Source organism: Kitasatospora sp. NPDC043950, from assembly GCF_056435345.1.
In genome coordinates, this window is the sequence record NZ_JBWKER010000005.1 from 1 (window position 1) to 55,529 (window position 55,529).

Here is a 55,529-nt window from a genome sequence, read left to right on the forward strand (position 1 = left end):
CCCCCCCCCCCCCCCCCCCCCCCCCCCCCCCCCCCCCCCCCCCCCCCCCCCCCCCCCCCCCCCCCCCCCCCCCCCCCCCCCCCCCCCCCGACGGCGGGGGCCGTAGGCCGTGGGTCAGCGCACGGTGACGGTGAACACGGGGGAGGCGACGTCTCCGCTGACGATGCGCAGCTCGTTCAGGCCCTTGATGCCGAGCTTCACGCCGAGCGAGTAGGAGCCGTTGTGGTCGGTGCGGACGGAGGCCGGCAGGGTGACCCACTTGCCGTGCTGCTTCTGCTGCAGGGTCACCTCAGTGCCCGCCTTGAGCCCGGTGGTGGTGCCGGTGACCCGGAACAGCTGCCAGGCCTGGACGGTCGTGACGGACGGCTTGGCGGTGATGCCGGCGTGCGCGGCGGCCTGCTGCGCCGCGGCCTGCTGCGTGGTGGACGTGGGGTAGGCGGCCGGGGCCGCCGCCATGGCGGCGGTGCCCGCCAGCCCGAGGGAGAGCACGGCGACGGTGGTCACGGCGGCCAGGCGCAGGGAGTTCCGCTTGGAGACGATCACGGGTGCACCCCTTTCAAGGGGAGGTGATTGCTCGGCCCGAAGAGCACGGTCGGCGCGATTCGGGCTCTGTCATCTGTAGGGACGCCACGCTCCACGCTTCGGTTGTGAGCGGATCGTCACCGCCTTGTAACGGTCGGCGATGCCCCGGAGTTCCCAACACCCAAGCACACGGGCGGAATTGGCGCTTCCTGTTCTACGGACACGACAGTCGGACCCGACGGTCCCCCTCAACGGCCAGCGAGGGCACGGCGCCTCCGGACCCGGTACGTTCGGGGGGCGCGGAAGACCGTCGAGCACCCGGACCGGTCGAACGTACGGGTCCGGAAGCGCAGGGCGGCCTGCCAGCGTGTCAGGTCGTCGGCGACGGTGACCTGGTAGTCCCGGCCGCCCTGGAGGATCAGCATCGGGCGCGCGAGTGCGGTCGCCGTGGCCACCGGGTCGTACGCGCGCAGGTCGAGCCAGTAGGCGGCGGAGAGTCCGAACGGCAGCAGCTCCGACGGCGTGTCGGGCATGAGTTCGGGGCCGGCCACCAGCGCGGCCTGCTGGGCCAGCGCCGCCACCGCATCCCCGAGGCCTCCAAGGCCACCGTCTACCGGCACATCGACCTACTCGTCGCCGGCGGAATCCTGGAGGTCGCCGAGGAACGGCGGGTGAGGGGCGCGGTAGAACGGCACTACCGGCTGCGCCAGGACCGAGCCGTGGTCGGCTCCGAGATGGTCCGCTCGCTCACCCCTGAAGATCACCGGCAGGCCTTCGCCACCGCGATGACCGCCCTGCTGGCCGAGTTCAACGCCTACCTCGACCGCGAGCAGGCCGACCCGATGGCCGACCAGGTGGGCTACCGGCAGCACGCACTCTGGCTCAGCCCGGAGGAACTGACCGAGCTGATCGGCGAGCTGCGCACGGCCATCGTGCCCAGACTGGCCAACCGGCCGAGCCCCGAGCGGGCGCAGCACCTGCTGAGTCCGATCCACTTCCCGGTGGAGGCCCCGCCGGGGTGAACCGAGCCGGGGTAGGTCGAGCCGGGGTCCGTGGCGAAAGTGCCGGCGCTGTCTGCTGCCCGGCCGCAATTCGGTAGCGGACCGAGCGGTGCTTCGGGCAGGCTCGCGCGCATGGTCTCGGTGTTGCAGAACGTGGCGATCGACTGTGCGGATGCCTACGGGCTGGCTCGGTTCTGGAGTGAGGTGCTCGGTCGTCCGCTGCACCCGGAGGACGGCCCGGGTGATCCGGAGACTGCGGTGATGCTGCCGGAGGGCCAGCTGCTGTACTTCCACCAGGTGCCGGAACCGAAGACGATCAAGAACAGGGTCCACCTGTGCCTGCGTCCGGAGACCACCCGCGAGGCGGAGGTCGAGCGGCTGCTGAACCTCGGGGCCACCCTCGTCGACGACCGCCGGGAACCCGATGGTGCCGGCTGGGCCGTCCTCGCGGACCCTGAGGGCAATGAATTCTGTGTTCTCCGCAGTGCGGCCGACCGCGCGGCGATGTCCTCCTGCGGCTCCCCCGCGCAACGGCCGGCTGCCCCGCAGTAGCTGGTCACAGCCGTTCGTTGATGGCCGGGACGATGCGCCGGTCTCCGGGCGGCGACGCGAAGTGCGCTGCGCTCCGGCCTCGTTGAGCGGGAATACGGCGCTGAACAGACGCATTGCACGGGGTATGAAGGCCATTGGTGTCTACGACTTCGGCGGTCCGGACGTGCTGCGCGTCCTGCGGTTGCCCGAACCTCAGGCGGGCCCCGGCGAGGTCCGTATCCGGGTGCACGCGGCGGCCGTGAACCCGACCGACATCATGCTGCGGAGCGGCGGTCACGCCTCGCGCATGCCCGGGCGCCGGCCCCCGTTCGTGCCCGGCATGGACGCCGCAGGCGTGATCGACCAGCTCGGCCCCGGGGCCGACGAACGGCTTGCCGTGGGCCAACGGGTGGTCGCCATCGTGCTGTTCACCAGCGCGCACGGCGGAGCCTACGCCGAGCAGATTGTCGTACCCTCCGCCTCGGTGGTGCCGGCCCCCGAGAGGGTGGACCTCGCTGCCGCGTCCACCCTGCTCATGAACGCCATGACCGCGCGCCTCGCCCTGGACGCGCTGGCCGTACCGCCGGACGGAACCGTCGCCGTGACCGGCGCGGCCGGTGCCGTCGGCGGATACGCGGTCGAACTGGCCAAGGCCGACGGGCTGACCGTCATCGCGGACGCCGCCCCGCACGACACCGACCGGGTGCGCGGGTTCGGCGCCGACCACGTCGTCGAACGCGGACCCGAGGTCGCCGCCCGCATCCGCGCACTGGTACCCGAGGGAGTTCCCGGTCTGGTGGACGGCTCGATACAGACCACCGAGACGGTGCCCGCCATCGCCGACGGCGGAACGCTGGCCGAACTGCGGGGCTGGTCTGGCCCCGCCGAACGCGGCATCCGCGTACGCCCGGTGATGGTGACGGACGGCATCACCGACACCGAGCGGCTGAACACGCTGCGCCGCCAGGTCGAGGACGGCACCCTGACCCTGCACGTCGCCGACGTGCTGCCGGCCGAGAAGGCGGCCCAGGCCCACCGCCTGCTGGAGGCCGGCGGCCTGCGCGGCCGGCTGGTACTGGACTTCTCCTGACGGCATCGCGGGGATCGCACCCGCGGCGGCGATCACGGAACGGGCGTTGGCGGGTGCGTTGGCGGGTGCGTTGGCGGGGGGTCCCGGCGGTTCTCACGTCCGGTTCAGCGCAGCGTGGCGGCGAGCGGTCCGACGGCTTCCAGCACGTGGCGGCGGAGCCACCGGGACGCGGGATCGTCGTCGAGTCGGCGGTGCCAGCGCAGTTCGATGTCGGCCGCCGGCATTTCCAGTGGCACCTTGTGCCACCGGAGGGGCACCTGTCGCTCGACGAGGTGTTCCGCCACCACCCGGGGGCCGAGGCAGATGACGTCTCCCTCCAGCGCCATCAAGGCTGCCACGGCGAAGGAGGGCACCACCGCGACGACGCGGCGGGAGCGGCCCAGGCGGTGCAAGGCCTCGTCCAGCGGCCCGTGCGCGAGGCCCCGGCGGGAGGCGGAGATGTGCGGGTGGGCGCACAGGTCGTCCACCGTCAGCCGTGCGGCCTTTCCCAGATCGGAGTGTGCCGCCACCACGGCGACGAAGTGGTCGGAGAACAGCGTTCGCGCGCGCACGTCCGGAGGGGGCGGGTCGGCGACGCCGATGTCGAGGTCGAGCGAGCCGTCGCGTAGCCGATCAGGTTCCTTGGAGTCCTGGGCGACGAACCGCAGGCGGACCTCGGGTGCCTCGGCGGCGATCCGATGGGTGAGGCGGGGCGCGAGGACGGGGCTGAGTCCGTCGTTGACCCGGATGGCGAAGGTGCGCCGCCACGATCGCGGGTCGCTTCCCGCTGCATCCACCCGGAGTTCGGCCGCGGCCTCCAGCAGCGCCTTGACCCTGGCGGCCGACCGCTGGGCGAACGGGGTGGGTACGAGGCCCCGGCCGGCGCGCACCAGGATCTGGTCGTTCATCGCCCGTCGCAGCCGGCCCAGGGCCCTGCTGGTGGCCGGAATGGACAGATGAAGACGCATCGCGGCCGCGGACACGCTGCCGGTGTCCATCAACGCGTCGAACACGCGCAAGAGGTTGAGGTCCAACTGGTCGGCCACGGACGCCCCCTTCGTTTGCGTCTGACGCAAACTCCCTGTGCAAAGCATGCATTAGACATCGCGTCAGGAGCGTTCGAGACTGACGTCGTGGCCACCACACCCTCCGTCCCACCCCTGAGGAGCTGCGGACATGCCGAACCACAGGCACCCTGAGAACCGGACGCCGTCCCCTACCGAAGTCACCGCATTCACCGAAGCCGACGAAGCCGCCGTATGCGCCGAAGCCGCCGAAATCGCCGTAGTCGGCTGCGGGCCGGTCGGCATGACGCTCGCGGCCCTGCTGGGCAAGGCCGGGCGCTCGGTCGTGGTGCTCGAACGCTACCCCGGCCTGTACGGCCTCCCGCGGGCCGCCAGCTTCGACGGCGAGATCATGCGCGCGCTCCAAGGGCTCGGACTCGTCGACGAACTGGCGCCCACCCTGCGCACACAGGACGCGTACGAGTGGCGCAACGGAGCGGGTGACCTCCTCATCCGACAGGTGTTCCGCAACGTCGGCGCCAGCGGTTGGGCCGACCTCTACCAGTTCCACCAGCCCGACCTGGAGACGGCGCTGCACTCGTTGTGCACCTCGCTGCCGAACGTCGACCTCCGTTTCGGCACGACGGTCACCGGCCTGTCCCAGGACCGTGACCAGGTCACCCTGAACACGTCGGACGGTGCGACCCTCGCGGCGCGCTACGTGATCGGCTGCGACGGCGGGAACAGCTTCGTGCGGAACGCCCTCGGCATCGAACAGGACGACCTCGGCTTCTCCGAACCCTGGCTGGTCTGCGACTTCGCCCTCCGGCGCCCCGCGGCCGACCTGGGGCTGCCGTCGATGCTGCAGATCGGCGATCCCGAGGGACCGACCACCGTCATCACCACCGGTGCCGAACGGCAGCGGTTCTGCTTCCTGCTCGACGATGACGACGACTTCGGGCGGGAACGTGCGGCGGACGGCGTGTGGTCCCGCGTGGGCCGCTACCTGTCCCGCGACGACGCCGACATCGCCCGTACTGCCACCTACACCTTCCAGTCGCTGGTCGCGAGGCGCTGGCGGGACGGCCGGGTCCTGCTCGCGGGAGACGCCGCACACCAGATGCCGCCCTTTCTGGGGCAAGGGCTCTGCTCGGGGATACGGGACGCACTCAACATCGCCTTCAAGATGGATCTCGTGCTGCGCGGCATCCGGGGCGCCGAGGTGCTCGACACCTACCAGAGCGAGCGGGAGCCGCATGTACGCGGCGTGACGGCCACGAGCATGGAACTCGGCCGCCAGCACACCCTGCGGGACCCGGTGCTCGCCCGCGAGCGCGACCGCACGCTGATGGCCCACCGACGCACGCTCCGGGAGCCGGACCGGATCCGGCTGCCGGACCTCGGCCCCGGCCTGTTCGCCTCCGGCGGAGGCCGACTGTCCGTCCAGGGCCGGGTGAGCGACGGCCGACGGACGGGCCTGCTCGACGACATCGTCGGCGGAGGCTTCCGGCTGCTGGTCGCCGAACAGGCCCTCCCCCGGCTGAACTGGGCCCGGCTCAGCGACCTGGGCGTCACTGTCGTCGGCTTCGGCCCCACCCCCACAGGCGCTGCCCCCGGAGCCGTCGTCGCCGACCCGGACGGCACCCACCGTCGCTGGCTGTCCGACCTCGGCGCCGCCGCTGCCGCCGTGCGCCCCGACAACTACGTCTACGCGGCCGGGCCGGACGCGGACGCGGTGGCGAACCAGCTACTGGCCCTCCTCACCCCCGGCGCCTGAGCCCGGAACCGGCTCAGCCGACCCCCAACGCCGTGCTCCGCGCCCGGAACCGCGCCCAAGCCCACGAACCCGCGCCCACCAGCAGGGCCGCCCCAGCGCGTACACCGGCAGCCAACGCGTCGTCGTCACCGCCAGGGCTGCGCCCACTCACAGGCTCTCCTCGTCCGCCAACGGGGCACCAGCCTCCCGCCACCGCCTACCGCCACGGCTTGTCACCACACCGGTGGGCCCTCGGACGCCACCCGCCCAGCCCAGCCCGGGCCTACGGACGGGTCAGTGCCCTCACCGCTCCCAGTAGTCGACGTCTGGCAGCCGTATCCAGCTGTCGGCGGGGCCGGTGACGGCGCGGGCGTCGGCGGGGCCGGTGACGGCGCGGGCGTCGGCGGGGCGCAGGCCCGCGAAGGCGCAGGCCTGGGCGACGGCGTGGTGGTGGTAGAGGTAACCGGTCAGGACCTCGTCCGGGGTGTGGTTCGGGAGGGGGGCGCCACCGGGGTGGAGGTCCCAGGCTTCGACGGTGCCGTCGCGGACGATGCTGCCCTGGTTGCCGCTCTTGGGGTTGGCGTACAGGCCGTAGCCGACCGTGCCGGCGGTCAGCCGGGCCATCGCTCCCGGGGTGGACGGCGTGTAGCCCCAGGGCTGGGTGACGACGCATCCACCGGGCACGGTCGTGACACCGGCGATGAGCAGGCCCTCGTCCATGTCGTACTCGTTCGGGTCGTCGAGGAAGTCCTCCATGAACTCCTCGTCCAACGGAGTCGCGTCCAGCCGACGGACCGCTTCGGCGGCGTCGATGGCGGCGACGCAGGCGAGGCCGGTGCCCTCGAAGGGGAAACGGCCCAGGCCCTGGACGAGTTGCCGCCCGCGCTGGACGGTGGCCTGCTCGGTCGCTGTCAGGCCGGCTTGTCCGTCCGGCACGGGGAACAGATCGGGGACTGGCCCGGCCAGAGCTATGCGGCCGGGCGACCAGCCTCCGAGCTGGGGCCGCCACGGGTCGGCGCCTGCGGCCACGAGGGCCCGGGCGTTGTCCGGCCGGTTCTCCATGACGGCCTCCCACAGGGCCGTCGTCCCGTTCTCCAGCGCGTCCACGTCCGACACCCGGCGCGTCAGTTCGGCCACCACCTCGGACGAGCCGAACCCCGCGGCCTGGTGCAGGGGGCGGAGACCCCCGCCCCACACGTCCGGGTCGGCTCCTGCGTCGAGCCGCGCACGGATGTCGTCGTGGTCCCGCCAGCTGTTCCAGGTCACACCGTCCCAGCCCGTCATCGCGGCCCCCCGTTCGTTCGTCGTCAGCGCGGCCTGGCCCTCCGCGAGCGCCACCCGTCCACACACGATTGCATGCCGGTCTGACAGTCGCTGTCCGGTGCCTTCGGTAGCTGCTGGGGCCGTGCCCTCGATGACCGCCACTCGTCACCGGACAGCGCCGCGGGGCTCCCCCGGCTGCCCGACCGTCGTGCTCCGGAAACGCGGACCGCAGGACCGTGCCGGGAGCCCGGCGCCTTCCAGATGCCGGCTGACCGGTCGTCGACCGGGGTCAGCGGTACCAGGTGCGGACGGCGTCCGCCGTCTCGCGGACGTCCGCGTCCCCGGCGCGGATGCGGGCGGCCAGGTCGGCGGCCTGCTTGGGCTCCGCGGTGACGATGACCCCGGAGGCGCTGAGGTAGGAGGCGGCCACGACAGCGGCGAAGTGCTCGTTGGCGAACTCCAGGGCCGGGACGCGGATCAGCTGGTGCATGAGGGCCGCGGCCCGCTGGTGCACCTCGCCGTACACCGGCACGTCCATGACCTCGTCGAGGTGGCGGGCGACCGCGGCGGCCAGGGTGCCGTAGTCGGTGACGTCCGGATCGGCGGGCAGGAACTGGTGGGCGATGTCAAGCAGCCACGCCCGGTCTATCTGGAGGATCACGCGGCGTCCGCCGCGGCGCCACGGGTGCTCTGCGGGTAGGGCCCGAACTCGGCCTCGAACGTCGGCGCCCACGTCGGCGCGAAGTGCGCCGCGGCTGTCAGGAACCGTTCGCGCCGCTCGTCCGCCTCCTCGGCCAGCACCTTGCGCGCATAGTCCGTCAGGCTCAGCCCGGCGGCCTCCGCCCGCTGCTCCAGCGCCTCGTGCACGGCGTCGTCCAGTCGCACGTTCAGCTGCTTCATACCGGCGAATCGTAGTTCGGCGTACACCCCGCTACAAGTCTGAGGACGGCGTGTCGGGCAACACGGACCGCCCCGGCGGACTCCAAGCACGTCCTCAGCAACGAACTCGGCCGTCGGCCGACGGAACCGCGGGCCCGTTGCTTTCTCCACCAAGTCGGGAACTCGGTCGCTTGGGTCGCTTCAGTAGCTGCCCTGCCGGGTCACATCCTGGGGCTACGGGCCCTCCGCCGGCTCAGGCCCCCAGCGACCGAACCGGATCCGGTGCCACAAACAGGCCGTGCGTACCGGGACAGCAGGGCAACGGCACTGTCCTCGGAGGGCAGGGGCGACCCAAGCGACTCAGCGACTCGGTGCTGGAGGTGTTCAGGCACTGATCGCTCCTGCGGACATAGTCCCAGGTCACAGCATCGAAGCGACTCTCCCGGCCCTGCGGCGGAGCTACTGAAGCGACCCAAGCGACCCAAGTTGGGGACTTCCACGAGAACCTGGTCCGGCGACACGCCGGGGACCAGTGCCCGAGAGACTCAGTCGCTTTCAGTCGCTGGGGTTCAGTCGCTGGGAAAAACCCCAGGTCAGGGCAGGTTCACCCACCCCGTCAGCGACCGAAGCGACTCAAGGTCAGGTATATGAAGACATTCCCCTGTGCGTGTGCGCGTTATAGACCCGGGCTACAGTCGCTTCAGTCGCTGTTTGCTGTTAAAAGCGGCTTTGACCTGCGAAAATGCCGGGAGACCGAAACCAGCGACTGAACGGGGTCGGTCGCTGACCCGGGTTTCGGTAGCTGAGTTTCGCCGCAGACTCCGGCAGTTCGCGTCCCCACGTCCTCGCTCGGATAGTCTGTGTGAGCTATCTTCTGGACTTCGGTCGCTTCAGTCGCTGATCCGGCGCCCACCAGTGCCCTGACCTGGCTATTTGCCCTCAGCGACTGAACGAGCGACTCAAGTCCGAGCAGCTACCAACCATGGGGAGAGGGACCAGCGTGACGGCGCCTAAGGCCGTGGGGAGCGACCGAGCGTTTCGCCAGCCGGATGCGCTGGCCGTCGCGCGCTGGTGCGCCGTCCAGGGTTGGCCCGTCCACCCGCTCGCACCAGGTCGCAAGACCCCGCCTGCCAACTGCCAACCCTGCCAGGAGCCGGCTCACAGTCCCGCCGACTGCCCGTGCCCTGCGGCCGGTCGCTGGTGCCACGGCTTCCACGCGGCCACTCTCGACCAGGACGTCCTCACCGCTTGGTGGCGCGTCAACCCGGACTTCGGTACCGGGGTCGCCTGTGGCCCGGCGGGTCTCGTCGTCATCGACGTCGACAGCCACCCCAGCACCGTCCCCGCCCGGGACCGGATCCTGCCCGGGATTCCGATCCACGAGAACGTCAACCTCGACGGCCTCGAGAACGGCTACCACACCCTCGCTCTGCTCGCGGTCCTGCGCCAGGCTCCTGACCCTGCGACGGACACGGAGACCCTGCGCGTGCGCACCCCCTCCGGTGGGCTGCACATCTGGTACCAGGAGGACTCCCCCCGCAGGTTCGCCTGCTCCACCGGCTCCTCCAACGGCCGGGCCCTGGCCTGGCAGGTCGACGTGCGCGCCCACGGCGGATACATCGTCGCCCCCGGCACCGTGACCACCGCCGGTACCTACACCGCGCTCCCCGGGGCAAGGACCCCCGCGCCCCTGCCCCAGTGGCTCAGCGACGAACTCGTCCGCACCGGCCACCTCAAGGACCAGCCCAGTACCCCGCGCCCCTCCCAGCCGTCCGTCCCCGACCGCGGCCGCGCGGCCGTCGTCGCGGCAGGCGGCGGCAAGCGCGGGGCCGAGCGAGTCCTCGACACCGTCCTCCAGGACGTCACCGACTGCGCCACCACCCCCGAGGGGGCCGGTTTCACCGGCAAACTCAACCGCGCCGCCTACACGATGGGAGGCCTGGTCTCCGCCGGTCACCTGACCCACACCGCCGCCGAGCGGCTCCTGCTGGACGCGGCCCGCACCGCCCGCCCCAGCCAGGACAGGCAAAGCTCCGCCGTCATCCGCTCCGGCCTCGCCGCCGGCGCCCGACAGCCCCTGCACGTCGGGAAGGCACGCGGATGAACGACAGCACCCGCAAGAGGACGGTCTTCGATCCCGTGGCCACGGCCCAGCAGATCCTGGAGTACCCGCCGGTCCCCGGCCCAGCCTCCCCGCCCCCCTGGCACGGCACCCCCGTCCAGGAGAGCCTTCTCGACACCCCGTCCGCCGAACCTGCGCCGGCCCCCGAGCCTGTTCAGGAGAGCAAGCAGGCCCCGGCGGGGCCGGAGGCGAGCGCGCACGGTCTCCTGCCCGACTCGCTGTCCGACCGGGGCAACGCCAAGCTCTTCGTCCACCTCTACGGAGGCGACTACCGCCACGTCCCCGGCCTCGGCTGGTATCGCTGGGCGGCGCACCGCTGGCAGCTCGACGAGGACGACACCGTCCTGTGGGCCGCCGGCGAGATGGCCGAGAGCATCGCCACCCACGACTCCCGCGGCGTCTACACCAACACCGATCTGCGTCGGCACCGCCGCCGGGCCCTCTCCACCTCGGGCATGAACGCCATGCTCGCCCAGGCGAAGTCCGCTCCGGGCATGGTCCTCAACGCCGCTCTCCTGGACGCCGACGCCTACGCCCTGTGCACCCCCGGCGGCGTGGTCGACCTGCGCACCGGCGCCATCGTCCCGCCCGACCCGAAGGTCCACCACCACTCCCGCTCCACCACCCTGGCCCCCGCCCGGATGCGGACCCCGCGCTGGGACCGCTTCCTCACCGACACCTTCGGCGACGACAAGGAAGGCCGGCAGACCCGCGACTTCCTCCACCTGCTGCTCGGCTACTCGATCAGCGGCGATGTCGGCGCCCAGGTCATGCCGTTCCTCTACGGCCAGGGCAAGAACGGCAAGAGCGTCCTGCTGGACGTCATGATCCAGCTCCTCGGCGACTACGCGGACGCCGCCCCGCCCGGCTTCCTGATGGCCAAGACCTTCGATGGGCACCCCACCGACCTCGCCGAACTCCACGGCCGACGCATCATCGTCTGCTCCGAGCTCAAGCCCGGCGACCGCTTCGACGAGGCCCGGGTGAAGCTCCTCACCGGCGGCGACAAGATCAAGGCCCGCCGGATGCGCCAGGACTTCTTCTCCTTCGAACCGACCCACAAGCTCTGGCTGCTCGGCAACCACCGCCCCGAGGTCGGCACCGGCGGCTTCGCCTTCTGGCGCCGCATGCGCCTGATCCCGTTCGAACGGGTCGTCCCCGAGGAACGTAAGATCGACAACCTGGCCCACGTCCTCGTCGCCGAGGAGGGCCCCGGCATCCTCGCCTGGCTCATCGACGGCGCCCGCCGCTACTTCGCCGGCGAGAAGGACCTCGCCGGCCCCCAGCGCGTCCAGGTCGCCACCACCGCCTACGCCGAGACCGAGGATCACGTGGGCCGCTTCCTCAAGGAGGCCTGCATCACAGGCGAGGGCATGCGCGCCGAACAGTCCCAGCTCTTCGGCGCGTACACCCGCTGGTGCGGATTCGAAGGCGCCAATCCCGTATCCGGTCGTGCGTTCGCTGCACGAGTTCGCGAGACACTGGGTATGACCTCCCCCAAGGAGATGGTCCTGTCCAACAGTCGCAAGTACTACCCGGGCATCGGCCTGATCACCGACGACACAGAGGAGCAGAACGCGTGAGCGCGCTGATCGACCCGGCCGAGCTCGCCCACGAAACCGATCTCGTCTGGCTTGAGGACACCACCGACCTCGACTACGTGCGCCAGTCCCTGGACCGCCTCACCACCCGCCGCGGCCGCCCCGCCTACCACCGCGACGGCCGCATGGTCGGCTATGCCATCCTCGGTCCCGACGCCAGGTCCTCCCGGGCCTCCGGCACCTTCCGCCGCCGCGTCTTCTGGCTCCTGCCGCACGACCGCGACCAGGACCCCGAGGGCCTCTACTCCACCGGCGCCCCCTCCGAGGCCGTCGACCCGCGCACCGTCGCCCCCGGCGTCAAGGGGTACAAGACCGAGCGCTCCGAGGGCGGCCCGGCCTCGCCGGCGATGCTCGAACTGGGGATAACGCTTCCGAAGGCGTGACCGTATCGGCGTGGGTGCACTCGCACCCACGCCGTTCTGCTCAGACGGCTGCTTTTCGTCCGGCGGTTACGGCTCGGCGTCCGGGCGGCGCTTCTCCTCGAAGAGGGCCGACTGGCCCGCCAGGAGGCTGTCCAGGAACCGGCCGTGCTGCGGGGGCGTGCGGTCCGGGTGTTCCAGGGCTGGGGTGAGGGCCTGCGGAACCTCGGTCTGCGGGTCTTCGGCCCGGGGCTTTTCGGCTTGCAGCGTTTGGATCCGTAGGGTTTCGCTCTGGAGGACTCGGGCCCGGAGGACTTGGGTCTGCGGGACTTCGACCTGGCGGACCCGTCCGGCGCCCAGGACACCGAGTGCCTCGGCGAGGCAGGTCATCGCCTGACCGGGCTCGGCCTCCCTCTCCCCCGGCCTCTCCCCCGTGCCGGTCTCGTCCTCCCCCTGGGCGCGGCCGCGCGGCGACGTACGCGCCTTCGCGGCTCTCGCTGCCTTCGCACCGCCCCGGCCGGCCATCGCCGCCCCCGTGCGCGACGCGGCGGACTCCTTCCGAAGCCGGTCGACCTCCGTCTCCAGTGCCGCCAGGCGCATCCGCAGGTCGTCGAGCTCGCTCATGCTCCCCCTCGTTCAGGACCGTCCCCGGCCTCCCACGGCCGTTGACGTGCCGCTTCAGCCTAACCGGGCGCTCCCGGGCCGTCGCCTCCGGCTACGGACTTGGCCACGGGCACGCCAGTTCGTTCGACGACCACACGTTCGTCAAGGCGGCGGCACGTAGTTCGGACGCTGCCGCGATGCTGTTGCTCCGTCTCCTGGGCATCGGGAGCGGCCGCTGAAACCTCGCGACCGTCGGGGCCTCACCGGGTTGCGGCTCCGGGCAGTCCGCAGAGGTCGAGCAACTCGTGGAGGCGGTCAGCTGCCAGGTTCGGGTTGGCTGCGGCTCCTTCCGCGTGCTCCGGATCGTTCAGCAGAGCCGAGAGCAGGTCGAGAGGAAGGCGCGGATTGGCTGCCGCGGCTTGACGGACGCGGGGTTCGGGGTCGGCGAGCAGATGGACGGGCAGCTGGTCCAGGCCGGCGTCGGAGGCGGCCAGGGCGCGGACGTCCGGGTCGTCGTGGTCGAGCAGGTGGTCCAGGCCGGTGCGGGGCAGGCGGGGCAGCGTGAGCAGATAGGGCCGCTGGCGCGGTGCGGCGATGAAGGCGTCGAGAACGAGTGCGGGCGGTGCCAGCGGGTGGTTGAAGGACAGCAGGTGGCGCACGTCCGCGTCGGGGTCCTTGGCCAGACGGTGCACCAGCTCCGCCGACAGCAGGGGGCAGGTCGCGGCGACTCGGCGCAGCCGAGGATCCGCAGACGCGGCGCACGCCTCGTACCAGCTCGTCCCCGGCTCGACGAACATCTCGCCGACAGCGCCGATGTCCTCGACGGCGTGCCCGAAGACCCGGTCGATGGCGGCGCGCTGCGGCCAGGTCCGCGGCAACGGGTGCAGCAGGGCCCGGGCCCGTACGGCGCTGTCCGGGTCCTGGGCCAGTTCCGTCAGGAGCGGCGGGTCCAGGTCGGCTCTGGCGGCCACCTGCTTGCGCACGTCCGGATCGGGGTCGTGGGCGAGGCGGGCGACGATGTCGCCGGGCGTATGGGGGTTGCGGGCAAGCGACCACAGGTCGCGCCGTTCGGCGAGGCACTGCTCGGCCACGGCGTGGGAGACGGCGTAGCTGATGAGCAGAAGATTCCGGGAGTGACAGGCGCGTTCCGGCAGCTCCGCTTCCATCGCCGCCGGGTCCAGGATCCGGCGGCGGTCACGGGCGGTCTCCGAGACGGTGGGATCCGGGTCGGCCAGGAGCGCGTCGCGCTGGCCGGGAGTCAGCCACAGCCACAGGCTGGCGGCCTGGGCCCGAAGCACGGGGTTCGGGTGGTCGAGCATCCTACGGCGGAACGATGCACGGATCTGCCCGGAGAACGCCAGCTCCTGCCGGATCTCGTCCGCGCTGAGCAACTGCTCCCGGCGGTGTTCGTCGCGGGTGGTCAGCAGGATTTCCAGGACGTCGTCGGGCAGCGGCTCGGCCCTGTTCAGACGTGGGCGCGGACCTGCGGCAAGGCTTGCGCGGACGAAGGCATCGGGGTCGTCGACCAGTCGGCCGCGCTGTTCGGGAACGGCGTGCCGGTTGCGGGCGAAGGCGCGGCGGACCGTCTGCTCAGGGTGTGCGAGCACCGCCTCGACGACCTCGGGGGGAAGAGCGCGTTCCTGGCAGAGGGCCGTCCAGGCAACGCGCCCCTGCGGGGCCAGTAGACGCAGCAGAACCTCGGACGGCGCAGCCCGGTTGGCCGCGACGCCTCGCAGCCACGGTTCCGCGAGAAGAGAGGAGGACATCGGGACATCGTGGCAGTGGATACGACGCCGCGTCGACAGGGTTCGTCGAACCTGACGGCCCACCGAACCGAAGCTGCCGACTTTGATCGACCATTTGCTGCCTCCTGAATTTTCTGCGGAAAATTCAGGAGGCAGTGAGCGAGTGGGGCCGACGCGTCATCTGGATCGGGCTGCCGCTCCCCCGCTGGCTCAGCTATCCCTCTGAATTTTCCGCAGAAAATTCTGCGCCTTCGGACTGGGCGCTGCGGAAGCGGCGGCCCGCTGGCGGACCTTCGGTCGTGCTTGGGCCGCAGTGGATCAGGTCGACTGACACGGCCTGGGGCGGTCGTTCTCGACGTCGCGGGCGAGGCGGGGGCTCGCGGTGAGCCGGGTTCTCCGCGACTCCCCCGCGATCCTCCCCCGGTTCGGGCCGCGCTGTGCCGTCGCTTGCTACCGGCGCAGGCGGTATGTCAGCTGAGCAACCGGCGGGCCGTCCCGGTGTGCTTTCTGAGGGCCATCGAATTTTCTGCGGAAAATTTCGCGGCGTGGTTCAGCACTCCGGCTGTCTGGTCCATGGCGGTCTGAAGGGATCGTCACTCAGCCGACTGGCGAACGATCCTGCGGGCGAGCTCGGGCAGAACGCGTCGGTCCATTCCGGCTGAGGGCTCCAGCATCGGCTTGCGGTTGTGGTGGGGCTCAGCGGTGGGTGGGGGAGCTATCGAAGCTGTCGGTTTGGCGGGGGGAGGAAGCGGGATTCTGTCCCGACCTGGACGGGCGTGGTTGAGGATGGATGGTCGTCATCCTGGCAGCGCCCGCCGTCGTCGCCTACCAGAACCAGTGCGGTGGGCGCTCCTGTGTTCGGCACGGGCACAATGGTGTCCCGGCCAAGGGACCGCGGCTGAGCGATTTTCCGCAGAAAATTCTCCACGCGCAGGACAGCTATGGGGCAGCAGCTTCTGCCACTTCTTGCCTCGCCGGGGGATGGTCGGCAGTGCAGCTGTGTGCGCTGGCTGGCATCGGGCTCATGGATTCGCGCGATCTGCCGCTGGCACAGCATGGCGAACGCACGCCGTTGGAGTGGGTCCGGACGGCATGTGACGTCATCTAGGGGAGCCGATCAATCCCCCGAGCCGTCCCGGTGTTCCCTTGAGGCCCCCGAATTTTCTGCGGAAAATTTCGCGCCTCGGTTCAGCAGCCTGGCTTCCTGGTCCACCGAGATCCGAAGAGAGCGGCACTCGGCCGGCTGGCGAACGACCCTGTGGGCGAGCCCAGCAGTCCCCCGGGCCGCCCCAGTACCCCTCCCGAGGTCCGCCGAATTTTCTGCGGAAAATTTCTCAGCGTGGTCCACCGCAGTCCGAAGGGAGTGGCACTCGGCCGGCTGACGAACGACCCTGTGGGCTTGCCCGGCCGGACCGTGGGGGGCGGGCCAGCGGAGCCGCATCATTGGCCTGCGGTTGTGACGGGAGCTCAGTTTTATGTGGGGGAGCCGTTGAGGTGGCTGATCCAGCATGGAGGAAACGGCGCGTCTACCTCGGACTGGATGGGTGTGGCCCACGATGAATGTTCGTCATCGTGGCAGTGTCCATCGGCGTCGCCTACCAGAACCGGTGCGGTGGGCGCTCCTGCGACCGGCATAAGCAGATGGGTAGTTGTCGCGCGGTGAGCTCCGGACAGCACGACTGCGTCCGGGGCCAGGGGGCGCGGCCCGGCGATTTTCCGCAGAAAATTCGTCGGCGGTCGGGCAGGGGCAAAGCCGCTGTTGGTCTTCGCCTCGGTGACGGATGACCGCGTACGCGTCCTGTCACGGCCCGCGTCGACAGGCTCTGTGGCTCCTGGGCGAACCGCGCCTACCTGTGTAGGCGCGGCATCCGTCGCACCATCCTGGAGGAGACCTACCGGATCTGTAGCCGAACGAAGCTCGGCGCCGGCGACGGACGTCGCCCAGGTCCGACGAAGATGATTACCGCGCTCAAGCAACACCGCGTGCGGCGGCGACGGGGTACCACGAGTCGGCTGTCCGCTACGAGGCAACCGTGGTGATCGCCGCCTCATACGAGTAGCTGCGAAACGCCACCCGCTGCGATCATGTGGCGGTGAACGATGGACTGCCGGACGGCTGGACGATCGAGCGAGTGTGTTCCGCATCAGGGGATCCTGAAGCCGCCCTGCTCACCCTCGAACGACTGGTCGTGGTGGAGGAGCACGGCCGCGCGGACTACGTCTCACTCCGGCCCGACGTCATCCTGGCCTTCCACGGCCTGTGTCTCGTACGAGCGGACGACGACTGGTACATGGGCGAGCTCGACTTCGACGGCTCGGTCATCTGTTGGGCCGCCTACGGTTCCGACTTGGGCGAAGCCATCCAGGGGTTGTGACGTATCAGGCGATCGGCTTGATCACTTTCACAGCGTGCCTCAGTGGGGGAGAGGATCCCCACTTGTCGTGATAGGCGCTCCCCCGTAGGAGGCCGCAGGGGAGTCGAAGCCGTCGGCAATTCCTGTGTCGCGAGGGTGGGCCGATTGTTGGGAACCGGGACACAGCGATCGCGGAGCCCGATCTGTCTACCGCTCAGTCGAGGAATTTTCCGCAGAAAATGCGAGGGCTTCGATGGGGGAGCAGCATCAGCATCCGGACCAGCCGACTGGCAAGCGCACGCTCACGCGCTGCACAGCCACGGCTCGGACTCGGGTTCCGGCTCATTCAAGGGGCTTCCGTACCACTGGCCCATGCCGTCCGGGTTGGCTCTCTCCGAGCTTCTCCGCGGAGGCCGGTCAGAGTTCTCGACGGACATCCATCGTGCCCACGGCAACGGCAATGGACGATGCCAGCAACGGACGATGCAGGGGATGGCCGATCCGTGGGCTTCGTCGAGGGACTCTGAATTTTCCGCGGAAAATCCGATGCGCCATCGGCCAAAGCGATGCTCTGGACATCCACAGCGGCGTCGAGTTCGCCATCACTACGTCCGCCGCTTGACCTGCTTTATGGCGCCTCTGCCTTCACGATCGAACCAGCAGCTCGTATCCGACCGGACCGATGGCCCCCCGAAAGTGCTCACCGGGGCAGGACCGCCACCTCCCGATCTCGACCGTACGGCTCATACCTCGGAGAGGACCCGGCCAGTGGGGCGGCATGCCACAGCTGATGTCGGTCCTCCAACGCATCGGGGTCAAGGGCTCCGGCATGGTCATCCGCGCACACCCCCGACTGCCCTGGCGGCGCCAAGGGCGTACAGCTCCCGCCGCAACTTGTCGCTACCTGCGAAGGCGCCAGATTCAAGCACGCCATTCCGGAGAGGCAGGATCAGCGGGCCAACCGTCGGCGACGAGTCAGCCGAGGAGGCTGGCCTGCGGGCTTCGACATGGAGATGTACAAGCGACGGAACGAGGTCGAGCGCGCGCTCAAATCGGCTCGGCGTCCTCGATCCGACTGCGGCCCAGGTCGTTGGTCGGTTCGATTCCCGGGCGTCGCCTCGTCCGGTCAAGTCCGTCTCGACGTCGTCCCAATCCGGGCCGTGCAGCCACAGGCTCTGTACCGCCCTCCCGCATCAGTGCCGGCTCGCCCGGTCGTGGCAGAGGCACGAGCCGGTACGCCAGGCTCCGTATCTGCATCGGCAGGCAGCCCCCGTCAGCTGGCCGCGGGCACAGCGCCCTCAGCATGGCGAGGATCGCATCCGCATCGGCGAAGGTCAGCTCCTCGACGAAGTAGTGCTCGTCATCGTCGTAGTCGCTGAAGCGATGTCTCGCGACGGGCTTTCCGACGGCGGCCGCAGCCGCGGTCAGTCTGGCGGTGGCGCCGACGGTCGGTACCTCGGCGCTGCCACGAACCCGGGCCGACCATGAGGCAGAGGACCGGAGGGGAAGGGGAGCGGCGGGTGAAGGTCCAACTTGCCAAGCGGCCGCAGCGAGCTGCGGTACGCCTGAGGTCGAGCTGGCCGGCCAGGAGGTGGCGGAGCCGGGGACGAGCTTCCGGCGGAAGGAGAAGCGGGTGCGATGTTCGGCACCCGTCCGGCGTGGGTGTGAGCGCGAGTGGCTTCTTCGAGGCCTCGGGAGCCGACTCCTCAGCGGTCAGAGGCGATTTGCACGTCGCAGGCCACTTCACGTTCAAGGGACTGAACACAAAAGACATCGGAAGACCAGTAATAAACAAATCTCGGTACGGCGCTGTTTTCGGATGACGTGGTGCTGGGCACGTCCCCCCGTAGCCTTCCCGCAGCGGCCGGGCCCTTCGGTATTTAGTTCGTATGAATAAGAGATGAGGCGGTTCGGATTCGGTGGCCGAGGTGAGCCACGTCGACGGTCGAGCCTTCGCGACGTGTCGGGTGATCGACCCGAAGTTCCGGATGTGGGGGAGAGGGCGGGACATGGCCTGGGGGCGTAGCGGAGCGTCGTCCACCAGAGCTGGGCGCCTCGCGGGGAGGGGAGCCCGGTGCGCGGGGATGACTCCCGCCCGCCGTGGTGGCATGAGACTCTGGGATTCGGTGACCGAGCCCTGGAACCTCATTGACGTCTGGCCGGCGAAGAACGCATCGGCCAGCCTGGCCGAGCGTCACCCGCCCGCATCGCCCGAAGCCGTCGGGCGCACCGAGGAGCGGCTCGGGTTCGAGATCCCCGCTGATCTGTGCGAGTCGCTGCTGTGCCATGGCGGAGACGACGCCTACCTCGCTGTCCTTCCGCGCGGCCCCCTGTACTCCACGGAAAGGATCGTCGAGATCCGCACCATGCGGATGAGGATCTGGGACGCCGATGATCCGGACCAGCGGGACGCCCCGTGGTGGGGAGCGCGGTGGGCCCCGTTCGCCGGCCGTTACGGCGACGAGCACTTCATCGACGCCGGGCCCGGCCTGTGGCACAACCACCTCGGGAGGGCTGCCCATGACGGCTCGGCCTACTCCGCCGGCTGGCCGAGCCTGGCCACCCTGGCTCCATGCCGTCGCCCAGGCGATGCTGCACCACGGTGGCCGCGACCACGTCGAGCCGGCTAAGTCGCCAATTCGCTTTTGTGTCAAGGTAGTTGAATGATAGATCTCACCGAAAGAGCGGAACTCGGTTGAGTGGCAAGCCCTTTGCGGGAGTCCTGTTCGGGCATCGGGGACGCAACACCTGAACTGGGCAGGCTGGTCTTCGGTGTTGCCCATGATCTGGTTGAAGAGCCCCGATGCGGTGTGTCATCACATCTCGCACGAGGCCCGCCGTGACGGCCAGTTGCGGGTGTCTGGGCATCGGGCGCGACACGACAGTGGCGTCAGGGGCGGAAGGGGAAGCCGTAGAGGTGCACGGACACGTGCTCGCGGCCCTCGGTGTCGCCGTCTGCCTTGGCGGCCTTGCCGCGCTTCCGCCAGCGTCGTCCCAGCGCCTCGAGTTCGCCGTTCAGCTCGGCGAGTTCGGCCGGGGTCGGGTCGATCATCCCACTCGGAGCTGAACGTGGAGTCCGTCCACACCTTGCCCCAGGCGGCGCCCTGGTCCAGGTACGCGCGGTACGGGGAGGTCCGGGTCTCGACGATGCCGCGGGTGACCGCGCCGACTGCGGCGGCCCCCTCGGGCGTGCCCGCGAAGTCCGAGTCCCCAAAGCCCCAGCCCTCCTCGGAAGCCATCTGCCACCACGGCTCGCGGCCGTCCGCACTGCGGCCGCTCGCCTCGGACACGAAGCCGTGCTCGGCCAGCTTGCGCAGGTGGTAGCTGACCAACGACGGGGCCGCGTCGACCTGTTCGGCGAGCTGGAGGCGGTCGCGGCGCCCGCGGCGTACAGCAGCCGGTAGAGCATGCGGCGATGTCGTAGTGGAAGCGCCGCGCGGCCTGGATCCGGACGCTCTCGATCCGGCCGACGCGGACGGGGGCGGGGGGTGGTGCAGGGCACCGGCTTGGTTCAGATCGCGCCGCTGTCATCGACGGTGTCCGCTATCGGCTGCCAGCGGACGTCCGGGTGTTACGGGCCGTCGGCTGCGGCACGGGCCCGGGTACGGGCACGGGTACCGGTGCGGTTGGGGGAGGGGTCGGGGACGGCTCGGTCAGGCCAGCCAGCGCAGCACGGTCCAGGGGCCGGCGGGCAACGGTGAGAAGACGAGCGTGGGCACCAGGAGCAGTCCGGCACTCACCCACCAGTAACGGCGGCCCCGTAGGCCGGCCAGCCTGCGGAGCCCGAGGTTGACCAGCCACCACAGCAGGCCGAAGACCGTCCAGACGACGACGCCGGCCACCACCCACACCATCGGGCCGTCGTTCTCGGTGGGTTCGCGCTGCCCGAGCCCGAGCCAGACCAGCGGGTAGTTGAGGAAGAACACCAGCGTGAACATCAGCGGGACCATGGCGGCGAACCCCAGCGCGACGTTGACCAGCACCGGGGCCGCCCACGCCGCCCACACCGCCTGCCTCGTCCGGGCCTCAGGCGTTGCGCAGGGGTGCATGGTGCTTCTCCAATGCCCGGTAGAGCTCGGTCAGTTCGACGTCGTGCTTGCCTGCGGTCCGGTCCGTGCCCGGGCCGTCGTAGCGTCGGGAAGTCGATGGCGGGGTGGCTGTTGCATTCGTCCTGCGCGCTCGTCAGTCGCGGGTGAGGTCCTCGGGCACTGCCCGGGCGAGGGTGTCGGCCACCGTTGTGCAGGCGAGCCGGGCCACGGAGCGCAGCTCGGCGTCGGAGGTGCCGGCCCGGCTCAGTACGGCCAGCGACTGGTTGACGGCGACGACGAATACGGCGAGCTCGTCGAGCGTCCGGATGTCGGCCGAGGAGTCCGCCAGGGCCGTGCGTACCCGTTGACGCTGTACGTCGAGCAGGCCGCGCACCTGTGCGCCGTTCTCCTCCTTGAGCGTCGGCGACTGCGCGGCGGACTGGGCGATGAGGCACCCGGAGGGGACCGACGGGTCGGCGATGCGGCCCAGGACGACGCCGAAGAACGCCTCGACCGCGCGCACCGGATCACCGGGGTGCGCCGCGAGCGCCTGCTCGTACTGCGTGCCGTAGATCGACGCGTAGCGGTCGAGGCACTGGCCGAACAGGGCGTCCTTGTTGCCGAAGGCGCCGTAGAGGGAGCCGCGGCCCAGGCCGGTGGCCGAACCGAGGGCATCGAGTGAGGCGTCGGCGTACCCGCGCTGCCAGAACACCTGCATGGCCTGGTCCAGTGCCGCGTTGATGTCGAACTGCTTCCGGCCGGACACGGTGTGCACCTCTCCTGCTTCTCCGCTGTCCCACGTCGTCGCGACGAGCCTACCCGCATCTTGGACCGATCGGTCAGTCATCTTTGACTGATCAGTCCAAGATGGCTAGCGTGCAGGCAGGCGGTTCCCGGATCCGAAGACTTGCCGGGGCCAGCCGCTGGCCACCGGCCGTCAGCCGCCGGCCGGACCGGGCGGTTCCCGCCGTCTCGGCGAACCCGTCAACCCCGTGCCTCCGAAGGATGATCATGAGTCTGTCGCCGACCCGCCCGCCCACGCCCGAAGGCCGCGGTTCCGTCTCCCAGGTGCCGAACCTCCCGGCCGGCTTCGCCGACACCTTCACCAGCCGCTACGTCGACACCGGCGAACTGCGCCTGCACGCCGTCACCGGCGGCGAAGGGCCTGCGCTGCTGCTGGTCGCCGGCTGGCCCCAGACGTGGTACGCCTGGCGTCTCCTGATGCCCGCGCTGGCGCAGGACTTCCGGGTCGTCGCGGTCGACCCGCGCGGCGTCGGACTGTCCGACAAACCCCCGGGCGGGTACGACACCGGCACGCTCGCCCGCGACCTGGTGGCGCTGATGGACGCGCTCGGGCACCGGCGGTTCGCCCTGGTCGGCCACGACGTCGGGATGTGGACCGGTTACGCCCTGGCTGCGGACCATCCTGACCGGCTCGACCGCCTGGCCGTCGCCGAGGCCGCGATCCCGGGGTTGTCGCCCTCGCTGCCTCTCCTCGGCAGCCGGGAGGCCAACGACCGCCTCTGGCACTTCGCCTTCAACCGCCTCACCGACGTCAACGAACAGTTGGTCAGCGGACGCGAACACCTCTACTTCGGCCACCAGTTCGCCACGAAGTCCGCGAAGGCACTGCCCGACTACGCCGTCCAGCACTACGTCGACACCCTCGCCGCCGAGCCGGAAGCCCTGCGAGCCGGCTTCGAGTTCTACCGCGCACTCGACACGACCATCGCCCAGAACCAGGAGCGCAGGACTCGACGGCTGACCCTGCCCGTCCTGGCGATCGGAGGAGCGGAGAACCTGGGCGCCTCCGTCAGCGAGACGATGGAGCTCGCCGCCGACGACGTGCAGGGCCTCGTCCTCCCCGACTGCGGCCACTACCCGGCCGAGGAGGCCCCGCAGGCGATGCTGACCGCCCTGACCGCGTTCCTGGCCCCGTACCGGGACGGAGCGGGCGCCCAGGGTGCCCCCACGGCACGCGTCGGCCCCACCATCCTGACCGGTGAGGTCGACGCCGCGTACACGGCCATGACGATCGATGCCCGGCCCGTCTCGAACGCCCGTCGGCAGGCGTCGGATGCTGACCGCTATGACCACTGACCGCTCTCTTCCGACTGACCCCGTGCTTGCGGGGGAGGAGCTTCTTTCCGGCCCGCGGCGGAGCGGTGATGCCCTTTGCCGTTTCTTGACCAGGGCCCGCGGTGCCGGATAGTGAACTGCGGTGATCTGTTGAACTGTCAGGAAACGGCGGCGCGGTGTTCCAATGCGCCAGGGCTGCGCGTGGGCGCACGGCTGTTCGGGGCGGCCGGTGAAGGCGAATGCGTCCCCGGCAGCGGCGCAGTCCCGATGCCGCTGTCCGTGCGTCACGCTCTCTTGCGATGGCGGGATTCGGGGCCGGGTCGCCGGGGATATCCGGGAGGTTCTCGGAAATCAGGGGCTCAGCGAAACGGACATTGTGCTTCATGACACGCGGGTCGTGTCGGCATCAGGCCTGATCATCTGGAATGCTGTTCCAGTCCGCCGTCACCGGCTTTGATCGGCGGGCATCCGCAGTACCGGGCAAGCGGCCCGGGAAGCCCACGGAGAGAACGGAACATCATGAAGCCATCTGTACTTGTCGTGTCCACTGACCCTCAGGGATCGGCCGTCGTCTGGGCGGAGCGGGTGGGGGACAACCTGCCCTTCGATTTCATGGCGGCGCACGACCAGGCCGATCAGCTGCTCCACCTCAAGAAGACCGGTGCCAAGGTCCACGTCATCGCCAACCAGAAGGGCGGCGTCGGCAAGACCACGACCACGGTGAACCTCGCGGCGTGCACCTTCGACGTCCTCGGCGAGAAGGACGAGTACGAGCACATCTTCATCGACACGCCGGGCACCCTGGCCGACGAGGAGATCCTGCGCAGTGCTCTGGAGATAGCGGATGACGTCCTGGTCCCGATGATCACCGAGCCGTTGTGCTTCGACCCGACGGCGCGGACGATCCAGAAGGTCATCGAGCCGATGGACATCCCCTTCCGGGTCGTCATCAACAACTGGGACCCCCGGGACGGCCGCGCCGACCTGGAGGACACCGAGGCGTACATCGCCGCGAAGGGGTGGCCGCGGGCCAAGACGGTCCTGAGGCGTTACAAGATCCACTCCCGGGCGGTGGCCGAGGGAACGGTCGTCACCCAGTACAAGGAGAGCGGCACCGCCTACCGGGCCCGCGAGGACTTCTTCCGGCTGTCCCTCGAACTCGGGTACGGGGGTCGCTGATGGCCGGCCGTCGTGTTTCCTTCGCCTCGATGGCGGCCGACCCGGTCGTCGACGCCCCCGGGGTGGTCAGCAACCAGGAGACTCCGGCCCCGTGGGTCCCCACGGGGCCGGACTCTCCGGCCCGGTGGGTCCCCACCGCCAACTGCCTCCCCAACCCGCGCAACCCGCGCGACGACCTGGGCGACCTGTCGGACCTGGCGAGCATCAAGGACCGCCAGCTGCAGAGCTGCCTCGCCGTCACCCCGGACGCGTACCTCCGGCTCTGGCCGGAGGACGAGGGCCTGCTCGGTGCGGGCCCTCAGGACGTGGTGATCGTCAACGGCAACCGGCGCCGGGCCGCTGCCGCGCTGTACGGGCGCGAGCAACTGCTCGTCGTCGTCGACGACTCGGTGGCGGACTCCAAGGCGACCCTGCTGCGCGCGGCGCTCGACGAGAACATGGCGCGCAAGGACTTCGACCCGATCGAGGAGGCCAACGCGGTCCTGCTCATCGTGGCGCAGTACGCCACCGCCAAGGAGGCCGCCGAGTCGGAGGGCTGGTCCCAGAGCTGGATCTCGCACCGCAAGAACCTGCTGAAGCTCCACCCCGAGCTACAGCGGCAGGTGCGGGCCAAGGCGCGGGGCGAGGAGGGCATCTCCATCAACGTCGCCCGCCGTCTGGGATCGGTCAAGGGCATCGAGGCGATGGCCCTGGCCGAGCAGACGGAGCAGCTGGAGCAGCTGCTCCAGGCCGACGCCGACGCCGTCGCGGCCAAGCGGGCGGCGAAGCTGGGGGCCCGAGCGGCGGCGGTTCAGGCCTCCGCTGACGGGGTGACTCCTCAGGCCGCGCCGCAGCGACCCGTCGCATCCGCGAGTGGGCCTGCGGAGAGCGCGACCACGGCTGCGTCCACGGCTGCGTCCACGGCCACCGTCACGCCGTCGCCGGTGGAACCGTCGCCGGTGGATCCGTCGCCGGTGGAACCGTCGGCTTCGGCTACCCGGTCGAAGCCCGCCAGTGCCGGCACGGGGGAGAGCACCGAGTCCGCTCCGAGCACCGAGCCCGCTCCGAGTGCGGAGTCCGCTCCGAGCGCCGAGCGATTTTCCGCGGAAAATTCCGAGCCTCTTCCGATGCCGGAACAGCGAGCCGAGGCCTCCCCGGCCGAGCAGCCGTCGGCCACGCCGTCCGCGGAGCTCGGCGATGTCGACTGGCATGACGTCGAGGAACTCGCCGACGCCATCTGCCGCACCCTCTCGGCCGACGAGGCCTACCGCCTCGCCGACGCCCTGGCCAACCGTCTGCTGACGACCAACAGCTGACGCGACCTCCGGTGCCCGCCCCGTCGTTCGCACGGGGCGGGCACCGGATCGGCATCCCTCGCCGGTGCGTGCGGGAGGGAGACGTGGACCTCCCCGGCCGTCCGAACGGCGTCGCTCATAGTCCGGCTTCGTACGTCCCGGGCGGCACGGGCGTCCCGTCGTACGGGAGATAGCACCTCATGCGGTACGACAGCAGGTGCTGTACGAGGTCGCTCGCCAGGAACGGCTTCGCCCACTCCCACTGGGTGCCACCGCGGCAGGCGGTGCAGGCGGCGTCCCGGTGGCTGCGGCACACCGTGCCGCGGGCAACGTGCTGGGTGCGCATCTTGAGTCGACCGGACAGCCAGATCTCCGTATGGGCCCTCGCCTTCTGCGGCTTGCAGCGCATCAGAACGCAAACCTCTTCGACGCTGAGCACCCGCAGGGCGACGCCCAGGCGGGCGTGCCGGCTGACCTGTGAGGTCGCCAGACCGGGCAGGAGTTGCTCGGTCAGGCTCGGCTCGAGCCGCTTGATGAGTTGGTAGCTCGCTCTCTTGCTGTCATCTCCCTGGGGGAGATCGTGGATCAGCCAGATGAGCGGGCTGTACACCACGCTGGTCGCTTTCCGGTTCGCCCGCAGGAGGCGCGCGGCGTCCTTGAAGTCCTGGCAGGACTTCTCGTCCTCAAGGTGCTCCAGGAGGTTGCGACGTGCCTCGGCGTACGTTCCGAACGGACGGTATCCGTAGTCGACGACCTTGATCTTCGTCTCGGGAGTCGTCACCAGCTTCGCTGCTATCCAGGCCCACTCCGTCAGCATGGGACCGACCATAACCCACGACGGTGCTCCCGGAGGAGGCCTCGTCGCGGACTCGGGTGGTGACGGAGAATGGTTTCGGCCGCCCGAAAGTTCGCATGGGGAAGGCGATTTGACGATGTGTCGGCTGATGCGTTCCGCCGTGGCGTGCGGTCAGGTCTGTTCGTTCCCGGTCCACGCGCGGAGTTTCCGGGTCGCGGACGGCCCAGATGCGGCTGACGCGGCCGCCGCTGGTCTCGAACACGGCCACGGTCACGGTGACGCCCACCGAGCTTCGAGGGCCCTGCGCCGTACCGTCAGCGATCCGTCCGCGGGCTCGGGCCAGGGCACCGCAGTGTCGGTGGTGTCTGATACGAAGGCCCTGTGACGGAGGACGAGATCATCAAGCGGCTCATCGAGCAGAATGCCGGAGGGCGTCCTTCGCCTGCGCTTCCGGAGGCTGTGTCCGGGCTCGAAGCAGCTGTGGGGCACCCCATGCCGCCTTTGCTCAGACGGATCTATCTCGAGGTCGCCGATGGCGGGTTCGGCCGCTGGGGCGGTGCCCTGTCCCTCACCGAGTACCGTGACGAACCGCCCGTACTGGAGGCGTACCTCGGGTGGCGCGAAGGCTATGGCGCGGACTGTCCGACACCGGTGGTACCGCTACTGCCCTGGGGCTGCGCTAACTGGTCGCTCCCGGCATGGCTGTATGGCTATTGCCTGAGGTGAATGATTGCTCGGGAGCAATGGTTCACCCTGAAATCGGCAGATCGGGTGGCGGCTCGTCGCACACGGTTTCTTGGGGGATTCTTGACCAGGAAATCGAAGCAGGCGGCTGCCGATTTGGACAATCCGGAAAAATCATCAAATTTTCACATTTAGCGCACTCGATGCTTGTGCATTGCGGAGGTGAGGATGACGATGGAGCGAGGGGGACTTCGAAAGAAGGTTGCTCATGTCATTCCTCGGACAGTTCCAGTCCTTCGGTCGGTTCCGTGACGACTGGGGCGGCGGTGGTCGCGGTGGCGACTACGGCGACTTCGGTGACGACCGTGGCGGCTACGGCGGCTACGACGACTTCCGTGACGACTTCGGCGGCGACCGTGGCGGCTACGGCGGCTACGGAGGCGACCGCGGCGGCTACGGAGGCGGCTACGGAGGCCGGTGGTAAGGATCGCTTCCCTGTGAGAGCGGGCCGGGCACGTGTGCCCGGCTTTGCCGTGTCGGCCGGGAGCGACCCCACGCGGGCCCGCGCCGGCCGTGCGTGTGGAGACCTTCCATTCCCGGAGCAGGGCCTCTTTGATCGGGAGTTCCTCTCAATCCGGAAGTGATCTGGGCTCGGGGACGAGCGAGAAGACCGTGAGATGACGAGGAAACACAGCCTTCGGTCGGCTCTGCGACGCTTGCTCACGGTCGCCGAGACCTCCGATGTGGTCGCCGCGGCACCGCCGGTCCCGCTCATGGCGATCTTCCGGCGCTTCTGGCCCTACACCAAGGGTGGCCGCCGGTGGCTGGTGGTGCTGCTGGCCCTGGTCGCGGTGGGCCCGGCGATCGAGGCGATGGAGATCTGGCTGTTCAAGATCGTCATCGACGACATGCTCATTCCGCACCGGCTGAACCTGTTCCTGCCGATCGCCCTCGCCTATGCGGGGCTGACCCTGCTCTCCGGAGTACTGGGCTTCGCCCGCCGGGTGATCTCCACCTGGGTCAGCGAACGCTTCCTGCTCATCCTGCGGTCGGACGTGTTCCGGCACATCCAGGGCCTGTCGCTGGGCTTCTTCGAGCGCCGGCGGCTCGGCGACGTGCTGTCCCGGGTGACCGGCGACGTGGACGCGGTCGAGACCTTCCTGCTCTCCGGCATCGTCAACGCGCTCGGCCAGGTGGCGCGGCTCGGCATCTACGTCGGCCTGCTGCTGGTGCTGCGCTGGGACCTGACCCTGGTCGCGCTGGTCGCCGCGCCGCTGTTCTTCCTCACCGCCCGCCGCTTCGCGAAGCTGATCCGGGCGGCCTCGCGCGAACGCCGCCGGCGCAGCGGCTCGATCAGCGCGGTCGCCGAGGAGTCGCTCGGCAACATCGCGCTCGTCCAGGCGTACAACCGCCAGGACTGGGAGCACGCCCGATTCCAGCGCGAGAGCATCGGCCGGTACCACGCGGCGATGGCCTCGACCAGGATCGGAGCGCTCTACGGGCCGACGGTCGACTTCGTCGAACTGCTCGGCGGCCTGGTGGTGATGGGCCTCGGGGCCTGGGAACTCGTGCACGGCCGGCTCACCTTCGGTGGCCTCATCGTCTTCCTCACCCTGCTGAGCAGGCTCTACGGCCCGATCCAGAGCATGTCCGGGCTCGGCAACACCTTCTACGCGGCCTCCGCCGCCGCCGAGCGGATCATCGAACTGCTCGACCAGCGTCCACAGGTGACCGATCCCGCCACCCCCCGGCCGCTCGGCCGCGCCCGGGGCGGGATCGAGTTCGACGACGTCACCTTCCGTTACCCGGACGTGGAGGCGCCCGCACTGTCGGAGGTGTCCTTCGAGGTGGCGCCGGGGGAGACGCTGGCCCTGGTCGGCGCCAGCGGCGCGGGCAAGTCCACCGTCGCCAAGCTGCTGTTGCGCTTCTACGACCCGGACGACGGCGCGGTGCGGCTCGACGGCCTCGACCTGCGCGACCTCGCCCTCACCGACCTGCGCGAGAACGTCGCGGTGGTGCTCCAGGAGACCCTGGTCTTCCACGGCACCGTCCGGGAGAACATCGCCTACGGGCGCCCCGAGGCGAGTGAGGCCGAGATCCTGGCGGCGGCCCGGGCGGCGGACGCCCACGAGTTCATCACCCGGCTCCCGGACGGCTACGACACCCTGGTCGGCCAGCGCGGTCGGCTGCTCTCCGGCGGCCAGCGTCAGCGCCTCGCGATCGCCCGCGCGATGGTCCGGGACGCCCCCGTCCTCATCCTCGACGAGCCCACCACGGCCCTGGACGCGGAGTCGAGCCAGCGGATCATGGGCCCGTTGCGCCTGCTCATGGCCGATCGCACGACGATCATCATTTCGCACAACCTGCTGACCGTCCGCGACGCCGACCAGATCGTCCTGCTCGACCAGGGCCGGATCGTCGCCCACGGCACCCACACCGAGCTCCTCCTCCGCAGCTCCGCCTACGCCGGCCTGCACCGGTTGTACCACCCGCCGGGCGAGTCCGTGGAGGCCGTCCCCTGAGGCGTGCCCGGGCGTACCGATCTCGGCCACGGCCCTGCGGGCCTGTTGGTAGATTCCTCGCGTGAGCGAGCAACTGCCCGGCGGTGGGATCGAGCTGTCGGCCGACGAGGTCGCGGCCCTCGACGACAGGTGGTCGTCGTGCTGGAGGCCGGACGAGGTCGCGCGGCGGTTGGCGGGGGTCGGCACGCCGTGGTGTGTGGCCGCGGGATGGGCGCTGGACCTCTTCCGGGGCGGGCAGGCGCGTGCGCACGGGGACATCGAGATCGCGATTCCGGCCGCGAGCTTTCCTGAGGTCCGCAGTCGCTTCCCCGGGTACGTCTTCGACGCGGCGGGCAGCGGCCGGATCTGGGAGGACGCCGCACCGGGGGTGCTGGCCGCCACCCATCAGACCTGGCTGCGCGATCCGGCCACCGGTGACTACTTGCTCGATGTGTTCCGCGAACCGCACGACGGCGACGTCTGGATCTGCCGGCGCGATGAGAGGATCCGCTTTCCCTACGGCGACATCATCCGCCACACGGCAGGTGGCATCCCGTACCTGGCGCCCGAGCTGGTCCTGCTGTTCAAGGCCAAGCACCTCCGCCGGAAGGACCAGGCGGACTTCGACACGACCGTTCCGCTGATGACCCCGGCCCAGCGCGGGACCCTGGCCGAACTGCTCGCCTGCGTACACCCGGGGCATCCCTGGCTCGCGGACCTGTAGCCCCCGCGCAGTCGTTGGCGCGAGGGCTTTCCGGGTCTGCGGGGAACGTCAGCGGACGACGTCGAAGACCTGCTTCTGCAGACCGTTGGGGTAGACCTCGTGCTCGACGAGCGTCAGCTTCTGGGTGTCCTTGTCCGTGGTGCTGAACAGGCGCTTGCCCGCGCCGAGCAGGAGCGGGAAGACGAGCAGGTGGTAGCGGTCGACCAGACCGGCGTCGGAGAGGGCCTGGTTCAGGGTCGCACTGCCGTGCACGATGATCGGGCCGCCCTCGGTCCGCTTCAGCGCGGCAACCTCGTCGAGTGAGCGCAGGATCGTGGTCTCGCCCCAGTTCGACACCAGGTCGTCCTCGGTGAGGGTGGTGGAGACGACGTACTTCGGCATCACCTTGTAGTCGGCGAAGTCCGCCATGTCGGGCCACACCTGGCTGAACGCCTCGTAGCTGACCCGCCCCAGCAGCATCGCGGTGGCCTCCTGCTGCTCCCGCCCCTTGATCTCGAAGGCCTCGGGAAGGAACTCGATGTCCTTGAAGGTCCAGCCGGAGTTCCGGTAGCCGGGCTCCCCGCCCGGGCCTTCCACAACGCCGTCGAGCGAGATGAAGGCGGTGCTGATCAGGGTACGCATCTCTGGTTCCTCGGTGTCTCGGATCTGGATTCTTCCGGGCTCGCCGACCTGGTCGGCATCGGACGCCCTGCTGTCGGCCGCCGATGTGATCAAGGTAGCCGTGCCGGCCGAACGAGGCCGCCAGCCGGGGCCGCTGTGCGTTGCCGTCAGCCCCTGGGGAATTCGCCGCCGTCCACGACGAGGTTGCTCCCCGTCAGCCAGCTCGCCCGGCCGGACAGGAGGAACAGCACCGCGTGGGCGATGTCGTCGGGTCGGCCGTCGCGTCCCAGCGGGGGAGTCGTGGTGTCCTGGCCCGGCCCCGTGTCCAGGCGCGCCCACTGCTCGCGCGTCGCTTCGCCGCCGGGGGTGGCGGTCCGGCCGGGAGACACGGTGTTGACCCGGATCCCGTGCGGGGCCAGCTCGGCGGCCAGCCCCCGGCTGTAGGCCTCCAGCGCCGCCTTCGCGGCCACGTAGTGCAGGAACGGCGGTGCCACGGTGGGGACGGCGGCCGAGGAGACGTGCACGATCGCCCCCGAACGCCGTTCCCGCATCCCCGGTGCCAGCAGCGCGTCCAACCGCACCGACGCCAGGAAGTTCAGGTCCAGCGCGTTCTGCCACTCCTCGTCGGGGATGGCCAGGGCGCCGTGGTGCGGCTGCGCCCCGCCCACGTTGTGGACCAGGATGTCCACCCCGCCGAGCACCTCCTGCGCGGCCGTGGCGAGCGCCTCCGCGCCGGCCCGCGTTCGCACGTCGGCCGCCACGAAGGCGGCCCCCTCCGGGACGGTGCCCGTCGCCGACCTGGCGGTCGTGAGTACCTTGGCGCCCGCGTCCAGGAGTTGGCGCACGATGGCTGCTCCGATTCCGCGAGAACCACCCGTGACCAGGGCCCGCTTGCCTGCGAGTTCCTGCGTGCCTGGTCCGTTTTCGGTCGTGGTCATTTCCTTGGTCCTCTCGATCGCGTGTTCGTCCGGGTGTTCGTCCCGGTGTTCGTCCGCTCGACGGAATGGGAATCGACCAGGCGCGCAGGGTGCGAATTCCTCAGGGAGCGCGAATACTTCAGGGAAATCGTGGTGGGTGCCTCGTCGAGCTGTTTCACGGTACGGCCGGAAAAGAGCGAGAGGCAAAGACGAAGTGTCAGCAGACGCTATAGGGAAGGCCTATGGCGTGCCGGTTCCGTCGTGCGCCGCCGACGGCCGCTGACCTGCGGCCTCGACGTCCTCGGCGACCACTCGTACGCCTCTGGCTGATGTTTCGTCAGATTCGGTGCACAGGACGAGAGTTGGGGAAGCGTGGGGCGGAGGGCGCAACGGCGGTACGTTCGTCAACTTTTACTTTCCCCCGCCCGCCCCCGCATAGTGACGGCCCGAACCCGAGAGGAGGCCCGTCGTGCCGTACAGCGATGACCGTGCCGAGTGCCAGGTGCAGGCGGAAAACGTGCAGGTGGGGGCCGTGTGCGCCGAGTACGACCGGCGCCTGGAGCAGACGCGCGTCGAACTGGCCCGTACCCTCGCCGCGCCCGCCGACGGCGCCGGGGCCGTGTACGAGCGGGACGTGGCGGCCGCGCGGTGGGCCGGGGAAGTACGCCGCCTGGAAGGCGCCGGCCACGGGCTGGTGTTCGGCCGTCTCGACACCGCCGACGGCACCACGCTGCGGATCGGGCGCCTGGGCCTGCACACCGAGGCGGACGAACTGCCGCTGCTGGTGGACTGGCGGGCCGAGGCCGCCAGGCCCTTCTACGAGGCCACGCCCGTCCACCCGATGGGCCTGCGACGCCGGCGCCACCTGCGTCTGGACGGCCGCACCGTCGCCGCCGTCAGCGACGAACTGCTGGACGGCTCCGACCCCACCCGTGAGGACGTGATCGGCGACGGCCCGCTGCTGGAGGCCCTGTCGGCCCGGCGCACCGGACGCATGGGCGCCGCGGTCGCCACCCTCCAGGCCGAGCAGGACGCGATCGTCCGCTCCCGCCACCGGGGGGTGACGGTCGTACAGGGCGGCCCCGGCACCGGCAAGACGGTGGTGGCCCTGCACCGCGCCGCCTACGTGCTGTACGCCTTCCCGCGCGCCGCCGAACGCGGTGTCCTCGTCCTGGGCCCCAACACCCGCTTCCTGGACTACATCTGTCAGGTGCTGCCCTCGCTCGGCGAGAACGACGTCGCCCTGGCGACCTGCGCCGACCTCGCCCCCGCCACCCCCGGCCCGGCGGCGCCCGAGGAGCCGCAGACCGCCCGCCTCAAGGGCGACCCCGCCCTCGCCGACGCCCTGGCCGCCGTGGTCCGCGCCCACCAGGCCTCGGCGGAGGACGGCCTGGCCATACGGGTCGGCCAGGAGGAGGTGCACCTGCCGCAGTCCGACCTCGCCGCCGCCGCCCGCGCAGCCACCGCCGACGGCCTCGCCCACAACCGTGCCCGCGACCTGTTCAAGGACCTGCTGGCCGACGCCCTCACCCGCGCCCTCGAACGCGACACCGCCGACACCCTCGACCAGCTCGACGCCGAGGTCGCCCAGCTCACCGGCCTCAACCTCGACCGCGTCGCCGCCGCCGATCTGCGCCGGCTCGGTCTCGACGGCTCACGTGCCCACGACGCCGCGGGTACCGGCGACGCCCCGGGTATCGGCGGCACCGTGGGTACCGGCGACACCGCGGGTACCGACGGCACCTTCGACGCCGAGGCCGTCCGCGCGGCCCTGCTGGACGACCCGCACCTCGACCGCGTCCTCGACACCCACTGGCCCGCCCTCACCCCGCACGACGCCGTCCGCGCCCTGCTCACCGACCCCGCAGCCCTCACCGCCCACCTGCCCCACCTCTCCGACGACCAGCGCGCCCGCCTGCTGCGCGCCCCCGACGCCCCGTGGACCGACGCCGACCTGCCGCTGCTGGACGAGGCCGCCGCCCTGCTCGACGGCCCCCCGCAGCGCAGTTGGGGCCACGTCGTCGTCGACGAGGCCCAGGAACTCACCGCGATGCAGTGGCGCGCCGTGCTGCGCCGCTGCCCCACCCGATCGATGACCGTCGTCGGCGACTTCGCCCAGGCCGGCCCCGCCGCCCAGGCCCGCGACTGGCACGAGGCCCTCCACCCGCACACCGGGAGCCGCTTCGACCTGCACACCCTGACCGTCAGCTACCGCACCACGCAGGAGATCCTCGCCGCCACCACCGACCTGCTCGCCCGCATCGCCCCCGGCCAGGCCCGCGCCCGCGCCATCCGCCACGGCGAACCCCCGCGCACCCTCACCGCCCCGGCCCACGGCCTCGCCGCCGCCGTCCTGGCCGAACTGCGCGCCCAGACGGCCGCCCACCCCGGCGACCTCCTCGCCGTGGTCTGCGCGGACGCCCGCCTGCCGGAGCTGGAGGCCGCCGGCCTGCCCGGACACGTCCGCCTCGTCCCCGCCTCCGAGGCGCGCGGCCTGGAGTTCGACGCCGTCCTCGTCGTCGACCCCGACCAGATCACCGCCGCCCGCCCGGCCGGCGAACGCGACCTGTACGTCGCCCTCACCCGTGCCACCCGCCGCCTGTGCGTGATCAGGACCGCGCGGTAGGCCGGGCGGCGCCGGGCCCGGCCCGGTAGACGGCGAGGTGCCGGCCGGGGGCGCGGTGTACCCGGGCACCATCGCCTACCCCGCTCCGGCGCAAGCCTCCGCCTCCGCCAGGTACCGCGCCACCGGGCCCAGCGTCAGCATTCCACTGGCGGCGCCGGCATGCTCCGCACGGGCACCGCGCAGGGAAGCCCCGGCGCGTGCGGCGATACCGGGCTCGCCGAGGCGAACGGCGGCGCGGGCGGTCAGGCACCACATGGCCTCCTGCATGTGGTCGCGCGCCGGCTCGGGCACCGCGGCGAGCGCGGTACGGGCCTCCTCGACCCGGTCCTGGGCGAGCAGCACGAGGGGGCGCGCCCAAGCCCGGTACGGGCCCCAGTCGAGGTGCGGGTCGGTGGGCGCGGGCCGGTCGTGCAGCAGGCGCAGTCCGAGGAGGGCGAGCGCGAACAGGCCGCGGTGCAGCCCCGGCATTCCGGCCCGCTGGAGGGCGTTCTCGGCGGCCCGGTAGTGCGCTGCGGCCGTGGCGGCGGTCGGCCCGCCGGGTTCGGTGCTGCGGGCGGCCGTGGCCCGGGCCCGGAACCACCCGGTGAGGACGGGGACGAGGGGCGCCTCGGTGGTGGTGGCGAGTCGGTTGGCAGCTTCGGCGTGCGAGGCCGCGGCGTCGAGGTCTCCGAGGGCCGAGGCGGACTGGAGGCGGACGAGTCGGCCGAGTACGCCGAAGTTCGGCAGCTCGTGCCGGGCGGCCAGGTCGAGGATCTCGGCGCCGATCCCGTCCCGTACCGCCGCGAGCCCGGGGCGGGTGAAGGACTGCAGGAACACCCCGTTGAGGGCGAAGACCAGCAGGGCGGGATCGGCCAGGCCCCGCGCCAGCGCCTCCGCCTGTTGTGCCGCCTGCTGGGCGCGGCCCAACTCGGCCGCGGACAGGTGGGCGCTGCGGCTCTCGACGGCGACCGTGGCCAGGAGGCGGGCCGACAAGTCGGCGGGGCCGTCGGGGCCGAGCGCGGTGAGCGTGCGTTCGGCAGCCGCGACGACCGCGCGGGACTGCTCGGGGTCGTCGGCCCGGCTCCAGACGGCGGGCACGTCGTAGGCGCCGATGATCCGGGCGGTCAGGAGGAGGTCTCCCGTGCGTTCCGCGGCCTGAACGGCGGCGAGGCGGTCGCGTCGCGAGTGGACGAGCGCGTCGCCACCCGCCAGTGCGAGGGTGCGGGCCAGATCCACGGTGGTGCGCGGGCCGAGTCGGACGCCGGGGCCGCTCCACCCGGTACGGGCGCCTTCGAAGGACGCGGCCCCGTTGAGGATGTCCGTCTCCAGACGCCGGAGTTCGGCGCCAGGGTCGAGTCCGAGTTGATCGACGAGCATCGCGCGGGCTCGGCGGAGGGTGGCCAGCGCGTCGGCCTGGCGGCCCGCGCGGTACAGCGCGCGGGCCAGCAGCCCCCAGGCCGGCTCGCGCCACGGCTGTTCGGCGACGTGGGCGCCCAGTTCGGCGACGAGACCGGCCCCTTCACCGGAGTCGAGGAGGAGGCGGGCGCGCAGTTCCACCCCCTCCAGCCGCAATTCCTCCAGCCGGGTCCGCTCGCGCTGCGCCCATGCGGCGCCGGTCACATCGGCGTACGCGGGTCCGCGCCAGTCCTTGAGCGCCGCGCTGAGGTCGGCCAGCGTGTCGGGGGCGGTAGCTGTGTCGGGGTGGGCCACCGTGTCGGGGTGGGCCACCGTGTCGAGACCGGGCATCGCGTCGGGGCCGGTCACCGTGTCAGGGCGACGCCGGGCTCGGGCCAGGGTGTCCTGGAACCGGTGGACGTCCACGTCCTCGCGCGGCAGGCGCAACGCGTAGCCGGGCCCTTCGGTGATGATGACGCGCGGCGGATCGCGCGGCGGCCGGTCGGGTTCGAGGGCACGGCGCAGCGCGGCGACGAACGTACGCAGAGCGCCCACGGCGCGGGCCGGTGGATCGGTCCACAGGTCGTCGACGAGGGTGTCGGTGGTGACCATCCGCCCCTCGGCGGCGACGAGCCGGGCGAGCACCTCACGATGGCGGGGGCCGCCCAGGTCGATCGGGCTGCCGTCGTCGCGGAGGGCCCGCACGGCACCGAGCACGTCGATTCGCATGCCCCTATCCTCCGTGTCGGGGGTCGGCTGCGCTTGACCGAACTGATCGGCTGCTGATCGGTCTGTAGCGACCGGTCCGTAGTGACCGGCACGTACTGGCGGCCGGTACTGGCGGCCGGTACTGGCGGCCGGTACTGATCCGTTGCTGATCGCCGTCGCCCAGGCTGGTCCGGTCAGCCCCCGACCGACAAGGACGGCCCTTCATGACGCTCACCATTCCCGGCTTCGATCACGTCCGCCTGCCCGGCGCGGACGGGGTGGAGCTGGCTGCCGCCGTCGGCGGCAGCGGCAGCCCGGTCGTGCTGTTGCACGGTTTCCCCCAGACCCACCTGATGTGGCGGCACGTTGCCGAGCGGCTCGCCGACGAACACACGGTGATCTGCCCTGACCTGCGGGGCTACGGCGCCAGCGACAAGCCGGCGGCCACCGACCCCGAGGTGTACGCCAAGCGCACCATGGCCGCCGACGTCGTGAACTTGGCGGCCGCCCTCGGCCACGAGCGCTTCGCCCTCGTCGGCCACGACCGGGGCGCCCTGGTCGCCTTCCGGGCGGGGCTGGACCACCCTGAGACCGTCACGCACCTGGGCATCCTCGACGTCGTGCCGACCCTCGACATGTGGAACGTCCTGCACGGCGTCCCGGCGGCGGTCGGCTACCACCTCTTCCTGATGGCGCAGCCGCCGGGCCTGCCGGAGGCGATGATCGCCAACAGCGCGGACGCGTTCTTCGGCTCGTTCCTCGACTCCTGGGCCAATGACGCGACCGCCGTTCCCGAGGATGTCCGTGCCGAGTACCTGCGGGCGAGCGCGGCGGCGGTGACGTCGATCGTCGCGGACTACCGGGCCTCGGCGGGCATCGACGTCACGCACGACCGAGCGGACCTGGACGCGGGGTCGCAGCTGGCCATGCCCGTGACGGTCGTCCAGCAGGACTGGGGCGCGCAGCTGGGCTACGACGCGGCCGCGGTGTGGAAGGCGTGGGCGCCGGACCTCGACCACCGGCTGACCCGAGCGGGGCACTTCATGGCCGAGGAGGCGCCCGACGAGATCGCGGAGGCGATCCGGGAGCTGCTGGCGCGTTGAACCTCCCGTTCCCCGGCTCGCCGATTGGCCGACTGACTGACTGACCGACCGACTGACTGACCGACTGACTGACCGACTGACTGACCGACCGACCGACCGGGCCACGGTCGGTCGGCGAGTTGGGTTTTCGGTGGTCGGGTTCCTCTTCCGGCGCCGGGTACTGCCCGGGTCGGTGTCAGTTGTGGGTGCCGTCCGCCGGTTGGTCGTCGGCGAGCTCGGCGGAGTAGCGGGCGGCGGCCTCCGCCAGCATGCGGGTCATCCGGTCCGGTTTGTCGCCGAGGCGGGCGGCGACGGCGCGGCGGGCGTCTTCGAGGTTGCCGCCGAGGTTGCCCCCGAGGCCGCCGCCGAGCAGTTCGCGGATGATCACCAGGGAGTCGTCCGGGGCCATGTACCGCCGGGACATCCGTTGCTGGACCTCGTCCATGCCCTCGCGCGCCAGCACCTCCCGCAGTTCCTCGATCAGCGGGGCCAGCCACTGGGCGCGCAGTGCGTACTCGCCGTGGTCGGCGAAGGTCGCGTGGAGCCCGGCGAGCAGCTGCGCAGGGTACTCCTCCAGGGGTCCGGCGAACTGCGGGTAGTCCTTGGCGAATTCGTCCCAGTCGACGTAGAGTCCGGCGATCTGCTCCGGGAGGAGCGGGCAGCGCGACCAGGTCTCGTCGGACTGGGTGAAGACCTGCCGCAGCAGGTCGTAGGGCACCTCGTCGGTGCGCGAGAGCAGGATCGCGTCGTAGAGGTCCTTGCCCTGGGGGTGGTTGTCCGAGGCCAGCCAGAGGATCTTCCACGCGAGGGAGAGCTGTGGCGTGGCGGCGAACAACCGGCCCGTGACGCCGGGGAGCTGGTAGGACTCCGGTGGGACGGGCAGGTGTTCGGTGAAGACGAAGTCCAACTGGACGGTCCCACCCGGGACGCCGGGTGCCGACCACGGCAGGACGAGCCGACGCCCGGGAATCCTGCTGTACGTCCAGATCTCGTCGCTGACCGCCTGGTCCGCGTGCAGCCGCACCGCGCCCGAGAGCCGTTCTGCGTCGGCGGCGAGCTCCTCGAACATGCGGTCCGTGCGCTCGTCCTCCAGCTGCCAGTCCGTCGGGCGGACCACGAAGTCAAGGTCTCCCGGCTCCCGCGCCTGCTCGCCGTACCAGGCCCGCAGCAGGACGCTCCCGCGCAGGACCAGGTGCTCGGCCCACTGCGAGCCGGCGACGGCGGACAGCACGGTGTTGAGCGCCTCGCGCCGCGCGGCGAGCCACGGTTGGGCGAGCTGAGGGTCGGTGAAGGCGGGTTCACTGGGCCGCAGGGCCCGGGTGTACCCGGCGAGGGCGGGGTCGAAGACCGGCTGCTGGCTCACCGCCTCGCCGTCGATCGGCCGGACGCTCCTGGGCAGGCCCCGGTCCTCGCGGACGTCCTCCGGCGGTGGCTGCCGGGGAAGCAGGACGCCCTGCCACGGCCCGTATGTCAGTTCCTCCCAGGCCACTGGTGACTGGGGCTGGTCCTCGGTCATCGCGGGTCTCCCTCTCCGTACGGTCCGGCACGGTGCTCGTGCTCGTGCCTCTGTTCGTGTTCGCGTTCGTGCTTCTGCTCGTGCTCGCTGATCCATCCCTCGTCCAGGGCCTCGGCGCTGTCCACGGCGACGAACTCGCGCTCCACCGACACCACCTCGCGACCGCCGGCGGCAAGGCCCCGGAGCAGCGCCTCCAGCCGACGGCCCGCGGTGCTCAGGCCGACCAGGCGGCACCGCTGGGTCACGAACCACTCGCGCCGGCCGTCGTCGCGTATCCGGCGCGGGTTGTGCGACAGGTGCGCACCGTGGCGGACGGCCAACTCGGCGAGGTCCGCGAGGCGGGCGGGGTCGGCGAGGCCGGCCGTGGGAAGCGGGCCCGGAAGCAGCAGCTTGACGTGGTGCTCGAAGTACCGGCGCGCCCCGTGCGGCACGGCGTCCTCGTCCGAGACCGGAACGCCCTCCGCCCACGGCGTGGCCTCGATCTTCGTCCGCAGGACCGTGAACCCGGCCCGAACCAGCCGGCCCGTGGTGCGGGACGTCGCCGCAGCGACCTCGTCCAACGAGCCGTTGGCGCGCAGGGTGAGCATCGGCTGCGAGGGCGCCGCACCGCGCGCCAGCAGGATGTGGGTGAACTTCAGGCCATGACCGTCGGCCCACCCGGCCAGCGCCTCGGCGGCGCCGGGCTCCACGGTCAGGTGCACCTCGAAGTCACCCCGGAGGTCGGGAGGACCGGACCGGTCGTCGCGGTGTTGGTCAGGGCGGATGGCGAGCATGGGAGCATCCTGCCAAGCCCCTATGACAACGCCCCGCGCGCCCGGGTGCGCAGCGAGCCTTCGCCGGACCGGTCGCGGTCCTGTCGTCATACCCGGTCGGTGGCGCGCCGCGGGTTCTCGGGCGAGGTCAGCCCCCGAGGCCGTCCACCAGATCAAGGAGATCGGACAGTTGCAGGACCCGTCCGCCGGAACCCGGTAGCGGGATGTGCAGCGGCTCGGTCCACCGGGAGGGGATCGCGTCCAGTCCGTAACGGGCACCCGCAAGCCCGCCGGTGACCGCGGCGACGGTGTCCGTGTCGCCGCCCAGGTCGACGGCCGCGCGCAGCGCGCCCTCGAAGCTCGTCGTGGTGCGCAGAGCCCAGACCGCTGACCCCAGGCAGGGCCAGACGGCGCCGTTGAACTCGGTTGCCTGGTCCGGGTGCCAGTCGGGATAGAGGACCGTCGCGTACCGCGAGCGGTGATCGGGATGGATGAGCGCCAGAACGTCAGGGAGCGCGCGGAGGGCGTCGTTGTCTTCCAGCGTGACGCGTATGAGTTCGTGGAAGATCGCGGTGCCTTCCCAGGCGGCGCGGTCGCCGTGGGTGAGGGCGGCGATGCGCCGAGCGGCATCCATGGTGGCGGCCTGTCCCGCACGTGCGAAGTGGACCGCGGATGTCGATGCCCGCATCAACGAGCCATTACCTGCTGCCCGCAGGTTGACCTGGAAGTGGATCGCGGCGGCCAGATCCCAGGGCATGCCGTTGGTGAGGACGTCCTCGGTCTGCAAGCCGATGTCCTTGGGTTCGGATGCCGCCCACCGCTGGAAGCGGTCGAAGATGTCCGACAGGTCCAGCCCTCCCCGCTGGACCAGTGACTCCGCCACCATCACGGCCATCTGCGTGTCGTCCGTGGCCTCGCCCGGATCCCAGCCGCCACCTCCGCACATCTCAGCACCGGCACCGGGGAGGGGGAACTGCGCGGAGAACGCTCCTTGGGGGCCGAACTCAAAAGGGGCTCCAAGCGCGTCACCCACAGCCGAGCCGACGACCACGCCAGCAGTCCGCTGAATCCGCTTCATTCGTGCAGGCTATCGGTGCGGCCGGTGCCAGGCGTCGGGCAGGCGGTTGGTGACGTTCTGTCGTTCGTGTAGCTGTTGATCCCGGTGAGCCCGTGACCTGTTGTCTTGTTGCCGAGCGTCGTCGGCCAGCGGAATCGATCTTGGGTGCCGTCCGCTGAGGTCGAGGCCCCGGCTGTGTCGGCGGGTCAGCCGGTGGGGGGTGAGTTGTCGGTGCTGCGGTCGTCGAGGACGATGTGCGGCTGGTGCAGGCGGTCGTTGCCGGCCTGTTCGTCGGCGGGGCGGGTGCTGTTGATGACGGCGGCGATGCGCTCGTAGCTGGTGACGGCGAGGGCCCACGTTCCGATGCTGGTGCCGTTGCCGTTGCCGACTCCGCTGTAGGCGGTTTCCCGGAGGGCGTTGAGGAGGGCGATGGTGCTGGGGCCGGACAGGATCGTGTCCTCGTTGCCGTCGTTGACCGGCTTCGAGAAGTGGTCGGCGCCCTCGGCCTGGGCGGCCAGGAAGTCCCAGGTCTCGGGGTGGCAGGAGATCGCGACGGTCTTCACGGCTGCGGCCTTGAGAAGGGTGTTGACGTGGTTTTCCCAGACGAAGGGCTCCGGGATGAGACCGGACACGTCGTCGGCGCGGCCGCTCGGGAGGTCGTCGATGACGGCTTGGTCCGGCGCGACTGCTTCCGTGCCCTCCAGATCGACCTTCGTGTCGTGCTCCGTGGGGCCGGAGGGGCGGAACAGGTCTGCGAGTCGGGCGGCGACCTCGGCCGCGATCTGGCTGAGCTGGTCCTCGGCGAGGACGTGCGGGGCGGTCGGCGCGTCGTCGGCAGGGGTGGTCTCGGACACGGTTGTCTCCTCGCTGTCGGATTCCGCGGCCTCGCCGGTCACGGAGGGGGAGGCCTGCTCTGTGGCGTGCTGTGCGGCCTGCCCGGATGCCGGGGGCTCGGCGTCGGGGAGCTCGTTGGTACCGGGGGAGTTGCTGCTGCCGGCATCACCGCCGGGCAGGTGAGCGGCTTCGTCCGGGCCCTCGATCTCCGGAGCAACTTCCACCGGCTGGCCCACGGCCTCGGGGGAGTCGACGGCGGGCCGAGGCGCCTCGGTGGGGCCGCCGTCCAGGGGAGCGCGGCCGCTGTTCTGCCGAGTGCTGAGTTCGTTGCGCAGATTGCCCAACTGGCGGTGGAGGCTGCGGTTGTCCTGGTGGGCGCGGCTGGCCTCCTGCTGTTCTTTGGCGATCGCTTCGAGGAACTCGTCGCGGTGTTCGCTCAGGCCGGCCGCCAGCGTCGCGGTGAGTTCGGCTCGCAGGTTGTCGGTGTGGTTGCGGATCTCCTCCAGGCCGGCCTGAAGGGCCGTCCCGACTTCTGCGCGTAGCAGTTCGACCTGGTGGGTGGTGCCCCTCGCCATGTCCCCTCCTGATCTCGCGCACCCGTAGGGGTGGCGGCGGGTACAGCGTGGCGGCAAGGGCCCGTGCGCGATGAGTGGATCGGTGGGACTGTCGAGAACGTGTCGATCACCGTCTGAAATCGGATCACCACGCAGATGTGTCACATTGTCGGTTGATAGACCGAATGGAGCGTTATGCTGATGTTCGTCACGGTGTTCACTTGTTGTCGGAGTTCCGAAGGATGTCGGTGGTCCAGGCCGGCCTGATCGCGTGCCAGCTGTACCGGTAGCCGTTGGTGCCGTGGTGGGGCGTGGTGAGGATGTGGTGGAACTCGCACCATGCGGCGAACTCGAGCCAGGAGCATCCGGGAAGACCGCGCTGCTCGGGATGGCGGTTGTAGGCGGCTACGGCCCGACGGATGGTGTCCTCGGGCAGGGGGCCGGTGGTCATGGAGATGGTGACGATGATCTTGGCGAGGTCGTAGCCGAAGGGAGCGAGGGTGAGGGAGTCGAAGTCGACGACGGCGACGGTGGTGTCGGTGATGAGGAAGTTGCGCGGGTTGGCGTCCTTGTAGAAGGCGGCGGGCATGGTGGCGGCCTGCTCCAGCCAGTCGTCGATCGCGCCGGGGGTCAGGAGCGGGGACGGTACGGTGCCGGTGGCCAGAAGCCGGTGGAGGCGCTCGCGGCGGCTGTCGGCGAAGTCGTCGATCGTGACGTCGGCGGTCGTGACGTCGGCGGTCGTGACGTCGGCGGTCGTGACGTCGGCGGTCGTGACGGCGCCGCTGGTGTGGTCATGGCTGGTGTCGTCGGCGCTGGTGTGGGGTGCGTTCAGGCGGGCGGCGTGCAGGTCGTGGGTGTGGGCGGTGGTGTGCTGGTGGCCAAGGAGGTCGGCCAGGGTCAGTAGGTCGTCGGGGGTGCCGTGGTGGCCGTCGAGGTGCTCGTAGTCGATCGCGGTGGGGTGGACGTGGACGACGTGGGGGATGCGTACGTCGGGGTTGGTGCGGGCGATCCAGCGGTGGTGGGCCAGGGAGCGCTGCTGGGTGTGGGGGTCCGCGAACGTCTTGGTGAAGGTCCTCAACATGTGTGTGGTGTTCCTCAAGCGCGGCTGCTCTCCCGAGATCGCGGCCACACCGGCCCCGCAGGACCGCGCTGTTACAAGGACGGTACCGGCGCGCGGCGAACGTTCACAGGTGGCGTACAGGACGCCCTCTGCCCCGACAAGCGAGGGGCCCGTCTGGGGGCGGGGCGACGGTGTTTCTTCAACTGTCCGATTCGGCAGGGGCGTTGATGCCGGGCTTCCGCAGGAGGATGGTCAGTCCCGTAACCCGTTCCGTTCCGTTCAGCTTCGTCCCGGCTCGGTGAAAGAGGACCTCCGTTGAGAACGAACACTCGTGGTATCGCTCTGGCCAGTCTGCTGGTCTGCCTGGTGGTCGCCCTGCTGGCGGCGGTGACGCCCCCGGCCCGCGCCGACGCCCCGGCCGGGCCGGCCGACGCCGCGTGTGCCGCGCAGGGCGCCCCGATATCGGAGGCCGCCGGCCGGGCCATCGCCGCCGCCTGCGGCCAGGTCGCCGCCGGTACCTGGTACACCTGGGGCGGCGGGCACGGCACCACCCCCGGCGCGACGTACGGCCAGGTCGACCCCAGCGACCCCGAGCGCTCCGGGAACGACCCCTTCCGGGTCGGTTTCGACTGCTCCGGCTTCGTCCGCTGGGCCTGGTCCCAGGCCGTCGGCAGCGACGTCGTCGGGCAGCAGGACGCCGCCGAGATCTCCCGCCTGCCCGGACAGCAACTCGGCCGCGACCAGGGTGTGCTGCGCCCCGGCGACCTGGTCTTCTGGGGCCTGTCCCACGTCCACCACGTGGCGATCTACCTCGGCGGCGGAAAGATCGTCGAGGCCCGCGAATCGGACACCCGCCTCATGGTCTCCGACTTCTCCAGCCACACGGCCGCCGACTACGCCGGCGCCCTGCGCTACACGCCGGACGTCCCCGCGGGCGCCGACCGCCGGACCTGGAACAGCGGGGTGAACATCCGCCCCACCCCGTCGACCGCCAACCCGCCCGTCGCCGTCCTGCCCGGCCCCACGACGGTCCGCATCCAGTGCCAGCAGCACGCCGAGAAGGTCGAGGCCGAGGGCTACGTCAACGACGCCTGGTCCTACCTGCCGGACTACCGCGGCTGGATCAGCAACATCTACGTCCAGGGCCCGGCCTGGCTCGACAACGTCCCCACCTGCACCACCTGACCCACGCCCACGCGCGCCAGGACGGCGCAGGCGCGCGACGAGGCCGCCCGAGCCCCACGACGGTGCGGGCCCGGGCGGTCAGGCGTCAGGCCCAGGGGGGTTTGCCGGTTCCCTCGGCCCACAGGGCCAGGGCCCGCCGGTCGATGGCGTGGATGCCGACGTTCGCGCAGAACGCGGCGGCGGCCTTGGTGAACGAGCTGGTCGTCACCACGGCCGCCAGGTCGCAGCGGTGGACGTCGCGGTAGGTGCCGTTGACCTTCTGGACGTCCTGGGAGCCGACGGAGGTCCGTGGCCCGTACCGTTTGGCCTGGATGAGGAGCCGCTGCCCGGACGGGGTGGTGGCCAGGACGTCCGCCGCGAGGTCGCCGGCCCCGCCGACCACCGTCACCTTTGTGCAGCCGTCCCGCCTGCACAGGTCCGCCAGCGCGTGCTCGAACGCCTTCGGAGTCATACTCAGGAACGGGCCGATGTGCCGCAGTTGCGCCGTGCGCGCAGCCAGCTCCCGCCGCCGGGCCAGCTGCCGCAGGCGCAGCACGACGGCGCCCACCACCACGCCGGTGGCCAGCAGCGCGGCGACCAGGAGCAGGTGGCGGGCCAGCCACGTCAGCACGAACGACACCACGGTGACCGCGACCAGAGCCGCGATGCCCAGCGTCAGCGCGTTGTCCCGGGCCTGTTGCGCGCGGCGGGCGGCAGTGGACCGGCGTCGTCGTACGGGCCTTCGGGCCACGGCGTCCCCCCTCGGACCACGGTGTGGACGCGAGCGTAGAAGCAGCCGCCGCCCGGCCGCCGACGATCCCGGCGAATTCGGACGGTTGCGGGCCCGAGTTGTCCGGATCTCGGCGGCCGGCGGCCGAACACCCGGCGGCCGAACACCCGGCGGCCGAACACCCGGCAGCCGAAGGCCCGGCAGCCGAAGGCCCGGTGTCGGGACGCCACCGCCGGGGTGTGCCCGGCCTGGAGGACTGCCCCGGGCTACCGGTGGGCTCTCACACGCTGGGCTGGATGCCGAGGTCGGTGAGCAGGCCGCGGATCCGGGTCTCGATCTGGTCGCGGATCGGGCGTACGGCGTCGAGGCCCTGCCCGGCCGGGTCGTCGAGCTTCCAGTCGAGGTAGCGGGTGCCGGGGAAGTACGGGCAGGTGTCGCCGCAGCCCATGGTGATCACCACGTCGGAGGCCTGTACGGCCTCGGTGGTGAGGATCTTCGGAACCTCGGCGGAGAGGTCGATGCCGACCTCGGCCATGGCCTCGACCACGGCGGGGTTGACGGTGTCGGCGGGGGCGGAGCCGGCGGAGCGGACCTCGACCCGGCGGCCTCCGAGGTGGCTGAGGAATGCGGCGGCCATCTGGGAGCGCCCGGCGTTGTGGACGCAGACGAAGAGTACGGACGGCTTGGGCTCAGGCACGGGCGGAACCTCCGGGACTGGCGGGCTGGGGGAAGAGGCGGCGGGCGGCGAGGGCGACGTGGACGAGGCCGATGAGGACGGGCACCTCGATGAGGAGAACGACACCTCCTGCTGCTACGCCCTCCAGAACAAGGTCTGGGTCACCGGCCCCGGCAAGGAGCCCTGGGAGGTCTACGTCGTCAAGGCCGACGCCGACACCCTGGGCAAGAGTGTCGACGCCGCACCGCAGGGCAAGGGGGCGATCGACGCCGCACCGCGGGGCTGCCGCACCGGTACCGAGGAGACGGTTGCCGCAGACTGTGCCTGCGGCAGCTGACGATGCATCCGGAGGTCGAGTCCGGCGGACATGCGTGCGCAACCAGCAGCACTCCCGTCACCACGGCCTCGGGGATTGCCGCAGCAGAGTCGACCGGACGCCCGGACCGTTCAGCCGGTCGGGCGGCCGGTGGGGCGGGGGAAGCCGTGGCGGTGGGCGGCGACAGTGACGGTCAGGGCGGTGGCGAGCAGGGCCAGGGCGGACCAGGGCAGCGTGCTCGGGCCTCCGTGGTCGAGGAGGAGACCGCCGGCGAGCGCGGCGCCGGCGATGCCGAGGTTCCAGCACGTGACGAGCAGGGACTGGGCGATGTCCCCGGCCGGGCCGGCCGCGTCGGCCACCGCCGTCTGCAGGAGGGTGGCGGCGCCACCGAAGGCGAGACCCCAGACCGCGGCGCTGCCGTAGACGGGCCAGGAGGTGCCGGTGAGCAGGGCGGCGGCGACGGACAGGGCCGCGGCGGAGAGGAGGGCGCAGGCGGCGACCGTCAGGGTGCGCAGGTGGCGGTCGATCAGCGCCCCGGTACCGAGGATGCTCACCAGGGAGGACAGTCCGAGGACGAGCAGGACGGTGTCGGTCCGGCCGCCGAGGCCCAGGGGCGCGAGCAGCGCCGCGACGTACGTGTAGAGCAGGTTGTGGGCGAGGACGAAGGCCACCGTGACGGTGAGGACGGCCGCCACCCCCGGGATGCGCAGCACCTGCCGGACGGGGGTGCGGGCGTGGCCGGGCCGCCCCGGGACGGCCGGGAGCGCGACGAGCATCCAGGCGGCGAGCGCCACGGCGACGGCGCTCATCAGTCCGAAGGTGGTGCGCCAGCCCACCAGCGCGGCGACCAGGGTGCCGGCGGGCACGCCCACCGACAGGGCGACCGTCGAGCCGCCCATGGCGACGGCCATCGCCCTGCCGCGCTGCTCCGGCGCGACGACACTGCGGGCGTACCCGGCCAGCAGGGCCCAGAGCAGGCCTGCGACCAGGCCCGCGGCGAAGCGCGCCGCCATGGTGAGGGGGTAGTTCGTCGAGACCGCGGTGACGGCGTTGGCCGCGGCGAAGCCGCCGACGGACAGCAGCAGCAGGCGCTTGCGCGGCCAGCCGGCGGTAGCGGCGGTCAGCGGTATGGCGGCCGCGATGGAACCGGCCGCGTAGAGCGTGACGGACTGCCCGGCGCCGGACTGGCTGACGCCGAGGTCCGCACTCATCGCGGGCAGCACGCCGGCGGGCAGGGCCTCGGTCATGATGGTGACGAATCCGGCGGTGCTCAGGGCCAGCAGGCTGGGCCAGGGCAGCCGGGCGGCGGGCGGGTCCGAGGGTTGGGGAAGCCGGGTGGCGGGCGGGTTCGAGGGGCTGGGGGAGTGAAGTTCGGGCATGGGCCCGATCGTCTATCCTTGACATCCATGTCAAGGTCCAGCCCGGAACGGCACCGGTCGGGCGTGAGGGTGGTCACATGCGTATCGGCGAACTCGCCCGGTTGACGGACACTCCTCCGCGCCTGCTGCGGTACTACGAGCAGCAGGGCCTGATCACCGCGCACCGCGAGGCGAACGGCTACCGGGCCTACGACGACTACCTCGTCGACCGGGTCCTGCAAATCCGCGGACTCCTGGACGCCGGACTGCCCACGCGGATCATCAGGCAGATCCTGCCCTGCCTGGACAGCCCGCGGACGATCCACTTCGCCGACGCCACACCGGAGATGATCGGCACCCTGGAGTCCGAGACGGAGCGGATGACCCGTCGGATCCAGTGCCTGACCCGTAACCGTGATGCCATCCGGGAGTACCTCACCGAGGTCAAGAGCCGGGCCTGAGGCGTGAGCCCGAGGTGTGTGTCTGTTGGTGTGAGCCCGGGGCGTGAGCCGATGTCGGGAGGCGCTGCGGGCGGCCTGTCGGTCTGTCGGCCTGCCGGGCGGTCGGCTTGACCTTGCCATTGGTGTGATGGTTGGACCCTTCCGTCATGACCGACTCCGCCATCCGGCACCTCGAATTCGGCGACGGCACACCGCTCGTCATGATCCACGGCTACACCGTCGACCACCGGGTCCTGCTCCCCGTCGAACCCGCCTTCGCCGACCGCCCCGGGTGGCGGCGGCTCTACCTCGACCTCCCCGGCCACGGCACCAGCCCCCGGCTGCCGGGGACGACCTCGGCGGCCACCCTGGCCGACGCCGTCCTCGACTGGATCCACGCCGAACTGGGTGAGCAGCCCTTCGCCGTGCTCGGGCAGTCGTTCGGTGGACAGCTGGCCCGGGCGGTGACGGCGAGGTTCGGGGCGCAGGTCCTGGGCTCGGCGCTGCTCGTACCGGTCGTGCACTGGGGCCCCGACCGGACCCTGCCCGGCGTGACCGTGGCCGAGCGCGACGACGAGCTCCTCGACCGGCTCCCGCCCGCCGACCGCGAACTCTTCGGCCTCGTCATGGCCCGTCACACCGCGCGCAACTGGAAGCTCTTCGAACAGTACGTCCGGCCGGGATGGCGCGCGCACGACCCGGCGGCCGCCGCCGAACTCGAAGCCGACTTCCTGCTGCCGCACTGGCCCGAACACCGCGCGCCGGAGCACCAGGGCCGGCACCTGCTGGTCACCACCCGGCAGGACGCTTTGATGGGCTGGCGCGACCAACTCGCCCTGCTCGACCACTACCCCCGGATGGCGGCGACGGTGCTCGACGGCGTCGGCCACAACCCGCAGGTCGAGTGCGCCGAGACCGTCCAGGGCCTCATCGGCGCCTGGCTCGACGAACTGCCCCGACCTGCCCGCCAGTGAGCGGGGCGGCGCTCTGGGCGTTCAGACTTCTGAACTCCTCGCACACCTGGCACACCACGGGCAAGACGCCGTCCTCGGCGGACGGCAACACCCGGATGTGGCCGCGCTGGTGGCCGGCTGGTTCCTGCGGTACCCGGTTGTCACGGTGGCCGTCCGCCGGGACCCCGACCTCGTCGCCGGCTCGGCCACCACGGTCACCGCCTACGAGTGGGGGCCGGCCGCTCTACGAGAACCCCGGGGCGGTCGAGGACATCGACGAACCGTAGGGTCACAGTCATCGTGAATCCGGCGCTGGCAGCGATGAGTTGGACGGTAGGAGGAGAATGAGTCGCATGACGTGCTTCCCTGCGAGACCCGGTGCTGTTCTCGCGGGCGACGGCGTGCGCCACCCCGTCCACACGGTCGCCGTACCGCGGAGCCTCCAAGTACTCGCCCTGGAGAAGGCCGAAGCCATGCGGTGCTGAGCGGCCGGCCGTGACGCGCGGTGCCCCTTCCTTCCCGTCGGGGAGGGAGGCGCACCGCGGTGCACGTCACCGAGGCCTTCGCCGTGCGCTGACCGAGGCTTGCCGGCCCCCGCTCGGCCACCTCCGCAGCGCCGGAATCGGCGCCCACTGCGCCAGGGCGTACATCGTGCCGGCGGACCGAGCGGGAGACCGGACGGACCGGCCTCCCGCGTTGATCAGTTGCAGGTCATGTTGACGGGTGCGTGGTCCGGGTCGTTCCGGTAGCACAGGTGCTGCGGGGCCTTCAGGTCCGTGATGGAACCCTGCCACACGGCGCCCTGCCACAGAGCCTGCGGGGAACCGGAGTTCTCCAGCAGGCGCGGGTAGCGCAGGACCTCCCAGGACGGGTACTTGTCCTTGTTCGTGTCGACGTCGAAGCCGGTGAAGTTCTTGTTCTTGTCGTCGTAGCCGTGCGGGTAGATGTGGAACGTCGCGTTGATCCGGCCGAGATCCGCGTACTGCGAGCCCGGGACGTCCACGAACGAGTTGACCGCTGACACGTCCACCCGGATGCCGCCGTCACCGTAGGGCTCCGCCCAGTACTCGTTCTGCGGGGTCCGGTCGTCCTGGACCACCTTGGCGTGCTCGGTACGCACCAGAGGCTTGGCATTGCGGCACGTCAGATCCCCGACACAGGACTGGTCGACGTAGATCCCGACCTGGCCCGTGGCGGTGTCCCAGGCGATGGCCACCTTGGAGCTGGCTTCGGGTTCGGTGCTCCACAGACGGTGGTTGCCCAGGGCGTGGTTGACCGGGTTGCCGTCGTCGCCGATGTAGCCGCGCACCACGACGACGCCCCGGTCGGGGCCCTTGGGCAGCAGCGTGGCGCTCTCCTTCAGATCGCCCGGGGCCGGGCTGCCCTGGAAGAACTGGGCGTTCGCGCGGGGGATCAGCGGGTTCGCGGTCTCGTTCGGCGACCACCGGATGGGGCCGTGCTCGAACATCTGGGTGACGCCCTCCTGCTGGAGTTCGTCGGTGACGGGGTAGCCGTACACCCCGCCTTCCCAGCCCGCCTGTCCCCAGCGCTGGCCGATGAGGCCCCAGACGGGGTGGACGCCGTTGGAGCGCGTGGGATGCCAGTAGAGCGAGCCGCCCTGGAACACCTGGCGCTTCCCGGCGCCGTCGGGGAGGGAGATTTCGTCGCTGGTGGGGTAGCCGAGGGAGCCCTTCTCCCAGCCTATGGCGGCCCACTTGTCGCGGATGAGGCCCCAGATGGCGTGGGCGTCGGTGGAGGGGCTCCAGTAGATCGAGCCGCCGTCGAAGACACTGAACCGGCCCACCCCGTCGGGAGCGGTCTGTTCGTCGGTCCGGGGGCAGCCGAGCGTGGTTCGGTACTCCCGGTACTTTTCCAGGATGCGGCCCTGGACCGTGTGGCCACAGATCTGTTCCGGGTCCTGCCCGGCGGCGGAGGCCGTCGCCGGGCAGAGGGCGGAGCCGGCGAGAAGGGCGGTGAGCAGGAGCGAGATCTTCGCTCCCCGTCGGCGGGCTCGTCCGCGGGGCGTTGAGTGTTCGCTGATGATGTTCACCCGAGTGATTCTCGCGTACATGCCAATGGGAGGGATAGTGTCCGAAGCGTCAAGAATGGGCAGGTGCGCGACAGAAGCACACGGGTAGGCCCAGTCGCGAGAACTACTGGGCCCCCGCGGTCCGTCAAACATCGGTGAGACGCGCTCAAGGTTCGCTGCGACGGGGCACCGGTCACTACTGTCCTCGGTGTTTGATGTCATGCAGAGTGATCGATCAGGTATTCGATGGAGGATCGTGTGGCGAGGGGACGGCGCGTCTTCTTCGGCGTGCTGGGTGGGGCTCTCGGTGTTCTCGGCGTGGGCGTGGTCGTGTGGCTGACGTTCCGGCCTTCCTGGCCTGAGGTGCCCGACCCGGTCGGACGGTGGAGCGGTGGAACGGCGGTGTTCGAGTTCCTCCCGGACGGACGGGTCGGGTCCGCGAAGGTGCCGGCCTACGTGTGCAACAGCGCGGCGGCCGATCCGGCGCAGCCGACGGAACTGGAGGGGAGTTGGAAGGAGTCCTACCTCGATGACGCCGGTCGTGGGGTGTATGTGACGGCGACCCGTAAGGACGGGGGAGGCAACTGCAGGATCTGGCTGACGGCCATGGACAACGGGAAGGACCTGTGGCTTCTGGCGACCAAGGGGTTCGTCATGGAGAAGGGCTGAGATGCCGCGGTGATTTCGAGTACGGCGGCATCGAGCGAGGGGGAGCTGTGGCTGGTCGATGGAAGTACCTGAAGTCCCGGGAGGGTGCCGTCCTGCTCGCGGGTGTCCTGCTGATCGCCGGTCTGGCGGGGTATCTGAAGGCCCGGTCGGGAGGGCCGGATCCGAAGGACTACGTGGGGCGTTGGGCGTCGCGGGACGAGGTGATCGAACTGCGGGAGGGGGGCGGCTCGGCGAGGTGCGGCTCGACGGGTACTTCTGTGCGAAGGATCCCGTCGGGCAGGGCGTGGCATTGGGGGAGTACCAGGGGAGTTGGCGGACCGGGAGTGTGGACGACGCGGGGTCGGGAGTTTTTGTGGTGCTGCGGGACTACTACCCCGGTGGTGACTGCGAGATCTATCTGCAGGAGGAACGAAAGGGCGCGGTGGCCGGCCTGGGCGGTCAGCCGCGGGGGAGCGCGCAGCGGGTCTTCTCCAGGGTGTAGGGGCTCGGAGAACGATTGCACCCATGATCGGGTGGTCGTCCACGACGACCCGGCCGGTTGGGGGCGTCGACGAACCGGCGGCGATGTCACGGGAGAACCCCATGCCCTGACAGTGCCCGGGTGGAGAGAAACAGCGGCACACCGCGTCGGTCTGGGCGGTGCGTGCGGGTGCGGGTGCGGGTGCGGGGGAGACCGCGGTGGCCGGCTGAGCGCGTTGCTCGCGAGGGCGTAGCTGTGCGGGCCATCGGGGTGACCGATCGGAGCATCGCCACGGGCGGGGCGCGGGCCGCTTTGCCGAAATGGCAACAGGCCTCGCCCTCCTCGGTGCGCGCGCAGCATGATCGGCACTGCGTCGGCACCTGAATCGGCACCGCATCGGCATCGTGCCGCCGAACATCAGCTTGCCGAACCGAACTTGGTGTACGTCGGATCGAGATACCAGGAGGACACATGTCACCGTCGCGGACCACGGGCCCCACTCACCGGCTGGTCCCCTCGCCCGCCGGCCGGATCCACCTGGTGGAGCAGGGCACCGGGCCGCTGGTCCTGCTGCTGCACGGGTTCCCGGAGTCCTGGTACTCCTGGCGCCACCAGTTGCCGGTGCTGGCCGCTGCCGGATACCGCGCGGTCGCCATCGATGTCCGCGGGTACGGGCGCTCCTCCAGGCCCGAGGAGGTGGCCGCGTACCGGATGTTCGACCTGGTCGAGGACAACGTCGCGGTGGTGCACGCCCTGGGTGAACGGTCCGCGGTGATCGTCGGCCACGACTGGGGATCGACCATCGCCGCCGACTCCGCCCTGATCCGACCGGACGTCTTCCGCGCCGTGGGGCTGCTGAGCGTTCCCTACCTCCCGCGGGGCGGACCGAGGCCCGGCGAGGTCTTCGCCCAACTGGGCGGCGACGAGGAGTTCTACGTCTCCTACTTCCAGGAGCCGGGTCGGGCCGAGGCCGAGATCGAACCGGACGTGCGCGGCTGGCTCGCGGGCTTCTACGCCGCGCTGTCCGCCGACACCATGCCGGCGCCCGGCGCGCCCGACCCGCACTTCGTCAGCCGTGGCGGGACACTTCGTGACCGGTTCCCCGTCGGACGGCGGCCCGGCTGGCTCAGCGCGGAGGAACTCGACGTCTACGCCGGAGAGTTCGAGCGAACCGGCATGAGCGGTGCGCTGGGCCGCTACCGGAACATGGACCGGGACTGGGAGGACCTCGCCGACTTCGACGGCGCCCCCGTCACCCAGCCGTCCCTGTTCATCGGCGGGAGCCGGGACGCCTCCACCACCTGGCTGGCCGATGCGATCGCGGCCTACCCCGCGACCCTGCCCGGCCTGCTCTCCTGCCACATCCTCGACGGCTGCGGGCACTGGGTCCAGCAGGAACGCCCCACCGAGGTCAACCGGATCCTGACCGACTGGCTCGCGTCCCTTCCCTCCTGAGCGAGGGGAGCAGGGTGCTGCGCGGGCTCGACGGTCGGGTCGAACTCGCGGCCCATCCGCGCCGTGGTGCTCCGGAGCGCCGCGCTCACCAGGCCACGGTTCGGCCGAGGTAGTCGACGTAGTGCAGGCCCGGGCTGCTCCGGAGGGCGTCGAGCGTCCTGACCACGTTCGGGATGCTCTCGTCGATGCCGAGCAGGGCGTCCGAGCCGCCCAGGTCGGTGCGCACCCAGCCGGGGGCCATGAGGACCAGGGGCCGGGGTTCGCCGCTGTGCCGCGCCGCGTAGCTGCGCATGAACGTGTTGAGCGCGGCCTTGCTGCCGCGGTACACCTCGTGGCCGCCGCGCTCGTTGTTGGCCACGCTGCCCTGGCCCGAGGACATCACCGCGATCGTGCCCGCGGGCTCGACGAGGTCCTGAAGGGCCTCGATGACGCGCAGCGGGCTCAGCGCGTTGGTGACCATGACCCGGACGAACTCCTCGGTGGAGGTCTGCGCCACCGTGCCCTCGGGCTGGTTCGTGACGCCGGCGTTCACGAAGAGCAGATCGAACGTCCGGCCGGCCAGGCGAGCGCTCAGCGCCGAGACCTGTTCGGGCTCGGTGATGTCGACGGTCTCGACCTCGACCTGCCCGGCGTGGGCGTCGGCGAGCTCGTGCAGCCCGGTCCGGCCCGAGCCGCGTACGGTGGCCACGACCTGCCAGCCGGCTCTCGCCCATTCCTGGGCGAGGGCGAGCCCGAGGCCCCGGGACGCGCCGATCAGGAGCACGCGCCTGCCTGGGGCCGGGGCCGGGGGCGGCGCGGAGTGACTTCCCGAGTTGGTTGTGGACATAACAGCGATTGTGCGAGGCGTCGTCGCGTCCGGCAAGCCGCCTCTCCGGCAGGGGAGTTGGCAATCCGGGGCCGGGGGCCTCCCGCTTCTCGCCGGGGCGCCGGCCGGCGGGCGGCTCAGAGGCCGAAGCGGGCGCGGTGGGAGGCGGGGACCAGGTCGGTGTACTCGGGGTGCTTGGTGATCCAGCCGCGGATGAAGGGGCAGTAGGGGAGGACGGCGAGTGCCTGCTCGCGGGCCGTGTCCAGTGCCGCGCGTGCCAGTCGGCCGGCCAGGCCGCGGCCCTCGAAGCGGGGGTCGATCTCGGTGTGGATGAAGGCGATCTCGTCGTCGGAGCGGTGGTACTCGGCGAAGCCGGCGAGTTCTCCGCCGTCCTGGATCTCGAAGCGCGACTTCTCGGTGTTGTCGGTGACGAGCTGGTCCATGGTTTCCTCCGCAAGGTGGGGGGCGGCCCGGGAGGGCCGGTGGCGGGGTGGCGCGGCACCGCTACTATAGTTTAAGAATCAACATTTGTCGTCTGGTCACCACGAGGGCCGACGGACACAGGCTGGGGCGCCAGGTGAGCATCCGGCAGCCGAACAGTCGGGCGGCAGGTTTGCCCGGCGCGGCGGCCGGGATACCCATGGCGCATGATTCCCGCTGAGGTCAGTGACGTCCTGCCGGAACTCGTCCCGTTCGTGCGGGCGGTCCAGGAACGCAGGCCCGACGACGGGACGTGGTGCGAGGCGTGGACGGTGCGGGACGTCCTCGCCCACCAGACCGGCAACGCCGAGGAACTCGCCCGCGTCCTGCGCGCCTTCCACGCGGGCGAGCCCGTGGAGACCCGCGGCTTCGATCGGGAGGAGCCGTACCGGCGGATGTCCGACGCGCAGCTGTGGGAGGCCTTCGCCGCCCGCTGCGCCGAACTGGCCGAGGTCGCCGCGGCCGCGGAGAGCGACCTGCCCCCGGACACCGAGGTGCGGTGGACCGGCCGGACCGTGACGGTGCCGTTCTTCGCCGAGCACCTGCGCGAGGAGTTGATCCTCCACCGGTGGGACCTCACCGGCGACGACCGTACGGCCCGGGAGGCGCTCGCCGAACCGTGGATGACGTCGCACAGCGTGCGGCTGGTCGGCCGGCCGCTGCTGGCCCGGGGCGTGGCCGGACTCGACCTCGGGCCCGGGGGGCGCGTCGAGGCCCGCCTGCGCGTCCCCGGGACCGACGACGTCCTGGTGACCGCGGACGCCGGCGGCGCGTCCATCGCCCTGGCCCCGCCCGAGGGCCCGGCCACCATCGAGAGCGACGCCGCGGTGCGCGTCCTGC

At 71.1% G+C, this 55,529-nt stretch carries 50 protein-coding genes and 4 pseudogenes (1 of these 54 running past the window's edge); 27 read left to right on the top strand and 27 right to left on the bottom strand.

Annotated features, from left to right (window positions below; all coding sequences use genetic code 11):
- Positions 1-114: 114 nt before the first annotated feature.
- Positions 115-543: a hypothetical protein gene (locus tag AC07BF_RS04705; RefSeq protein WP_363625677.1), complete on the bottom strand. Its 429-nt coding sequence runs from the start codon at positions 541-543 to the stop codon at positions 115-117.
- 227 nt (positions 544-770) lie between these two features.
- The gene (locus AC07BF_RS04710; protein ID WP_478332932.1) at positions 771-1,142 is read right to left on the bottom strand and encodes a hypothetical protein; all 372 of its coding nucleotides are present in this window, start codon (positions 1,140-1,142) and stop codon (positions 771-773) included.
- A gap of 51 nt (positions 1,143-1,193) precedes the next feature.
- Here AC07BF_RS04710 and AC07BF_RS04715 point away from each other — a divergent pair, with 51 nt between their 5' ends.
- The 3 genes from AC07BF_RS04715 to AC07BF_RS04725 all read left to right on the top strand — a co-directional run bounded on the left by AC07BF_RS04715 (position 1,194) and on the right by AC07BF_RS04725 (position 3,144).
- Entirely contained in the window at positions 1,194-1,544 is a 351-nt protein-coding gene (locus tag AC07BF_RS04715) for a hypothetical protein (protein WP_363584247.1), read from the top strand.
- A 111-nt stretch (positions 1,545-1,655) separates the two neighbouring features.
- On the top strand, positions 1,656-2,075 hold the full coding sequence (locus AC07BF_RS04720; RefSeq protein WP_363584449.1) for a VOC family protein: 420 nt from the start codon (positions 1,656-1,658) through the stop codon (positions 2,073-2,075).
- A 124-nt stretch (positions 2,076-2,199) separates the two neighbouring features.
- Positions 2,200-3,144, top strand: a complete 945-nt coding sequence (locus tag AC07BF_RS04725) for an NADP-dependent oxidoreductase (protein ID WP_478319048.1) — start codon at positions 2,200-2,202, stop codon at positions 3,142-3,144.
- Between the two features lie 104 nt (positions 3,145-3,248).
- Here the strand turns inward: AC07BF_RS04725 and AC07BF_RS04730 are convergent, their stop codons facing one another.
- The gene (locus AC07BF_RS04730) at positions 3,249-4,169 is read right to left on the bottom strand and encodes a LysR family transcriptional regulator (protein WP_478332933.1); all 921 of its coding nucleotides are present in this window, start codon (positions 4,167-4,169) and stop codon (positions 3,249-3,251) included.
- Positions 4,170-4,299: 130 nt separating this feature from the next.
- Between AC07BF_RS04730 and AC07BF_RS04735 the strand changes: the two genes are divergently transcribed.
- Positions 4,300-5,904: a bifunctional 3-(3-hydroxy-phenyl)propionate/3-hydroxycinnamic acid hydroxylase gene (locus AC07BF_RS04735; RefSeq protein ID WP_478332934.1), complete on the top strand. Its 1,605-nt coding sequence runs from the start codon at positions 4,300-4,302 to the stop codon at positions 5,902-5,904.
- A gap of 282 nt (positions 5,905-6,186) precedes the next feature.
- On the opposite strand, the gene AC07BF_RS04740 is transcribed toward AC07BF_RS04735, so the two are convergent.
- From AC07BF_RS04740 to AC07BF_RS04750, 3 genes are all read right to left on the bottom strand, one after another.
- Positions 6,187-7,221 (bottom strand): ankyrin repeat domain-containing protein, encoded by a 1,035-nt coding sequence (locus tag AC07BF_RS04740; RefSeq protein WP_478332935.1) that lies wholly within the window; start codon positions 7,219-7,221, stop codon positions 6,187-6,189.
- A 214-nt stretch (positions 7,222-7,435) separates the two neighbouring features.
- Positions 7,436-7,807, bottom strand: coding sequence for a fic family toxin-antitoxin system, toxin component (locus tag AC07BF_RS04745; protein WP_363627689.1), 372 nt, complete (start codon positions 7,805-7,807; stop codon positions 7,436-7,438).
- Complete coding sequence (locus tag AC07BF_RS04750; RefSeq protein WP_363584259.1) at positions 7,804-8,046, bottom strand: plasmid mobilization protein; 243 nt, start codon at positions 8,044-8,046, stop codon at positions 7,804-7,806. Before AC07BF_RS04750 ends, AC07BF_RS04745 begins: the two co-directional genes overlap by 4 nt.
- Positions 8,047-9,043: 997 nt before the next feature.
- Here AC07BF_RS04750 and AC07BF_RS04755 point away from each other — a divergent pair.
- From AC07BF_RS04755 to AC07BF_RS04765, 3 genes are read left to right on the top strand one after another with little or no spacing between them, the layout of a single operon-like run.
- Complete coding sequence (locus AC07BF_RS04755; RefSeq protein WP_478332936.1) at positions 9,044-10,129, top strand: bifunctional DNA primase/polymerase; 1,086 nt, start codon at positions 9,044-9,046, stop codon at positions 10,127-10,129.
- Entirely contained in the window at positions 10,126-11,730 is a 1,605-nt protein-coding gene (locus tag AC07BF_RS04760; protein ID WP_363584263.1) for a DNA primase family protein, read from the top strand. Before AC07BF_RS04755 ends, AC07BF_RS04760 begins: the two co-directional genes overlap by 4 nt.
- The gene (locus tag AC07BF_RS04765) at positions 11,727-12,131 is read left to right on the top strand and encodes a DUF6009 family protein (protein WP_063352543.1); all 405 of its coding nucleotides are present in this window, start codon (positions 11,727-11,729) and stop codon (positions 12,129-12,131) included. The genes AC07BF_RS04760 and AC07BF_RS04765 overlap by 4 nt, the downstream gene beginning before the upstream one ends.
- A gap of 66 nt (positions 12,132-12,197) precedes the next feature.
- Here the strand turns inward: AC07BF_RS04765 and AC07BF_RS04770 are convergent, their stop codons facing one another.
- Both AC07BF_RS04770 and AC07BF_RS04775 read right to left on the bottom strand, forming a co-directional pair.
- Positions 12,198-12,731 carry a hypothetical protein gene (locus AC07BF_RS04770; protein WP_363584265.1) on the bottom strand — a complete coding sequence of 178 codons (534 nt, stop codon included), beginning with the start codon at positions 12,729-12,731 and terminating at the stop codon, positions 12,198-12,200.
- 239 nt (positions 12,732-12,970) lie between these two features.
- A complete protein-coding gene (locus AC07BF_RS04775) occupies positions 12,971-14,476 on the bottom strand; it encodes a hypothetical protein (protein WP_478332937.1) in 1,506 nt (501 codons plus the stop codon).
- Between the two features lie 769 nt (positions 14,477-15,245).
- Here AC07BF_RS04775 and AC07BF_RS04780 point away from each other — a divergent pair.
- The 3 genes from AC07BF_RS04780 to AC07BF_RS04790 all read left to right on the top strand — a co-directional run bounded on the left by AC07BF_RS04780 (position 15,246) and on the right by AC07BF_RS04790 (position 19,439).
- On the top strand, positions 15,246-15,563 hold the full coding sequence (locus AC07BF_RS04780; RefSeq protein ID WP_363627691.1) for a hypothetical protein: 318 nt from the start codon (positions 15,246-15,248) through the stop codon (positions 15,561-15,563).
- A 985-nt stretch (positions 15,564-16,548) separates the two neighbouring features.
- Positions 16,549-16,830 carry a hypothetical protein gene (locus AC07BF_RS04785; RefSeq protein ID WP_363584271.1) on the top strand — a complete coding sequence of 94 codons (282 nt, stop codon included), beginning with the start codon at positions 16,549-16,551 and terminating at the stop codon, positions 16,828-16,830.
- 2,105 nt (positions 16,831-18,935) lie between these two features.
- Positions 18,936-19,439, top strand: a complete 504-nt coding sequence (locus AC07BF_RS04790) for an SMI1/KNR4 family protein (protein ID WP_363584273.1) — start codon at positions 18,936-18,938, stop codon at positions 19,437-19,439.
- Between the two features lie 260 nt (positions 19,440-19,699).
- On the opposite strand, the pseudogene AC07BF_RS04795 reads toward AC07BF_RS04790, so the two are convergent.
- The 3 genes and pseudogenes from AC07BF_RS04795 to AC07BF_RS04805 all read right to left on the bottom strand — a co-directional run bounded on the left by AC07BF_RS04795 (position 19,700) and on the right by AC07BF_RS04805 (position 21,603).
- A pseudogene (locus AC07BF_RS04795) lies at positions 19,700-20,218 on the bottom strand (winged helix-turn-helix domain-containing protein).
- Positions 20,219-20,462: 244 nt separating this feature from the next.
- Complete coding sequence (locus tag AC07BF_RS04800; RefSeq protein ID WP_363627692.1) at positions 20,463-20,858, bottom strand: hypothetical protein; 396 nt, start codon at positions 20,856-20,858, stop codon at positions 20,463-20,465.
- A gap of 133 nt (positions 20,859-20,991) precedes the next feature.
- Complete coding sequence (locus AC07BF_RS04805) at positions 20,992-21,603, bottom strand: TetR/AcrR family transcriptional regulator (RefSeq protein WP_363584277.1); 612 nt, start codon at positions 21,601-21,603, stop codon at positions 20,992-20,994.
- A gap of 245 nt (positions 21,604-21,848) precedes the next feature.
- On the opposite strand from AC07BF_RS04805, the gene AC07BF_RS04810 reads away from it, so the two are divergent.
- The 3 genes and pseudogenes from AC07BF_RS04810 to AC07BF_RS04820 all read left to right on the top strand — a co-directional run bounded on the left by AC07BF_RS04810 (position 21,849) and on the right by AC07BF_RS04820 (position 25,390).
- The gene (locus AC07BF_RS04810) at positions 21,849-22,937 is read left to right on the top strand and encodes an alpha/beta fold hydrolase (protein ID WP_478332938.1); all 1,089 of its coding nucleotides are present in this window, start codon (positions 21,849-21,851) and stop codon (positions 22,935-22,937) included.
- 645 nt (positions 22,938-23,582) lie between these two features.
- Positions 23,583-24,095 (top strand): annotated as a pseudogene (locus AC07BF_RS04815) (ParA family protein); the annotation flags it as partial.
- Positions 24,095-25,390: a ParB/RepB/Spo0J family partition protein gene (locus AC07BF_RS04820; protein ID WP_478332939.1), complete on the top strand. Its 1,296-nt coding sequence runs from the start codon at positions 24,095-24,097 to the stop codon at positions 25,388-25,390. The pseudogene AC07BF_RS04815 and the gene AC07BF_RS04820, both read left to right, overlap by 1 nt.
- Before the next feature lie 115 nt (positions 25,391-25,505).
- Here the strand turns inward: AC07BF_RS04820 and AC07BF_RS04825 are convergent, their stop codons facing one another.
- A complete protein-coding gene (locus AC07BF_RS04825; RefSeq protein WP_363584281.1) occupies positions 25,506-26,186 on the bottom strand; it encodes a hypothetical protein in 681 nt (226 codons plus the stop codon).
- Positions 26,187-26,546: 360 nt separating this feature from the next.
- Here AC07BF_RS04825 and AC07BF_RS04830 point away from each other — a divergent pair, with 360 nt between their 5' ends.
- The 4 genes from AC07BF_RS04830 to AC07BF_RS04845 all read left to right on the top strand — a co-directional run bounded on the left by AC07BF_RS04830 (position 26,547) and on the right by AC07BF_RS04845 (position 30,074).
- Complete coding sequence (locus AC07BF_RS04830) at positions 26,547-26,891, top strand: hypothetical protein (protein ID WP_478332940.1); 345 nt, start codon at positions 26,547-26,549, stop codon at positions 26,889-26,891.
- 226 nt (positions 26,892-27,117) lie between these two features.
- Complete coding sequence (locus AC07BF_RS04835; protein ID WP_363627695.1) at positions 27,118-27,333, top strand: hypothetical protein; 216 nt, start codon at positions 27,118-27,120, stop codon at positions 27,331-27,333.
- Between the two features lie 193 nt (positions 27,334-27,526).
- Positions 27,527-29,371, top strand: a complete 1,845-nt coding sequence (locus AC07BF_RS04840; RefSeq protein WP_478332941.1) for an ABC transporter ATP-binding protein — start codon at positions 27,527-27,529, stop codon at positions 29,369-29,371.
- A gap of 61 nt (positions 29,372-29,432) precedes the next feature.
- Complete coding sequence (locus AC07BF_RS04845) at positions 29,433-30,074, top strand: nucleotidyltransferase domain-containing protein (RefSeq protein ID WP_478332942.1); 642 nt, start codon at positions 29,433-29,435, stop codon at positions 30,072-30,074.
- Between the two features lie 48 nt (positions 30,075-30,122).
- Here the strand turns inward: AC07BF_RS04845 and AC07BF_RS04850 are convergent, their stop codons facing one another.
- Positions 30,123-30,695 carry a dihydrofolate reductase family protein gene (locus tag AC07BF_RS04850; RefSeq protein WP_478332943.1) on the bottom strand — a complete coding sequence of 191 codons (573 nt, stop codon included), beginning with the start codon at positions 30,693-30,695 and terminating at the stop codon, positions 30,123-30,125.
- A 146-nt stretch (positions 30,696-30,841) separates the two neighbouring features.
- Positions 30,842-31,612: an oxidoreductase gene (locus tag AC07BF_RS04855; protein WP_478332944.1), complete on the bottom strand. Its 771-nt coding sequence runs from the start codon at positions 31,610-31,612 to the stop codon at positions 30,842-30,844.
- 448 nt (positions 31,613-32,060) lie between these two features.
- Between AC07BF_RS04855 and AC07BF_RS04860 the strand changes: the two genes are divergently transcribed.
- Complete coding sequence (locus tag AC07BF_RS04860; protein WP_478332945.1) at positions 32,061-34,217, top strand: HelD family protein; 2,157 nt, start codon at positions 32,061-32,063, stop codon at positions 34,215-34,217.
- Between the two features lie 75 nt (positions 34,218-34,292).
- Here AC07BF_RS04860 and AC07BF_RS04865 read toward each other — a convergent pair whose 3' ends face one another.
- Positions 34,293-36,320, bottom strand: coding sequence for a BTAD domain-containing putative transcriptional regulator (locus AC07BF_RS04865; protein ID WP_478332946.1), 2,028 nt, complete (start codon positions 36,318-36,320; stop codon positions 34,293-34,295).
- A 203-nt stretch (positions 36,321-36,523) separates the two neighbouring features.
- Here AC07BF_RS04865 and AC07BF_RS04870 point away from each other — a divergent pair, with 203 nt between their 5' ends.
- Positions 36,524-37,402 carry an alpha/beta fold hydrolase gene (locus tag AC07BF_RS04870; RefSeq protein WP_363584298.1) on the top strand — a complete coding sequence of 293 codons (879 nt, stop codon included), beginning with the start codon at positions 36,524-36,526 and terminating at the stop codon, positions 37,400-37,402.
- A 175-nt stretch (positions 37,403-37,577) separates the two neighbouring features.
- On the opposite strand, the gene AC07BF_RS04875 is transcribed toward AC07BF_RS04870, so the two are convergent.
- The 5 genes from AC07BF_RS04875 to AC07BF_RS04895 form a co-directional block, all read right to left on the bottom strand.
- Positions 37,578-38,897, bottom strand: coding sequence for a nucleotidyl transferase AbiEii/AbiGii toxin family protein (locus AC07BF_RS04875; protein WP_478332947.1), 1,320 nt, complete (start codon positions 38,895-38,897; stop codon positions 37,578-37,580).
- Positions 38,894-39,670, bottom strand: coding sequence for a hypothetical protein (locus AC07BF_RS04880; protein ID WP_478332948.1), 777 nt, complete (start codon positions 39,668-39,670; stop codon positions 38,894-38,896). Before AC07BF_RS04880 ends, AC07BF_RS04875 begins: the two co-directional genes overlap by 4 nt.
- Positions 39,671-39,797: 127 nt before the next feature.
- Positions 39,798-40,727 (bottom strand): ADP-ribosylglycohydrolase family protein, encoded by a 930-nt coding sequence (locus AC07BF_RS04885; protein ID WP_478332949.1) that lies wholly within the window; start codon positions 40,725-40,727, stop codon positions 39,798-39,800.
- 185 nt (positions 40,728-40,912) lie between these two features.
- Positions 40,913-42,115, bottom strand: coding sequence for a hypothetical protein (locus tag AC07BF_RS04890; RefSeq protein ID WP_478318334.1), 1,203 nt, complete (start codon positions 42,113-42,115; stop codon positions 40,913-40,915).
- 196 nt (positions 42,116-42,311) lie between these two features.
- The gene (locus AC07BF_RS04895; RefSeq protein WP_478332950.1) at positions 42,312-43,175 is read right to left on the bottom strand and encodes a phosphotransferase; all 864 of its coding nucleotides are present in this window, start codon (positions 43,173-43,175) and stop codon (positions 42,312-42,314) included.
- Between the two features lie 294 nt (positions 43,176-43,469).
- On the opposite strand from AC07BF_RS04895, the gene AC07BF_RS04900 reads away from it, so the two are divergent.
- A complete protein-coding gene (locus AC07BF_RS04900) occupies positions 43,470-44,339 on the top strand; it encodes an NlpC/P60 family protein (protein ID WP_363584308.1) in 870 nt (289 codons plus the stop codon).
- Between the two features lie 85 nt (positions 44,340-44,424).
- On the opposite strand, the gene AC07BF_RS04905 is transcribed toward AC07BF_RS04900, so the two are convergent.
- The 3 genes and pseudogenes from AC07BF_RS04905 to AC07BF_RS04915 all read right to left on the bottom strand — a co-directional run.
- The gene (locus tag AC07BF_RS04905) at positions 44,425-45,069 is read right to left on the bottom strand and encodes a restriction endonuclease (protein WP_363584310.1); all 645 of its coding nucleotides are present in this window, start codon (positions 45,067-45,069) and stop codon (positions 44,425-44,427) included.
- A gap of 259 nt (positions 45,070-45,328) precedes the next feature.
- Complete coding sequence (locus AC07BF_RS04910; protein WP_363584451.1) at positions 45,329-45,685, bottom strand: arsenate reductase ArsC; 357 nt, start codon at positions 45,683-45,685, stop codon at positions 45,329-45,331.
- 52 nt (positions 45,686-45,737) lie between these two features.
- A pseudogene (locus AC07BF_RS04915) lies at positions 45,738-45,866 on the bottom strand (ACR3 family arsenite efflux transporter); the annotation flags it as partial.
- Between AC07BF_RS04915 and AC07BF_RS04920 the strand changes: the two are divergent.
- A pseudogene (locus tag AC07BF_RS04920) lies at positions 45,837-46,061 on the top strand (glyoxalase/bleomycin resistance/dioxygenase family protein); the annotation flags it as partial. The pseudogenes AC07BF_RS04915 and AC07BF_RS04920 overlap by 30 nt on opposite strands.
- Positions 46,062-46,171: 110 nt before the next feature.
- On the opposite strand, the gene AC07BF_RS04925 reads toward AC07BF_RS04920, so the two are convergent.
- Positions 46,172-47,419: an MFS transporter gene (locus AC07BF_RS04925; RefSeq protein WP_478332951.1), complete on the bottom strand. Its 1,248-nt coding sequence runs from the start codon at positions 47,417-47,419 to the stop codon at positions 46,172-46,174.
- Positions 47,420-47,496: 77 nt separating this feature from the next.
- On the opposite strand from AC07BF_RS04925, the gene AC07BF_RS04930 reads away from it, so the two are divergent.
- From AC07BF_RS04930 to AC07BF_RS04940, 3 genes are all read left to right on the top strand, one after another.
- On the top strand, positions 47,497-47,859 hold the full coding sequence (locus AC07BF_RS04930) for a MerR family transcriptional regulator (RefSeq protein ID WP_363584314.1): 363 nt from the start codon (positions 47,497-47,499) through the stop codon (positions 47,857-47,859).
- A 146-nt stretch (positions 47,860-48,005) separates the two neighbouring features.
- Positions 48,006-48,812 carry an alpha/beta fold hydrolase gene (locus tag AC07BF_RS04935; RefSeq protein WP_478332952.1) on the top strand — a complete coding sequence of 269 codons (807 nt, stop codon included), beginning with the start codon at positions 48,006-48,008 and terminating at the stop codon, positions 48,810-48,812.
- 332 nt (positions 48,813-49,144) lie between these two features.
- A complete protein-coding gene (locus AC07BF_RS04940; RefSeq protein ID WP_478318344.1) occupies positions 49,145-49,276 on the top strand; it encodes a hypothetical protein in 132 nt (43 codons plus the stop codon).
- A gap of 215 nt (positions 49,277-49,491) precedes the next feature.
- Here the strand turns inward: AC07BF_RS04940 and AC07BF_RS04945 are convergent, their stop codons facing one another.
- Positions 49,492-50,841 (bottom strand): LGFP repeat-containing protein, encoded by a 1,350-nt coding sequence (locus tag AC07BF_RS04945; protein WP_478318346.1) that lies wholly within the window; start codon positions 50,839-50,841, stop codon positions 49,492-49,494.
- 225 nt (positions 50,842-51,066) lie between these two features.
- Between AC07BF_RS04945 and AC07BF_RS04950 the strand changes: the two genes are divergently transcribed.
- Both AC07BF_RS04950 and AC07BF_RS04955 read left to right on the top strand, forming a co-directional pair.
- Positions 51,067-51,489 carry a hypothetical protein gene (locus tag AC07BF_RS04950; RefSeq protein WP_363622628.1) on the top strand — a complete coding sequence of 141 codons (423 nt, stop codon included), beginning with the start codon at positions 51,067-51,069 and terminating at the stop codon, positions 51,487-51,489.
- 931 nt (positions 51,490-52,420) lie between these two features.
- The gene (locus tag AC07BF_RS04955) at positions 52,421-53,404 is read left to right on the top strand and encodes an alpha/beta fold hydrolase (protein ID WP_363584320.1); all 984 of its coding nucleotides are present in this window, start codon (positions 52,421-52,423) and stop codon (positions 53,402-53,404) included.
- Between the two features lie 85 nt (positions 53,405-53,489).
- Here AC07BF_RS04955 and AC07BF_RS04960 read toward each other — a convergent pair whose 3' ends face one another.
- Positions 53,490-54,230 (bottom strand): SDR family NAD(P)-dependent oxidoreductase, encoded by a 741-nt coding sequence (locus tag AC07BF_RS04960; protein WP_478332953.1) that lies wholly within the window; start codon positions 54,228-54,230, stop codon positions 53,490-53,492.
- A gap of 116 nt (positions 54,231-54,346) precedes the next feature.
- Positions 54,347-54,652: a GNAT family N-acetyltransferase gene (locus AC07BF_RS04965; RefSeq protein ID WP_350878943.1), complete on the bottom strand. Its 306-nt coding sequence runs from the start codon at positions 54,650-54,652 to the stop codon at positions 54,347-54,349.
- Positions 54,653-54,856: 204 nt separating this feature from the next.
- Between AC07BF_RS04965 and AC07BF_RS04970 the strand changes: the two genes are divergently transcribed.
- A protein-coding gene (locus tag AC07BF_RS04970) for a maleylpyruvate isomerase N-terminal domain-containing protein (RefSeq protein ID WP_363584326.1) crosses the window boundary here: on the top strand, positions 54,857-55,529 show its 5' portion. 98 nt of this gene lie beyond the right edge of the window; 673 of the gene's 771 nt are visible here — the first part of the coding sequence; the start codon lies at positions 54,857-54,859; the stop codon falls past the right edge of the window.

Bases quoted from the DNA above. Each gene is read 5' to 3' on its own strand.
- AC07BF_RS04720 (WP_363584449.1), top strand. From the start codon at position 1,656: ATGGTCTCGGTGTTGCAGAACGTGGCGATCGACTGTGCGGATGCCTAC.
- AC07BF_RS04725 (WP_478319048.1), top strand. From the start codon at position 2,200: ATGAAGGCCATTGGTGTCTACGACTTCGGCGGTCCGGACGTGCTGCGC.
- AC07BF_RS04735 (WP_478332934.1), top strand. From the start codon at position 4,300: ATGCCGAACCACAGGCACCCTGAGAACCGGACGCCGTCCCCTACCGAA.
- AC07BF_RS04750 (WP_363584259.1), bottom strand. From the start codon at position 8,046: ATGAAGCAGCTGAACGTGCGACTGGACGACGCCGTGCACGAGGCGCTG.
- AC07BF_RS04760 (WP_363584263.1), top strand. From the start codon at position 10,126: ATGAACGACAGCACCCGCAAGAGGACGGTCTTCGATCCCGTGGCCACG.
- AC07BF_RS04770 (WP_363584265.1), bottom strand. From the start codon at position 12,731: ATGAGCGAGCTCGACGACCTGCGGATGCGCCTGGCGGCACTGGAGACG.
- AC07BF_RS04775 (WP_478332937.1), bottom strand. From the start codon at position 14,476: ATGTCCTCCTCTCTTCTCGCGGAACCGTGGCTGCGAGGCGTCGCGGCC.
- AC07BF_RS04780 (WP_363627691.1), top strand. From the start codon at position 15,246: ATGGTCGTCATCCTGGCAGCGCCCGCCGTCGTCGCCTACCAGAACCAG.
- AC07BF_RS04800 (WP_363627692.1), bottom strand. From the start codon at position 20,858: ATGCACCCCTGCGCAACGCCTGAGGCCCGGACGAGGCAGGCGGTGTGG.
- AC07BF_RS04810 (WP_478332938.1), top strand. From the start codon at position 21,849: ATGAGTCTGTCGCCGACCCGCCCGCCCACGCCCGAAGGCCGCGGTTCC.
- AC07BF_RS04820 (WP_478332939.1), top strand. From the start codon at position 24,095: ATGGCCGGCCGTCGTGTTTCCTTCGCCTCGATGGCGGCCGACCCGGTC.
- AC07BF_RS04825 (WP_363584281.1), bottom strand. From the start codon at position 26,186: ATGCTGACGGAGTGGGCCTGGATAGCAGCGAAGCTGGTGACGACTCCC.
- AC07BF_RS04835 (WP_363627695.1), top strand. From the start codon at position 27,118: ATGTCATTCCTCGGACAGTTCCAGTCCTTCGGTCGGTTCCGTGACGAC.
- AC07BF_RS04840 (WP_478332941.1), top strand. From the start codon at position 27,527: ATGACGAGGAAACACAGCCTTCGGTCGGCTCTGCGACGCTTGCTCACG.
- AC07BF_RS04850 (WP_478332943.1), bottom strand. From the start codon at position 30,695: ATGCGTACCCTGATCAGCACCGCCTTCATCTCGCTCGACGGCGTTGTG.
- AC07BF_RS04855 (WP_478332944.1), bottom strand. From the start codon at position 31,612: ATGACCACGACCGAAAACGGACCAGGCACGCAGGAACTCGCAGGCAAG.
- AC07BF_RS04865 (WP_478332946.1), bottom strand. From the start codon at position 36,320: ATGCGAATCGACGTGCTCGGTGCCGTGCGGGCCCTCCGCGACGACGGC.
- AC07BF_RS04870 (WP_363584298.1), top strand. From the start codon at position 36,524: ATGACGCTCACCATTCCCGGCTTCGATCACGTCCGCCTGCCCGGCGCG.
- AC07BF_RS04875 (WP_478332947.1), bottom strand. From the start codon at position 38,897: ATGACCGAGGACCAGCCCCAGTCACCAGTGGCCTGGGAGGAACTGACA.
- AC07BF_RS04880 (WP_478332948.1), bottom strand. From the start codon at position 39,670: ATGCTCGCCATCCGCCCTGACCAACACCGCGACGACCGGTCCGGTCCT.
- AC07BF_RS04885 (WP_478332949.1), bottom strand. From the start codon at position 40,727: ATGAAGCGGATTCAGCGGACTGCTGGCGTGGTCGTCGGCTCGGCTGTG.
- AC07BF_RS04890 (WP_478318334.1), bottom strand. From the start codon at position 42,115: ATGGCGAGGGGCACCACCCACCAGGTCGAACTGCTACGCGCAGAAGTC.
- AC07BF_RS04895 (WP_478332950.1), bottom strand. From the start codon at position 43,175: ATGTTGAGGACCTTCACCAAGACGTTCGCGGACCCCCACACCCAGCAG.
- AC07BF_RS04910 (WP_363584451.1), bottom strand. From the start codon at position 45,685: ATGGCCGCCGCATTCCTCAGCCACCTCGGAGGCCGCCGGGTCGAGGTC.
- AC07BF_RS04925 (WP_478332951.1), bottom strand. From the start codon at position 47,419: ATGCCCGAACTTCACTCCCCCAGCCCCTCGAACCCGCCCGCCACCCGG.
- AC07BF_RS04930 (WP_363584314.1), top strand. From the start codon at position 47,497: ATGCGTATCGGCGAACTCGCCCGGTTGACGGACACTCCTCCGCGCCTG.
- AC07BF_RS04935 (WP_478332952.1), top strand. From the start codon at position 48,006: ATGACCGACTCCGCCATCCGGCACCTCGAATTCGGCGACGGCACACCG.
- AC07BF_RS04940 (WP_478318344.1), top strand. From the start codon at position 49,145: ATGACGTGCTTCCCTGCGAGACCCGGTGCTGTTCTCGCGGGCGACGGC.
- AC07BF_RS04950 (WP_363622628.1), top strand. From the start codon at position 51,067: ATGGAGGATCGTGTGGCGAGGGGACGGCGCGTCTTCTTCGGCGTGCTG.
- AC07BF_RS04955 (WP_363584320.1), top strand. From the start codon at position 52,421: ATGTCACCGTCGCGGACCACGGGCCCCACTCACCGGCTGGTCCCCTCG.
- AC07BF_RS04960 (WP_478332953.1), bottom strand. From the start codon at position 54,230: ATGTCCACAACCAACTCGGGAAGTCACTCCGCGCCGCCCCCGGCCCCG.
- AC07BF_RS04965 (WP_350878943.1), bottom strand. From the start codon at position 54,652: ATGGACCAGCTCGTCACCGACAACACCGAGAAGTCGCGCTTCGAGATC.